Annotated in this window: 52 protein-coding genes and 1 riboswitch (1 of these 53 cut by a window edge); of the genes, 33 read left to right on the top strand and 19 right to left on the bottom strand. The window is 65.0% G+C overall.

Annotated elements, in window-relative coordinates:
• Positions 1–30: 30 nt before the first annotated feature.
• The 3 genes from GQB03_RS04005 to GQB03_RS03995 form a co-directional block, all read right to left on the bottom strand.
• Positions 31–1,314, bottom strand: a complete 1,284-nt coding sequence (locus tag GQB03_RS04005; RefSeq protein WP_159684710.1) for a TRAP transporter large permease — start codon at positions 1,312–1,314, stop codon at positions 31–33.
• Positions 1,315–1,317: 3 nt separating this feature from the next.
• A complete protein-coding gene (locus tag GQB03_RS04000; RefSeq protein ID WP_159685265.1) occupies positions 1,318–2,031 on the bottom strand; it encodes a TRAP transporter small permease in 714 nt (237 codons plus the stop codon).
• A gap of 280 nt (positions 2,032–2,311) precedes the next feature.
• Positions 2,312–3,316 carry a TRAP transporter substrate-binding protein gene (locus GQB03_RS03995; RefSeq protein ID WP_159684707.1) on the bottom strand — a complete coding sequence of 335 codons (1,005 nt, stop codon included), beginning with the start codon at positions 3,314–3,316 and terminating at the stop codon, positions 2,312–2,314.
• Positions 3,317–3,591: 275 nt separating this feature from the next.
• On the opposite strand from GQB03_RS03995, the gene GQB03_RS03990 reads away from it, so the two are divergent.
• Positions 3,592–5,502 carry a sensor histidine kinase gene (locus tag GQB03_RS03990; RefSeq protein ID WP_235026934.1) on the top strand — a complete coding sequence of 637 codons (1,911 nt, stop codon included), beginning with the start codon at positions 3,592–3,594 and terminating at the stop codon, positions 5,500–5,502.
• Entirely contained in the window at positions 5,499–6,125 is a 627-nt protein-coding gene (locus GQB03_RS03985; RefSeq protein WP_159684702.1) for a response regulator transcription factor, read from the top strand. The genes GQB03_RS03990 and GQB03_RS03985 overlap by 4 nt, the downstream gene beginning before the upstream one ends.
• Here the strand turns inward: GQB03_RS03985 and tilS are convergent.
• Positions 6,100–7,473, bottom strand: a complete 1,374-nt coding sequence (gene tilS, locus GQB03_RS03980; protein ID WP_159684700.1) for a tRNA lysidine(34) synthetase TilS — start codon at positions 7,471–7,473, stop codon at positions 6,100–6,102. The genes GQB03_RS03985 and tilS overlap by 26 nt on opposite strands.
• Positions 7,442–8,410 (bottom strand): acetyl-CoA carboxylase carboxyltransferase subunit alpha, encoded by a 969-nt coding sequence (locus GQB03_RS03975; protein WP_159684697.1) that lies wholly within the window; start codon positions 8,408–8,410, stop codon positions 7,442–7,444. The genes tilS and GQB03_RS03975 overlap by 32 nt, the downstream gene beginning before the upstream one ends.
• Positions 8,411–8,676: 266 nt before the next feature.
• Between GQB03_RS03975 and GQB03_RS03970 the strand changes: the two genes are divergently transcribed.
• From GQB03_RS03970 to GQB03_RS03935, 8 genes are all read left to right on the top strand, one after another.
• Complete coding sequence (locus tag GQB03_RS03970) at positions 8,677–9,618, top strand: phosphoribosylaminoimidazolesuccinocarboxamide synthase (RefSeq protein WP_159684695.1); 942 nt, start codon at positions 8,677–8,679, stop codon at positions 9,616–9,618.
• 128 nt (positions 9,619–9,746) lie between these two features.
• Entirely contained in the window at positions 9,747–10,526 is a 780-nt protein-coding gene (locus tag GQB03_RS03965; RefSeq protein ID WP_159684692.1) for a DUF2189 domain-containing protein, read from the top strand.
• Between the two features lie 107 nt (positions 10,527–10,633).
• Positions 10,634–12,682 (top strand): M3 family metallopeptidase, encoded by a 2,049-nt coding sequence (locus GQB03_RS03960; protein WP_159684689.1) that lies wholly within the window; start codon positions 10,634–10,636, stop codon positions 12,680–12,682.
• 119 nt (positions 12,683–12,801) lie between these two features.
• The gene (locus GQB03_RS03955) at positions 12,802–13,281 is read left to right on the top strand and encodes a glutaredoxin family protein (RefSeq protein ID WP_159684686.1); all 480 of its coding nucleotides are present in this window, start codon (positions 12,802–12,804) and stop codon (positions 13,279–13,281) included.
• Between the two features lie 66 nt (positions 13,282–13,347).
• Positions 13,348–14,106: an exodeoxyribonuclease III gene (gene xth / locus GQB03_RS03950; RefSeq protein WP_159684684.1), complete on the top strand. Its 759-nt coding sequence runs from the start codon at positions 13,348–13,350 to the stop codon at positions 14,104–14,106.
• Positions 14,106–14,837, top strand: a complete 732-nt coding sequence (locus tag GQB03_RS03945; protein ID WP_159684682.1) for an alpha/beta fold hydrolase — start codon at positions 14,106–14,108, stop codon at positions 14,835–14,837. Before xth ends, GQB03_RS03945 begins: the two co-directional genes overlap by 1 nt.
• Positions 14,834–15,487, top strand: coding sequence for a Crp/Fnr family transcriptional regulator (locus GQB03_RS03940; RefSeq protein ID WP_159684680.1), 654 nt, complete (start codon positions 14,834–14,836; stop codon positions 15,485–15,487). Before GQB03_RS03945 ends, GQB03_RS03940 begins: the two co-directional genes overlap by 4 nt.
• Positions 15,488–15,589: 102 nt before the next feature.
• Positions 15,590–15,781: a YgaP family membrane protein gene (locus GQB03_RS03935; RefSeq protein WP_159684678.1), complete on the top strand. Its 192-nt coding sequence runs from the start codon at positions 15,590–15,592 to the stop codon at positions 15,779–15,781.
• Between the two features lie 53 nt (positions 15,782–15,834).
• Here GQB03_RS03935 and rsmA read toward each other — a convergent pair whose 3' ends face one another.
• From rsmA to GQB03_RS03910, 5 genes are read right to left on the bottom strand one after another with little or no spacing between them, the layout of a single operon-like run.
• Positions 15,835–16,614, bottom strand: a complete 780-nt coding sequence (gene rsmA / locus GQB03_RS03930) for a 16S rRNA (adenine(1518)-N(6)/adenine(1519)-N(6))-dimethyltransferase RsmA (RefSeq protein WP_159684676.1) — start codon at positions 16,612–16,614, stop codon at positions 15,835–15,837.
• On the bottom strand, positions 16,614–17,525 hold the full coding sequence (locus GQB03_RS03925; RefSeq protein ID WP_235026933.1) for a patatin-like phospholipase family protein: 912 nt from the start codon (positions 17,523–17,525) through the stop codon (positions 16,614–16,616). Before GQB03_RS03925 ends, rsmA begins: the two co-directional genes overlap by 1 nt.
• A complete protein-coding gene (gene pdxA / locus GQB03_RS03920; protein ID WP_159684674.1) occupies positions 17,525–18,514 on the bottom strand; it encodes a 4-hydroxythreonine-4-phosphate dehydrogenase PdxA in 990 nt (329 codons plus the stop codon). The genes GQB03_RS03925 and pdxA overlap by 1 nt, the downstream gene beginning before the upstream one ends.
• 6 nt (positions 18,515–18,520) lie before the next feature.
• Positions 18,521–19,858: a peptidylprolyl isomerase gene (locus tag GQB03_RS03915; protein WP_159684672.1), complete on the bottom strand. Its 1,338-nt coding sequence runs from the start codon at positions 19,856–19,858 to the stop codon at positions 18,521–18,523.
• Between the two features lie 26 nt (positions 19,859–19,884).
• Entirely contained in the window at positions 19,885–22,107 is a 2,223-nt protein-coding gene (locus GQB03_RS03910) for an LPS-assembly protein LptD (protein ID WP_235026932.1), read from the bottom strand.
• A 92-nt stretch (positions 22,108–22,199) separates the two neighbouring features.
• On the opposite strand from GQB03_RS03910, the gene GQB03_RS03905 reads away from it, so the two are divergent.
• Together GQB03_RS03905 and murU are read left to right on the top strand one after the other, a co-directional pair.
• A complete protein-coding gene (locus GQB03_RS03905) occupies positions 22,200–23,198 on the top strand; it encodes an aminoglycoside phosphotransferase family protein (protein ID WP_235026931.1) in 999 nt (332 codons plus the stop codon).
• A gap of 17 nt (positions 23,199–23,215) precedes the next feature.
• Positions 23,216–23,899 carry an N-acetylmuramate alpha-1-phosphate uridylyltransferase MurU gene (gene murU / locus GQB03_RS03900; protein ID WP_159685251.1) on the top strand — a complete coding sequence of 228 codons (684 nt, stop codon included), beginning with the start codon at positions 23,216–23,218 and terminating at the stop codon, positions 23,897–23,899.
• A gap of 30 nt (positions 23,900–23,929) precedes the next feature.
• Here murU and GQB03_RS03895 read toward each other — a convergent pair whose 3' ends face one another.
• Complete coding sequence (locus GQB03_RS03895; RefSeq protein ID WP_200832098.1) at positions 23,930–24,316, bottom strand: c-type cytochrome; 387 nt, start codon at positions 24,314–24,316, stop codon at positions 23,930–23,932.
• Positions 24,317–24,460: 144 nt separating this feature from the next.
• A complete protein-coding gene (locus GQB03_RS03890; RefSeq protein WP_159684670.1) occupies positions 24,461–26,248 on the bottom strand; it encodes a PQQ-dependent methanol/ethanol family dehydrogenase in 1,788 nt (595 codons plus the stop codon).
• Positions 26,249–26,630: 382 nt separating this feature from the next.
• Between GQB03_RS03890 and GQB03_RS03885 the strand changes: the two genes are divergently transcribed.
• Genes GQB03_RS03885 through GQB03_RS03855 form a run of 7 tightly spaced genes read left to right on the top strand, consistent with a single transcriptional unit; the run spans position 26,631 to position 33,957 of the window.
• Positions 26,631–27,395 (top strand): quinoprotein dehydrogenase-associated SoxYZ-like carrier, encoded by a 765-nt coding sequence (locus GQB03_RS03885; protein ID WP_159684668.1) that lies wholly within the window; start codon positions 26,631–26,633, stop codon positions 27,393–27,395.
• Positions 27,392–28,345 carry a quinoprotein relay system zinc metallohydrolase 1 gene (locus tag GQB03_RS03880; RefSeq protein WP_159684666.1) on the top strand — a complete coding sequence of 318 codons (954 nt, stop codon included), beginning with the start codon at positions 27,392–27,394 and terminating at the stop codon, positions 28,343–28,345. Before GQB03_RS03885 ends, GQB03_RS03880 begins: the two co-directional genes overlap by 4 nt.
• The gene (locus GQB03_RS03875; protein ID WP_159684664.1) at positions 28,335–29,201 is read left to right on the top strand and encodes an energy transducer TonB; all 867 of its coding nucleotides are present in this window, start codon (positions 28,335–28,337) and stop codon (positions 29,199–29,201) included. The genes GQB03_RS03880 and GQB03_RS03875 overlap by 11 nt, the downstream gene beginning before the upstream one ends.
• Positions 29,198–31,462, top strand: a complete 2,265-nt coding sequence (locus tag GQB03_RS03870; protein ID WP_159684662.1) for a TonB-dependent receptor — start codon at positions 29,198–29,200, stop codon at positions 31,460–31,462. Before GQB03_RS03875 ends, GQB03_RS03870 begins: the two co-directional genes overlap by 4 nt.
• A gap of 2 nt (positions 31,463–31,464) precedes the next feature.
• Positions 31,465–32,817 (top strand): sensor histidine kinase, encoded by a 1,353-nt coding sequence (locus GQB03_RS03865; RefSeq protein ID WP_159684660.1) that lies wholly within the window; start codon positions 31,465–31,467, stop codon positions 32,815–32,817.
• 26 nt (positions 32,818–32,843) lie between these two features.
• On the top strand, positions 32,844–33,491 hold the full coding sequence (locus GQB03_RS03860; RefSeq protein ID WP_159684658.1) for a response regulator: 648 nt from the start codon (positions 32,844–32,846) through the stop codon (positions 33,489–33,491).
• 25 nt (positions 33,492–33,516) lie between these two features.
• Positions 33,517–33,957, top strand: coding sequence for an SRPBCC family protein (locus GQB03_RS03855; RefSeq protein WP_159684656.1), 441 nt, complete (start codon positions 33,517–33,519; stop codon positions 33,955–33,957).
• 19 nt (positions 33,958–33,976) lie between these two features.
• On the opposite strand, the gene GQB03_RS03850 is transcribed toward GQB03_RS03855, so the two are convergent.
• Positions 33,977–34,534 (bottom strand): TMEM165/GDT1 family protein, encoded by a 558-nt coding sequence (locus tag GQB03_RS03850; RefSeq protein ID WP_159684654.1) that lies wholly within the window; start codon positions 34,532–34,534, stop codon positions 33,977–33,979.
• 5 nt (positions 34,535–34,539) lie between these two features.
• Positions 34,540–34,717, bottom strand: a riboswitch (yybP-ykoY riboswitch).
• Between GQB03_RS03850 and GQB03_RS03845 the strand changes: the two genes are divergently transcribed.
• Positions 34,683–36,860, top strand: coding sequence for a 4Fe-4S binding protein (locus GQB03_RS03845; RefSeq protein WP_268817519.1), 2,178 nt, complete (start codon positions 34,683–34,685; stop codon positions 36,858–36,860). It overlaps the preceding riboswitch by 35 nt.
• Here the strand turns inward: GQB03_RS03845 and GQB03_RS03840 are convergent.
• Positions 36,854–37,360: an aminoacyl-tRNA deacylase gene (locus GQB03_RS03840; protein WP_159684650.1), complete on the bottom strand. Its 507-nt coding sequence runs from the start codon at positions 37,358–37,360 to the stop codon at positions 36,854–36,856. The two genes, GQB03_RS03845 and GQB03_RS03840, sit on opposite strands and share 7 nt — an antisense overlap.
• A gap of 313 nt (positions 37,361–37,673) precedes the next feature.
• Between GQB03_RS03840 and GQB03_RS03835 the strand changes: the two genes are divergently transcribed.
• Entirely contained in the window at positions 37,674–38,237 is a 564-nt protein-coding gene (locus tag GQB03_RS03835) for a hypothetical protein (protein WP_159684647.1), read from the top strand.
• An 81-nt stretch (positions 38,238–38,318) separates the two neighbouring features.
• On the opposite strand, the gene GQB03_RS03830 is transcribed toward GQB03_RS03835, so the two are convergent.
• A complete protein-coding gene (locus GQB03_RS03830) occupies positions 38,319–39,218 on the bottom strand; it encodes an LOG family protein (RefSeq protein ID WP_159684645.1) in 900 nt (299 codons plus the stop codon).
• Positions 39,219–39,620: 402 nt separating this feature from the next.
• Between GQB03_RS03830 and GQB03_RS03825 the strand changes: the two genes are divergently transcribed.
• From GQB03_RS03825 to GQB03_RS03785, 9 genes are read left to right on the top strand one after another with little or no spacing between them, the layout of a single operon-like run.
• Complete coding sequence (locus GQB03_RS03825; protein WP_159684642.1) at positions 39,621–40,862, top strand: GTP cyclohydrolase II; 1,242 nt, start codon at positions 39,621–39,623, stop codon at positions 40,860–40,862.
• Positions 40,859–42,112, top strand: coding sequence for a URC4/urg3 family protein (locus tag GQB03_RS03820; protein WP_159684639.1), 1,254 nt, complete (start codon positions 40,859–40,861; stop codon positions 42,110–42,112). The genes GQB03_RS03825 and GQB03_RS03820 overlap by 4 nt, the downstream gene beginning before the upstream one ends.
• Positions 42,113–42,144: 32 nt before the next feature.
• Complete coding sequence (upp, locus tag GQB03_RS03815) at positions 42,145–42,777, top strand: uracil phosphoribosyltransferase (protein WP_159684637.1); 633 nt, start codon at positions 42,145–42,147, stop codon at positions 42,775–42,777.
• Positions 42,774–43,457: a TetR/AcrR family transcriptional regulator gene (locus GQB03_RS03810; RefSeq protein ID WP_159684634.1), complete on the top strand. Its 684-nt coding sequence runs from the start codon at positions 42,774–42,776 to the stop codon at positions 43,455–43,457. The genes upp and GQB03_RS03810 overlap by 4 nt, the downstream gene beginning before the upstream one ends.
• Positions 43,458–43,487: 30 nt before the next feature.
• On the top strand, positions 43,488–44,483 hold the full coding sequence (locus GQB03_RS03805; protein WP_159684632.1) for a BMP family protein: 996 nt from the start codon (positions 43,488–43,490) through the stop codon (positions 44,481–44,483).
• A gap of 40 nt (positions 44,484–44,523) precedes the next feature.
• Positions 44,524–46,077, top strand: a complete 1,554-nt coding sequence (locus GQB03_RS03800) for an ABC transporter ATP-binding protein (protein ID WP_159684629.1) — start codon at positions 44,524–44,526, stop codon at positions 46,075–46,077.
• Entirely contained in the window at positions 46,067–47,131 is a 1,065-nt protein-coding gene (locus tag GQB03_RS03795; RefSeq protein ID WP_159684626.1) for an ABC transporter permease, read from the top strand. The genes GQB03_RS03800 and GQB03_RS03795 overlap by 11 nt, the downstream gene beginning before the upstream one ends.
• A complete protein-coding gene (locus tag GQB03_RS03790; protein WP_159684623.1) occupies positions 47,128–48,075 on the top strand; it encodes an ABC transporter permease in 948 nt (315 codons plus the stop codon). Before GQB03_RS03795 ends, GQB03_RS03790 begins: the two co-directional genes overlap by 4 nt.
• A 43-nt stretch (positions 48,076–48,118) precedes the next feature.
• A complete protein-coding gene (locus GQB03_RS03785; protein ID WP_159684621.1) occupies positions 48,119–49,399 on the top strand; it encodes an amidohydrolase family protein in 1,281 nt (426 codons plus the stop codon).
• 16 nt (positions 49,400–49,415) lie between these two features.
• Here GQB03_RS03785 and GQB03_RS22925 read toward each other — a convergent pair whose 3' ends face one another.
• The gene (locus GQB03_RS22925; RefSeq protein WP_200832097.1) at positions 49,416–51,413 is read right to left on the bottom strand and encodes a PKD domain-containing protein; all 1,998 of its coding nucleotides are present in this window, start codon (positions 51,411–51,413) and stop codon (positions 49,416–49,418) included.
• A 247-nt stretch (positions 51,414–51,660) separates the two neighbouring features.
• Positions 51,661–52,014 carry a VanZ family protein gene (locus GQB03_RS03775; protein WP_235026929.1) on the bottom strand — a complete coding sequence of 118 codons (354 nt, stop codon included), beginning with the start codon at positions 52,012–52,014 and terminating at the stop codon, positions 51,661–51,663.
• A gap of 115 nt (positions 52,015–52,129) precedes the next feature.
• On the opposite strand from GQB03_RS03775, the gene GQB03_RS03770 reads away from it, so the two are divergent.
• Positions 52,130–52,705, top strand: coding sequence for a hypothetical protein (locus tag GQB03_RS03770; protein ID WP_159684618.1), 576 nt, complete (start codon positions 52,130–52,132; stop codon positions 52,703–52,705).
• Between the two features lie 27 nt (positions 52,706–52,732).
• On the opposite strand, the gene GQB03_RS03765 is transcribed toward GQB03_RS03770, so the two are convergent.
• On the bottom strand, positions 52,733–54,355 hold the full coding sequence (locus GQB03_RS03765) for an ATP-binding protein (RefSeq protein ID WP_159684615.1): 1,623 nt from the start codon (positions 54,353–54,355) through the stop codon (positions 52,733–52,735).
• A 2-nt stretch (positions 54,356–54,357) separates the two neighbouring features.
• Positions 54,358–55,047: a proteobacterial dedicated sortase system response regulator gene (pdsR, locus tag GQB03_RS03760; RefSeq protein ID WP_159684612.1), complete on the bottom strand. Its 690-nt coding sequence runs from the start codon at positions 55,045–55,047 to the stop codon at positions 54,358–54,360.
• A gap of 303 nt (positions 55,048–55,350) precedes the next feature.
• On the opposite strand from pdsR, the gene GQB03_RS03755 reads away from it, so the two are divergent.
• Complete coding sequence (locus GQB03_RS03755) at positions 55,351–55,683, top strand: c-type cytochrome (protein WP_159684609.1); 333 nt, start codon at positions 55,351–55,353, stop codon at positions 55,681–55,683.
• A 255-nt stretch (positions 55,684–55,938) separates the two neighbouring features.
• Positions 55,939–57,671, top strand: partial view of a marine proteobacterial sortase target protein gene (locus GQB03_RS03750; RefSeq protein WP_159684606.1) — the 5' portion only. The gene runs 463 nt beyond the window's last position; only the first 1,733 of its 2,196 coding nucleotides appear in the window; it begins with the start codon at positions 55,939–55,941; its stop codon lies off the right edge, out of view.

Below are 57,671 nucleotides of genomic sequence, written 5' to 3'. Positions count from 1 at the left end.
CAATACAAGGGACGAACCATCCGCTTTCGCTCAGAGCATTCCCAACGCCCTGGGCAGGGCCAGCGAGATCTCGGGGATATAGGTCACCAGGATCAGGAACACCAGCATGGTGTAAAGCCAGGGCAGAACCGCCATCGTCATCTCGGTCATGCCAGCCCGTGTGATGCCGCTCGCCACGAACAGGTTCAGGCCGACCGGCGGGGTGATCATGCCGATTTCCATGTTCACCGTCACGATGACGCCGAAGTGAATCGGATCGATCCCCAATGCGACTGCCACCGGAAACAGGATCGGCGCAAGAATGAGGATGATCGAAGACGGCTCCATGATATTGCCGGCGAGCAGCAGCAGGATATTCACCACGACGAGGAATCCGATCGGACCCAGCCCGCTCTGCACGATCATCTCGGCCATACGCTGCGGAATCTGCTCGGAAGTGAGGATGAACGAGAACAGAACCGCACTGGCAATGATGAAGAGCAGCATCGAACTCATGTTGGCCGAGTCGAGCAGGACCTTGGGAATGTGCTTCCAGGTCAAATCCTTGTACACGAACATCGCGATCACGAAGGCATACACCGCACTCATTGCCGCAGCTTCGGTGGCAGTGAAGATCCCCGAGTAGATGCCGCCCATGACCACCACGATCAGCAGAAGACCCCAGATCGCCTCGCGGAAATAACGCCACCGAGCACTCCAGGACTCTTTCGGCCCACGCGGAAAGCCGTGTTTCTTCGCCTGCCACCAGGTCGCCACGCCGAGCATCACTGCGAGCAATATCCCCGGAACCACGCCGGCCATGAACAACGCGCCGATCGAGGAGTTGGTGGTCACTGCGTACATGACCATCACGATCGAAGGGGGAATCAAGATGCCGAGACCACCCGCCGAAGCAACCGATCCGGCAGCGAAGCGCAGCGAGAACCCCTGTTTCAGCATGGCCGGGATCAAGATCGAGCCGATCGCCACCACCGTCGCGGGGCTTGAACCGGAGACTGCGGCGAACAGCGCACAGGCGAGCACCGCCGACATGCCCAGCCCGCCCGTGATGTGCCCGACCATCGCGGTCGCGAAATTGATCATCCGCCGGGCAACGCCGCCACTGGTGAGGAAGTTGCCCGCCAGGATGAAGAACGGGATCGCCATGATCTCGAACTTCTCGATACCGGTGAACATCTTCAGCGCCACCGACTCGACCGGAACCGAAGTGAACCCGGCCATGAAGCCCAGCACCGTGAGGCCGAGCGCGACACCGACCGGCATGCCGACCGCCATCAGAACGATCAGCATTCCAAAAAGAATTGCGGCATTCATCGATCAGCCCTCCTTGCCCGGACGCTTGCCATGTTCGCGCGCCCACTGTTCGTCACTCTTGCCGGCATGACCGTGCTCGATCTCCTCGGCGATCTCGATCGCTTCTCCGACACCCAGGGACTCGGTCTCGTCGTCGAGCCCCTCGACATGCCCGTGATCATGGGAGGGCAGCTCGCCCGTGCGCGCAAACTGCACCATCACCTGAATGAAACGGAAACACATCAGCGCCGAACCAAGCGGCACCGCCGAATACACGATCCAGGTCGGCCATTCGAGATCAGGCGTGATCGGCCCTTCGAAATGATCGCCCACATCCTTGCCGAGCCACGTGAGGGTCTCGTAGGCCATGCCGTTCTCCCACACGAAGGTCACGCCGAAATAAGCGATCACCGCAGTGAAGAGCACTCCGCAGGCGAGCCCGAGCTGCACGAAGAAGGTCCGCTTGCCACCCTCGAGCTTGTTGATCAGCACGTCTACTCCCACGTGAATACCGGTTCGCACGCCGTATGCGGCGCCGAACTTTGCCATCCACACGAAAAGAATGATGCAGAACTCCTGGGCCCAGCCCAGATCCTGCTCCAGCATCCAGTCCTGCACTACAGGTATGTCGAAACCCGACATGTAGCGGTGGACCACCGCCACGAAAATAACCAAGGTGGAGATCGCTATCAGGGAGGCAATGATTGTCTCCTCGAGGCGATCTATCAGCTTCATCAACATGGGCTCTCCTCCCAGCGCGGCGGGCCGCGCGACTTATTGGAATCCGGTGATCGAAGAACGTCGACCGATTGCCGCTACTACATTGTTCAGTCCTTTTCAGGGCCACTCGTACGATATGAGAATGCCCTTCCGTTCTCAATACGTAATTTCCGAACCCTTTTAAAAAACAACAACCTAAAGCGTATTGCTGACAAACAACGCTTACATCCTGATTATCGAAGACGGAACAAAAAACCCGCCAGCGGCGGGTTTCTCGTTTCCAGGCGCTCACTGCACCTTACATCTTGTTCGGATCGAAGCCTGTCGCCTGATAGACCGCATCAATCGTTTCCTTGCCAATACGTGATGCCATCTTCGCATGCACCGGATAGAGGGCCTTCTTGAGCTCCTTGCGCTCTTCCGGAGTCAGCGTATAGACCTCGGTCTTGCCTGAGGCTTTCACCGCTGCCATGGCCTTCACATTCTCGTCCTTCGCAATGCTGTTCGCGTATTCCGTAGCTTCGGCCATCGCTTTCTCGAGCTCGCCACGGACATCGCCCGGCAACCCGTCCCAGAACTTCTTGTTGGTGATCACGGCGTAGCCCAGATAGCCGTGATCGGAGAGCGTCACATGCTTCTGCACTTCGTACATTTTCTGGGTATAGAGATTGGATGGCGGATTCTCGGTACCGTCAACCACGCCGGTCTGGAGGGCCTGATAGACCTCTGAGAAGGCCATCACCTGCGGGAGCGCCTTGAGGGCACGCATCTGCTCGTCGAGCACTTTCGACGACTGGATGCGCATCTTCAGACCCTTGTAATCCTCGACCTTGTGAAGTGGCGTGTTGGCCGAAAATACCTTGAAGCCGTTATCCCAGTATGCAAGCCCCTTGATGCCTTTCGGCTCGAGGGAATCAAACAGCTTCTTGCCCACCGGGCCGGTGGTGACCTTGTGGAGCTCCGCCGCGTTATCGAAAATGTAGGGCAGATCGAACACTTCGAAGGTTCGCACGCCGAGCGGACCGAACTTGGCGAGCGACGGCGCGACCATCTGGACGGCCCCCAGTTGCAAGGCTTCCATTTCCTCCTTGTCCTTGTAGAGCGTGCTGTTTGCATAGACCTCTACCTTGACCGCACCCTTGGTGTATTTCTCGGCGAGTTCCTTGAACTTTTCGGCGCCTTTGCCTTTCGGGGTGTCCGTTGCCACAACGTGGCTGAACTTGATCACGATGGGATCTGCAGCGGAAACGGCTGCCGCGAACCCGAGTGCGGCAAGCCCAACAATCAAGGCACGAATTTTCATTAGTCTCTCCTCCTACCAACCTTAGATTAGTCATTTGCCAGATGGACGTCGCCATCGGCAATCGAACCACTTTCCAGCAGCCCTGATCGCAAGTATGACCTGCCGACGGCGTCAAGCCTATTGTGGATGTCCGATACACCGGCACGGCGGGCGACAGCCGCGGTGAAGCTCGGGTTACCATTTCAGCTCCGACATTCCCTCCAGCCCCCAGGATGAATCAAGTTATCCCGAGCGGATCCATCGCCACAACCTGGCGATGGCGCCTGCCATATTTGATGCTGGCACTCTTCCTGATGGCCATCGCGGCACTGGTATTGCTGATACGCAACTACGACGAGGAAGATCAACGCGCAACGCTGATCAGCGACGTGCTCTGGATGGAACAGAACCTGCGTTTTCACCTTGAAAAGGGTACGGAGCTACTCGCTCAGCTGGGCCCGGGGCTACTCGACGACGCAAGACCGAGCGCCAGCGCACGGGCACAAATGCAGCGCTTGCTGCAACCCGACAATCCAGTCGTCCAGGTTATCTGGATGGACCGCAACGGGGATATCCGCGGCGCTCTTCCGGCAATGGGCGAAACCCAGCGAATCGGAGAAACCGAGGACGCGACACCGGCCGCATCCCTGTTCAGGCTCGCCCGGGTCAGTGGCCGACCTGTCTACGGTCCTGCCTACCAGGTGCTCGGCGATGACGCCTATTTCGAGGTCTACGTGCCGCACTTTCGAGACGGCGAGTTCGCCGGCGTGATCGTTGGCGTGCAGTCCCTTCGGGCGCTCATCAACAGCGAGGTTCCGTGGTGGTTCTCGGAAAAATACCGGGTCAGCGTGAACGATCCGACCGGCCAGGAAATCGTGTCGAAATCGAAGGCCGCGATTCTTGCGCACGGGCTCGATTACACCATCCCGCTCGACCCACCCGGTCGTGGGCTGGTGCTCAAGATCACCACGTACCGCGGCGAAGTGCGCTGGATTCCGATCCTGCTGGGCGCCTCGATCCTGCTGCTCGCAGCCGGCATCATGTGGAGTGTCTGGCGCCTGAGGTTGCATGTGATAAGGCGCCAGCAGGCCGAACACGCCCTGCATGAAGCCTATGCGTTCCGGCGTGCCATGGAAGATTCACTACTGACCGGACTGCGCGCGCGCGACATGGAAGGTCGCATGATCTATGCGAACCCGGCGTTCTGTCAGATGGTGGGGTATTCGGAATCGGAACTGCTGGGGCGCAAACCGCCCATGCCCTACTGGGATCCGGACGAACTCGGCCGCACCAAAAGCCTTCACGAATACATCCTGTCCCACCCCCACGCCGGCGACCGGGGTGTCGAGGTGCGGCTACGGCGACGCAATGGCGAGCGGCTCGACGCAATGATATTCGAGGCGCCGCTGATCGACGCGCACGGCAATCAGACCGGATGGATGGGCTCCGTGCTCGACATCACCGAGCAGAAACGCATAGAGACGATGGCCCGCCAGCAGGAAGAGCGGCTGCACGCTACGTCACGCCTCATCACCATGGGCGAGATGGCCTCAACGCTGGCGCATGAACTCAACCAACCACTGGCGGCGATCGCGAGCTACAACACGGGCTGCATGAATCGACTCGCCAACAACCAGGCCAACCCGGAAGAGCTGCTCACGATTCTTGGCAAACTGGGCAAGCAGGCGCAGCGTGCCGGTCAGATCATCCGCCGGGTCCACGACTTCGTCCGCCGCAGCGAACCAAAGGTAGAGCGCATCGACCTGAACCAGCTCGTCACCGAGGCGATAGGCCTCGTGGAGCCGGATTCAAGAAAACGGAACATCGAGGTAACCTTCACTGCGGCGGAGGGCCCGACCCACGTACGGATCGATCCGGTGATGATCGAACAGGTCCTGGTCAACCTGATCCGCAACGGCATGGATGCGATGCGGGACATTCCGCTTGATCTGCGACGCCTGGACGTATCGATCGGCAGGCGCGAGAACGGCGTCGAAGTCAGTGTCAGGGATCGTGGCCGCGGCATTCCTCCTGAAACCGCCGAACGACTCTTCGAACCTTTCTTCACGACCAAGACCGAGGGTATGGGCATGGGGCTCAACATCTGCCGATCGATCATCGAATCACACCGCGGAACGCTCGTTTTCGAGGCAGCATTGGACGGTGGTACAGTTTTCACGTTCTGGTTACCGGCGGACGAAGAATGAGCGAAACCCTGGCGCACATCGTCGACGACGACGAAGCCATCCGCGATGCACTGGCCTGGCTGTTCGAGACACGCGGCGTGGCCTGCCGGAGCTGGTCTTCGGGCGAAGCGTTTCTGTCCGAATGGCAGGCCGACTGGCGCGGCTGCATCGTGCTTGACATCCGCATGGGCGGAATGAGCGGTCTGGCTTGCTTCGACGCACTTCGCCAGAAGGACTGCCAGTTGCCGATAATCTTCCTGACCGGTCACGGCGACGTGCCGATGGCAGTTTCGGCGATCAAGAACGGCGCTTTCGACTTCGTCGAGAAACCCTTCAACGACAACGATCTCGTCGACATCGTGGTCAATGCACTCGATGCCGATGCCCGCAGCCAACAGATCAAGGCAACCCGAGAGAACGTCATCGCCCAACTCGCCCAGCTCACCGCGCGCGAGCGCGAGGTGATGGATCAGATCCTCGCCGGCAAGTTCAACAAGGTCATCGCCGACGAGCTGTCGATTTCGATGCGTACGGTCGAGGTGCACCGTGCACGGGTATTCGAGAAGATGGGGGTCCGCTCAGCGGTGGAACTGGCCCAGCAACTCTCTTCGACCGGCCTCATGCCTGGCCAGGCCGAAGACTGATCCCCGCAGCTCCCGACCTGAGCCACGAAGGAAGCAACCCATCCTCACCGGGCGGGCAGGCGTAATCATGCGCAACCCCCACGCCGCCGATCCACACCGGCACACCATCCACCCTCAGCACCGGCATCGCATCTCGCAGCCAGGGGGGAATCCCTGCCTCCTGAACCAGATTCTTGATGCTGCGATGCGGACGCCCGGCCGCAAGCTGCATGCGGTCGCCCGGACGACGGCGATCCAGCAGGACCAAACGCCCGTCGAGGCAGGAAAATCGGACGCCTGCGCCGCGCACGCGTTCGAACACGACCTCGTCGCCCCCCCATCGCAGACGTTCGATACCGCACCACGGGACCGTCGTCGCGGACGAATCGACGATCTCCTCGAGCCACACGGTGTTCCGATAGCGACATAACCACGCCTGCCCGAGGGCGTAGTGCAGAGGCTGTCCGGCACCCAGGGCACCCAGTTGGCGGACCGCTTCACGAAGGTCGGCGTCGTCAGGTGCCGGCAAACCCATGGCGCGAAGCGCCCAGCGGATCAGATTACGCTGACGTTCCTCCGGCAGCCGAAGCAGCGCGTCGAAGCGCATGGCCTCATCAGCGCAGACCGCCCGCCAATCGATGACCGCAAGCTCATCGAGCAGACCCTGGCTTTCGCGCAGATGATCAGCGGCACGACAGATACTGGAAACAGCTGCGGGAAAGCGTTCCTGCACGAGCGGCAACACGGATTTGCGCAGGAAATTGCGGGTAAAGCGCAGATCCGCATTGCTCTCATCCTCGATCCAGTCGAGGCCGCGATCACGCGCCCAGGAAAGAATCGCGGCACGATCGACGCCCAGCATCGGCCGCAACAAGGACATGCCATCGGTGCGCCGCTCCACCTCGGCAATCCCCGACATTCCTCGGGCGCCGGCCCCCCGAAACAACCTGAACAGCACCGTCTCAGCCTGATCGTCGCGATGGTGGCCGAGAGCCAGCCAATCCGCCTCAAGCCGCGAAAATGCCGCATAGCGGGCGCTGCGCGCCGCTGCCTCGACACCGTCGGCAGGAGAGACCGGCAATCTGACCTTGAAATGTCGAATCGGGATGTCGAGACGCTCGCAAAGCCCGGAGCAGAAGGCCGCCCAATGATCAGCCGAAGGGCTCAAGCCGTGATGCACATGAGCAGCTGTGACGGAAAGATCCCGACGTTTTCGGAGATCATTCAGAAGATGCAGCAAGACCACCGAATCGACGCCACCGGACAGCCCGACGCACAGCCGCGCCCCAGGCGCCACATGACGCGCAATCGAAGCCGCGACGGCAGCAAGCGGATCGTCAGCGGACCGCGGCTTCCTTGAACTTGCCATACGCCATCAGGCGATCAAAGCGTCGGTCAACCAGCTGGGACGGCGTCAGGTCGGCAAAAGACCGCAGCGCGTCGGAAAGCGCCCGTCGCAAGCTCTGGCTCATGGCACGATAATCACGGTGAGCACCGCCAACCGGCTCATTCACGATCTTGTCGATGAGCCCCAGCGATTTAAGCCGCGCAGCGGTGATACCCATGGTTTCGGCGGCTTCCGGTGCCTTTTCGGCACTCTTCCAGAGGATCGAGGCACACCCCTCCGGCGAAATCACCGAGTAGGTCGAATATTGCAGCATCTGGACCTGGTCTCCCACCGCAATGGCTAGCGCCCCGCCCGACCCACCCTCACCGATGATGGTGCACACGATCGGCACCTTGAGCTCGGCCATCACGTAGAGATTCCGGCCGATCGCCTCCGATTGGCCGCGCTCTTCGGCTCCGATGCCGGGATAGGCTCCCGGAGTATCGACGAAGGTGAAGACCGGGAGACCGAATTTTTCTGCGAGACGCATCAGCTTGAGCGCCTTGCGGTAACCCTCGGGCCGCGGCATGCCGAAATTCCGGTGAATCTTTTCCTTGGTATCGCGCCCTTTCTGGTGGCCGATCACCACGCATGACTGTCCATTGAAGCGTGCCAGACCACCTACGATCGCCTTGTCGTCGGCAAACGAACGGTCTCCGTGCAGCTCCTCGAAATCGGTGAAGATGTGCTGGATGTAGTCGAGGGTGTAGGGCCGCTGGGGGTGACGTGCGACCTGGGCGATCTGCCAGGGGGAGAGCTTGGCGTATATATCCTTGGTCAGCGTCTGACTCTTGCTCTCGAGGCGGACAATCTCCTCGGAAATATCGACCGCCGAATCGTCCTGCACGAAGCGAAGCTCTTCGATCTTTGCTTCAAGTTCGGCGATCGGCTGCTCAAAATCGAGGAAAGTGGTTTTCATCCAGGAGTTTCCTGCAACAAAGGGCGCCATTCTACACCGAGCGTGAGCGCTGGCTACCAGGCGTTCGAACCAGTCGCCAACGCCACCTGCAGCACATTGAATGGCAATGATTTCCGGTGCCCGAGCGCCCATGTTCGCGATCCCGCGCACATCGCGTCGACGAATCTTAACGCCTCGCTCCCGAAGGCCATAGCCCCCATTTCGCATTCTGGTTTGCCGCCGCGACGCTCTATAATCGCTCTTTTCCGAATGCGGAACCACCCGAAGTGAGCACAGCCCTGTTCGAGTCCAACATTCCAAGCCTCAAGCAAGTTGCCCGAGGCAAGGTCCGCGACATCTATTCGGTCGATGCCGACCATCTCCTGATCGTCACTTCCGACCGCCTGTCAGCGTTCGACGTGATCCTCCCCAACCCCATTCCGGACAAAGGCCGGGTGCTCACCGCGCTGGCCCTGTTCTGGTTCGATCGCCTCGCCCACGTCATTCCCAACCAGCTCACCGGGATAGACCCCGAGAGCGTCGTGCGGCCGGAAGAGCGCGATCAGGTGCGCGGTCGGGCGCTCGTCGTGAAACGCCTGACGCCGCTTCCGATCGAAGCGGTGGTGCGCGGTTACGTGATCGGTTCCGGCTGGAAGGAATACCAACAGACCGGCTCGATCTGCGGGATCGCGCTTCCTTCCGGATTGCAACAGGCGGCACGCCTGCCTGCACCGATCTTCACGCCGGCAGCCAAGGCGGAAGCCGGTGAGCACGATGAGAACATCTCCTTCGAACAGGCTCAGGCCCGCACCGCGGACTTTCTTGAGCCTGCCCTCGAAGGCAGTGGCGTGACAGCCGGCGAATTGGTCACCCAGGCGCGCGACGCGGCACTGCAGCTCTACTCCGAGGCGGCCCGGTACGCGGCCGGGCGCGGCATCATCATCGCCGACACCAAGTTCGAGTTCGGGATTGACACCGCCGGCAGGCTCCACCTGATCGACGAGGCGCTGACCCCGGACTCGTCCCGCTTCTGGCCTGCCGACAGCTATCGCGAAGGCATCAGCCCGCCCTCGTATGACAAGCAGTATGTCCGTGACTACCTCGAAACCCTCGACTGGGACAAGACGGCACCGGGACCGGTATTGCCCGACGCCGTAATCGCAGGGACGTCGGCCAAGTATCGGGAAGCGTACGAGCGGCTTGTCGGTCAAGCGCTGCCACCGGGCTGAATCGGGTACACCGGCGCGGGTCGGCTCCGGTCTGTTGCGGAGCACGGGCCCGATCACCGCGGGGACTCGCGCAGTTTCTCCCGAACAGCTAATCTAGCGCGGTTGCGCGTAGACGGTGAGATCACAGCATGGACGAGTCCTCGATCAATCTGAACAAGCACTTTGCCATCCCCCCTATCCGCAGGATCGCGCCAGGGCGTCCATTCACCTGGCTGAAGCGCGGATGGCAGGATCTCGCCGGCAACCCTGCCGCCAGCCTGGTTTACGGGGTTTTCCTGGCCGTCGTCGGCTATCTCATCCTGGTCTACGCTTCGCCGCGGCCATACCTGTTTACGGTCGCGATCTCCGGCTTCCTGCTGATCGGCCCCCTCACCGCAGCGGGCGTATACGAAATCTCCCGACAGGCCGAATCCGGCCGGCGGACCGGATTCCTCGAATCGCTGCAAGGGCTCGCCCGGCATCGCGACTCCCTCCTGCATTTCGGCATCCTGCTCGCGCTCATGCTGGTGGTGTGGGAGCGTATTTCCGCGATCATGTTCGCGCTTTTCTATTCCGACCGGGTGCCGGATCTGGCGAATTTCTATCGCGACGTATTCTTTTCCGGCGATTACCTGCAGTTCGTCACGGCCTACGTCCTTGCCGGCGGACTCATTGCCTGCATCGTCTTTTCGATCAGCGTGGTATCGATCCCGATGATGATGGATCGCGACGTCGACATCATGACCGCGATGGCCACGAGCGCACGTGCCGCAACCGGTAATCCGCTCGCGATGCTGGTGTGGGGCATCCTGCTGGTCACGCTGGTACTGATCGGTTTTGCCACGATGATGATCGGTGCAGTCATCCTTCTGCCGCTGCTCGGTCACGCCACCTGGCATGCCTACAGAGACTTGCTCGAACACGAGTAGCCGCTCCCCCGAAACACCGATTCAGTTGTTCGCCCAGCGCGAACACGCCGCTTTTTGGGCACAATAAGGGCTGTTCCGCCCCCATCGCTTCCGAGAGAAAGATCCGAATGAGCAATCCCCTGCTGGACTTCAGCGGCCTTCCCCGCTTCGACACCATCCGCCCCGATCATGTCGCCCCGGCGGTCACCGGTCTGCTCGACGACGGCCGCAAGCTCATCGCAAGCCTGCAGGCACTGCCGAACCCGACGTGGGATACCTTCATCAAACCGCTGGAAGATGCCGGTGAACATCTCGACCGGGCCTGGGGTGTGGTCGCTCACCTGCATGGCGTCATGGATGTGCCCGAGTGGCGCGAGGCGTATAACGCCATGCTGCCCGAGGTCACGCGCTTCTATGCCGAGCTTGGCCAGAATCTCGAACTGTTCGGCCAGTACCGCAAGATTCGCGACAGCGCCGAATTCGATGCGCTAAGCCCGGCGCGGCAGCGCATCATCGACAACGCGATTCGCGACTTCCGCCTTTCCGGTGCGGAGCTCGCAGAAGCCGACAAGCCACGATTCCAGCAGATCCAGGAGGAACTCTCAGGCCTTTCCGCCAAATTCTCCGAGAATCTGCTGGACTCCACCAATGCGCATGCCGAATGGATCGAGGACGAGGCCGAATTGGCCGGCATTCCAGACAGTGCGAGGGGTGCCGCCCGCGCGGCCGCTGAGCGCGAGGGCAAGCCGGGTTGGAAATTCAGCCTGCACATGCCGTCCTACCTGCCGGTGCTGCAATATGCCGAGAACCGCGCGCTGCGCGAACGTATGTACCGCGCCTATGCCACCCGTGCATCCGAGCTCGGCAAGACGGAGTGGGACAACGGACCGCTGATCACCGGCATTCTCAAGCTGCGGGCAGAAGAGGCACACATGCTTGGCTACCGGAACTATGCCGAGGTCTCGCTGGTTCCCAAGATGGCCGAATCGCCGGAACAGGTGCTGGGCTTCCTTACGGACATGGCGAACCGCGCCAAGCCCTTTGCCGAACGCGACCTCGCCGAACTCAGGGCCTTTGCGGCTGACGAACTCGCCATGGCCGATGTGCAGCCTTGGGACGTTGCGTGGGTATCGGAGAAGCTCAAGCAGGCGCGCTACAGCTTCTCCGATGAGGAAGTGCGACAGTATTTCCCCGAGCCCAAGGTACTTTCAGGCCTGTTCAAGGTGGTCGAAAGTCTCTATGGCGTCACAATCCGGGCCGACCAGGCACCGGTGTGGCATGACGACGTGCGCTTTTTCCGGATTGAACGCGACGGCGAGCAGGTCGGCCAGTTCTACCTCGATCTCTTCGCGCGCGACACCAAGCGCGGCGGCGCCTGGATGGGCGAGGTACTGACCCGCCGCCGGCACGCTGCGGGCGTGCAGACGCCGGTCGCCTATCTGGTGTGCAATTTCTCCGGCCCGGTCGGCGGCAAGCCCGCACTGTTCACCCATGACGAAGTGATCACGCTGTTCCACGAGTGCGGTCATGGCCTGCACCACCTGCTCACCCGCATCGACGAGCCCGCGGTGTCGGGCATCCACGGTGTGGAGTGGGATGCGGTGGAGCTTCCCAGCCAGTTCATGGAGAACTTCTGCTGGGAATGGGACGTTCTTTCCGACATGACCAGCCACGTCGACAGCGGCGCGGCGCTTCCGCGCGAACTCTACGACCGGATGATTGCCGCGAAGAACTTCCAGAGCGGCATGCAGACGGTTCGTCAGCTGGAATTCTCTCTGTTCGACCTGCGCCTGCACCACGACTTCGACCCCGCCGGTGACAAGAGCGTGCTCGGCCTGATCGACGAGGTTCGCCGCCAGGTGGCGGTCCTCATCCCACCCGCGTGGCACCGCTTTCCGCACAGCTTCAGTCACATCTTCGCCGGCGGCTACGGCGCGGGGTACTACAGCTACAAGTGGGCAGAAGTGCTCTCCGCCGACGCCTTCGCGGCCTTCGAAGAGGCCGCGGGCAAGAGCGGTAGCGTGCTCGACCGGACGACCGGCGAACGATTCTGGCGGGAAGTGCTCGCGGTTGGCGGCAGCCGTCCCGCGCTCGATTCGTTCAAGGCCTTCCGCGGCCGCGAGCCGAGCGCCGACGCGCTGCTGCGTCACAGCGGCATGGAAGCCGAGACAGCCTGAAGGGATGAACGCCGGTTGAAATCCGGCGCGGCCCTTTCGTCGTCTGTTTGATGCACCCGGCAGCTGTTTCCGTTTATGTTGGCAAATCATCGGCCGGGTCAACGTTGCGGAGAGTCTTCATGCGTTTCCATGTGTTCCTGATGCTGTTCTGCCTGTCAGCCAGCGTGCTGGCCGAAGGCACGACCTACCACTGGAAAGACGAACGCGGCATCGATCACTATTCCGACCGGCCACCTCCGCAGTCGATCGAGAACGCCGAGGCACGCCGCTTTGCTGCTCCTTCGGCGGACCGCACGCTTCCCTATCTGATCCGCAAGGCCGCAGCCGATTTTCCAGTCAGCATGTATGTCGCCGATACCTGCGGCCAGCCCTGTGCCGACGGGCGCGCACTTCTTTCGGCACGCGGTGCCCCGTTCACCGAAATTCGCGTCGCCAGCCCGGAAGAGGTCGCAGCGCTGCGCGCGCGTTTCGACGGTAACGGCATCGTCCCGGCCATCCAGATCGGGCGCACCAGCTTCTCGGGTTTTTCCGCCGAGCGCTGGCAACAGATGCTGGACGAAGCCGGCTACCCGAAGGACCAGCGTGGCCTCAGCCGCTAGCCCGACGGCACAGCGCGTTAGAATCCCGACTCGGGCGGCATTCGCCGCCGGCCTCCGGAACGACCATTGAAGATTGCCACCTGGAACGTCAACTCGCTGAAGGTCCGCCTTCCCCATGTGCTCGACTGGCTCGCTGTGCAGCAGCCAGACGCGCTGTGCCTGCAGGAACTCAAGCTCGAGGACAAAGCCTTTCCCGCCGCAGAACTCGAGCAGGCTGGCTACAGAGCGGTCTTCCTGGGACAGAAGACCTACAATGGCGTCGCCATTCTGAGTCGCATCGCCGCCGAGGATGTGACGCTCAACATTCCCGGCTTCGAGGATGATCAGAAGCGTCTCATCGCGGCGACCATAGGCGACGTCCGCGTCATCTGCGGGTACTTCCCGAATGGTCAGGCGGTCGGCTCCGACAAGTTCGCCTACAAGCTGCGCTGGCTCGACGCCCTCACGACGTGGTTGCAGGGCGAGATCGCCCGCCATCCGAAACTGGTACTCGCCGGCGACTACAACATCGCACCTGAAGACCGTGATGCCCACCCGGACTGGAAGGACGAAATCCACGTCTCCGAACCCGAACGGGCTGCATTCCGCGCGCTGCTGCAGCTCGGCCTCAGCGATGCCTTCCGGCTGTTCGAACATCCCGAGAAGAGCTTTTCCTGGTGGGATTACCGGATGATGGCCTTCCGGCGAAACTTCGGCCTGCGCATCGACCACCTGCTGGTCTCGCCCGCGCTGCGCGAGCACTGCAGGTCGTGTGAGGTCGACAAGGCGCCACGCAAACTGGAGCGCCCCTCGGACCACGCGCCGGTAGTGCTCGAACTCGACTGATGACGCGCGACTGCGGTGTCGTGCTGGTGCACGGCAAATGGGCAACACAGCCTTTCGAGCACGCGCCGCTGGCGGCGAGCCTCGTCGCGCAAGGTTATGCGATTCGGGAGCCGGTCATGCCCTGGGCGCTGCACCGGCGCTACGATCGCTCCTTCGATCGAGCGCTGGAAGAGCTTGAAGAATCCATGGCCGAACTGCGAGCAGCGGGTTGCAGGCGGGTGATTGTCTGCGGACACAGTCTGGGAGCCTGCGCGGCTCTCGGGCTGGCCGCCCGCGGCGGCAACAACATCGATGGCCTGGTCCTGCTCGCGCCAGGCCACTTCCCGGAGCGCTTGGCGGCGCAGGGGCTCACAACCGCTTCGCTCGCGCGCGCTCGACAGGCATTCTCGACCGGTGAAACGCACCGCATTGCGCTGACCGACGTAAACCAGGGCATCGTCCGCCGCCTGCGTGTTGGCGCCGCCGCCTGGCTGAGCTACTTCGAGCCAGAGGGCCCCGCGCAATGGCCCGCCAATGCCCGCGCAATGAGCACTTCCGTACCGACACTCGTCGTGACCGGCTGCCAGGAGGTGCCCCACCCTCCCGGAATCGACTATGCTTTCGGGCTGATGCCCCATCACCCTTCGAGCCGCTACGTCGAGATCGACGCCAGTCATGCCGACACGCCCCGCCACGCTGCCGAGCTCGTGCGTGACTGGATGGACACCCTCGAGCCGGACAGCCCGCCATGACCGACCCCACGCTGCTTGCCGACCGCTACCCGATTCTTGCCGAGCTCCCGCCCGAAGCCCGCAGCAGACTGATCGAGCGCGCGCAGTGGGTCAAGGTGCCGGCCGGAACGCTGCTGTTCGACGACCACCAGGCCTGCGAGGGATTCCCGTTCGTGATCAACGGGACCATCCGCGTGATCAAGGCCGCGCCCAATGGCCGCGAACTGCCGCTGTATCGCGTCTCGCCAGGAGAAACCTGCGTGATTTCCTCGTCCTGTCTGCTGGGCCACGAGGATTACAACGCACGAGGCATCACCGAAACCGAGACCGAGCTCATGATGCTGCCCAAGCCGGTATTCGACGAATTGCTCGGCGAGGCTGCATTTCGCGGCTTCGTGTTCCACCTTTTTGCCGATCGTATTGCCGACCTCATGCAGCTGATCGAGGAGGTCGCCTTTCACAAGCTCGACCAGCGCCTCGCCGCGCAATTGCTGGGCAAGGGGCGCGTCCTCCACACCACCCATCAGCAACTTGCGGACGAGCTCGGCAGCGTCCGCGAGATCGTGAGTCGCCTGCTGAAGGGCTTTGCCGCCCAGGGACTGGTGCGTCTGTCGCGCGAACAGATCGAGATTCTCGATCCAGCTGGTCTTCGCACGCTCTGTGCCGGCTGACACATGCGAGCCTCCCGCCCGCTATGTAACCAAGGTTACAGACCTGCCCCCGGCCAGATGCTCAAATGGCGCCACAGTCAAGCAATCCCCAAGGAGTGGGTCATGAAAGCAAACGTTGGTGGTATCGACAAAATCCTGCGTATCGTGGTTGGCATCGCGCTGATCGCCTGGGCGCTCATGGGTGGGCCGGTATGGGCCTGGATCGGCATCGTGCCGCTGGCCACCGGGCTTGCCGGCCGCTGCCCCGCATACTCGCTGCTGGGCATGAACACCTGCCCAATGAAGAAAAACTGAACGAGCGCGCGAGCATCCCGCATCGCGAACGTCCGGGCACCGCCCGGACGTTTTCATTTGGACCGGCGTTCGCTGCAGTGATTGGCGATTGCGACGAAGTCGCCCAGCGAGAGCCGCTCACCGCGCAGTCCCGGGTCGATGCCAAGCGCGCTGAAGTCCGACTCGACGAGAAATGCCCGGAGGGTGTTGCGCAAGGTCTTGCGACGCTGCCCGAAGGCCGCGGTAACGATCTCGCCGAGCAGCTCCGGATCATTCGCGTCAAGCGCCTCGACAGGCTTGGGCGCCATGCGCACGATGCTCGACATGACCTTCGGGGCCGGCCGGAATGCGCCCGGCGGCACATCGAACAATCGCGCCATGTTGAAGCGGTACTGGAGCATCACCGACAGGCGACCGTATTCGTCCGTTCCGGGTTCGGCGACCATGCGCTGGACCACCTCCTTCTGCAGCATGAAGGTCATCTCCCGAACCTTGTCCGCAAAATCCGCAAGGTGGAACAGGATCGGCGTCGAGATGTTATAGGGCAGGTTCCCGACCACCTTGAGGCGTTCCCCCAGCGTGCCGAAATCAAACTTGAGCGCGTCCCCTTCATGGATGACCAGCCTGGCGGGATCGTACTGCTCGTGCAGATGGGCGATCAGGTCGCGATCGATCTCAACCACATGGAGCAGTGGCAGGCGCTCCAGAAGCGGCGCAGTCAGCGCGCCCAGGCCCGGGCCGATCTCCACGACGAGGTCGCCGCTCCGTGGCGAAATGGCATCGACGATCTTGCGGATGATGTTGGGATCGGACAGAAAATTCTGGCCGAACCGCTTTCTCGCCCGATGCTCCATCAGACGGCCCCCTCTGCACGCGCAATGCGCGCCTTGATCGTTGCAATCGCCGCGAATCCGGCCTTCTCACCCTCCAGAATGGCGCGATGGCGATCCTCGAAGTTCGTCGCCAAAAGCCCTTGGACGGCAGGCCTCACGACGATGTCGGCCTCCGCGGTCTCGACCCCGGCGATCCGATTCCCCATGATCGCGGCCGAATCGAGCAGGACGTCAAGCGAGCCGCGGCCGCGCTTGCCGCTTGGACGTGCGGAGATATCGACCGCGATGACCAGATCGGCCCCCATCTGCCGCGCCACCCTGACCGGCACCGGGCTCGACACGCCGCCATCGACATATTCCACGCCGCGGATCAGCACCGGCGCGAATACCCCGGGCACCGCGGCAGACGCACGTACTGCCTGGCCGGTGTTCCCGCTCGCGAAGGCGACCATGCGGCCCTGCTGGAGATCGGTGGCAACCGCGCTGAATCGGCGTTTGAGCTGTTCGATCGGCCGATTGCCGACCCGCTCGTTGATGAAACGCTCCAACGCCTCGCCCTTGACCCAGCCGCGCTCGAAGAGGCTCCAGTCGGTGACAGCTGATTTTTCCAGCTCGAAAGCCAGATTCTGCAGCTCGAACGCGCCGAATCCGGCCGCATAGAGCGCCCCCACGACCGCACCGGCACTGGTCCCGGCGACGATCTCCGCCTCGATCCCGTTGGTCTCGAGCGCCTTGATCACACCGATATGGGCGAAGCCCCGAGCAGCACCGCCGCCAAGCGCAAGCCCGATACGGGGTTTGGCTCTTGAGGTACGAGCCGGCAGGGATTGTTCCGGTACCGTCTGCACCGGCGCAGCGCCGCGTCCCGGAAGCGCACCACATCCGCCGAAGAACAGCGCCGAAAGCGCCATCAGGCAGTCTCGCCGATCCATCAGTCGCAGCCCTTCGCTGCCCGCGCCATGCCAATCGCAAGCTCGATTGCCGTGATGAGGCTCCCCGCATCGGCGGTACCGGTTCCTGCGAGATCGAGGGCGGTACCATGATCGACCGAGGTCCGAACGATCGGCAGCCCCAGGGTGACATTCACGCCACCACCGAAGCTCGCGTGCTTGAGTACCGGCAGCCCCTGGTCGTGATACATGGCCAGCACCGCATCACCCTGCGCCAGCGTGTGCGGCACGAACAGGGTGTCGGCCGGCAAGGGGCCGATCAACCGGAATCCCTCGCCGCGAAGCCTCTCAAGCACCGGCACGATCACCTCGATTTCCTCGTGACCCATGTGACCGCTCTCCCCCGCGTGAGGATTGAGCCCCGCGACGAGGATCCGCGGCGCCGCGAGACCAAAGCGCAGCCGCAGGTCACGGTCGAGAATGCGGATGGTTTCTTCAAGCAGTTCCGGCGTGAGCGCATTGGCAACCGCGCGCAGCGGCAGGTGCGTGGTGGCCAGGGCGACCCTCAGACCACCGCCGGCAAGCATCATGACCACCCGCGGTGTGCCGGTATGTTCGGCCAGGTATTCGGTATGGCCGGTGAAAGGAATGCCCGCATCACAGATCACCCCCTTGTGCACCGGCGCGGTGATCATCCCGGCAAATTCGCCGCTCAGGCAGCCCGCAATCGCGCAGTCGAGCGTGTCCAGCACGTAAGGACCGTTGGCCGCATCGAGCCGTCCAGCAGTGGCCGGCGCACGCAACGGCACATGGAGGATCTCGATCGCCCCGGCGATTGCCTCGCCGCCCGCCACGTAGTCGGGAAGCACCCGCGGCGCGGCGGCGGCACGCAACCTCGTTTCGATCAGATCGCGATCACCGACCAGAACCAGCCGCACCGGCCACGTCCGGTCGATCAACGCGGCACACAGCTCCGGACCAACCCCCGCCGGCTCACCAGTGGTGACGGCCAGTGTTAGCACTTCATTCATCGCAAGTCACTGCGGGTCGAGCCGCAACTCCACATAGGTCCGGTCGCGCAGCTGACGCAGCCAGTCATCATAGGCCTCGTCCGACTTGCGCTCGCGCAGGGTATTGCGTGCGACGGTGCGCTTGCGCTCTTCGGAAACGTCCTGGCTGCGGCGCTCGAGTACCTGGATGATGTGCCAGCCGAACGGCGTCTGCACCGGCTCGCTGATCTCTCCCGGCTTCAGGGCATTCATCGCACGCTCGAACGCCGGCACCGTATCGCCCGGGTTCACCCAACCGAGATCACCACCCTTGGCCGCAGAAAGATCGGCCGAATGCACCTTGGCAAGCTCGGCGAAATCCTCGCCCCCCTGCAAGACCCGCTCACGCAGCGCCTCCAGGCGCTGGCGGGCGTCAGCATCACTGAGCACGGCCGAGGTCTTGAGCAGGATATGCCGGGCATGGGTTTGCTCGACCCGCACGTCGGCAGCGTCGTTGCCACCCCTTTTCTCGAGCAGCTTGACGAGGTGCAGGCCGGCCGGGCTGCGCAGCACCGGCGAAACCTCGCCCACCGCGAGCTTGCCCGCCTCGTCCGCATAGAGCGCGGGCAGGCGGTCTGTACCACGCCAACCGATGTCGCCGCCGGAGAGCGCATCGGGCGCGTCGGAGTAACTCGCGGCAAGCTTGGCAAAATCCTCGCCGGCAGCGAGCTTGCGGGTCACTTCCGCGGCCCGCGCCTGCAGCGCGGCGAATTGCTCGGGCGTCGCACCCTCTGGCGCACGGAGCAGGATGTGAGCCAGGTGATATTCCTCGCTGGGCGTGCCCTGGTTGCTGTCGAGGAAATTGTCTACCTCGGCATCCGTCACGACGATGCGGCTATCCACTTCGCGCTCGCGCAAGCGCGTTATGACGATCTCGCGCCGGATGTTGTTGCGAAAATCGTCCCAGCTCAATCCGTCGCGTTCCAGGGCCTCGCGGAATGCCGGGACGGAGAGTTTGTTCGAGGACGCAATCCGCTCGATGGCACGATCGAGTGTCGCATCATCGGCACGAATGCCGTTCTGGCTCGCCAACTGCAGCTGCGCGCGCTCGAGGATCAAACGTTCGAGAATCTGCTTGCGGATAACGTCTCGCGGCGGCAACTGCGTCCCTTGACGCTGCAACTGCCTCACGGCGAGGTCGATCCGTTCGTTCATTTCGCGCTCGGTGATCACCTCGTTGTTGACCACCGCCACGATGCGGTCCACCTCGACCGGATCGGAGGCCGCCAAGGCATTACCCGAAAGCGGCGCAATCGCGCCGAACAACATGTTGCCCACCATCAGCGCCGCGAAGGCGACGCGCTTCGAAAACTTGATCATCTTCATTCCATCTTCAGGCCTTGCGCGCCTGTTCATTCCTGTCCGAATACCGGATCGGCCGGCAGGTCGTTGATCTTGCCATATCCCTGCACACTTCGACGCAGCAGGTTCACCGGGCTCGCACCGACGCTGGCAAGGCCGTTCAGCTCCAGCTGCAAGTAAAGCGCCTGGGTGACGTCGTCCTGATTGGTCGCAAAACGATACAAGGCCGCACGCAGCACCCAGCAACCGCCGTTGTATTCGACACCACCGAGCGCCTCGGTCACCCTGTGCTCGCGCAGCGAGCGTGTATAGCGCATCACTCCGTACCAGTTTCTGCCCAGCGGCCACTGCGCCGCGAGATCGAGGTCGCGCAACACGTCTCGGGTATAGCGGAAGCTCGCATTGACCACCTTGGCAAAATCAGGCTGATAGCTCACCCCTAGATTGAAGCGCTCTGCCCAGTTGTCACGCGGGTTGTACTGAAGGTCGGTAGACAGCCGCGTGTCCTTGTGCACCAGACCGGACAACGCCGCCAGCAGATCGGCCCGACGCCCGGTACGCAAAGGGTCCGAACCGCTGAGCTGGACGCGCTGATCCTCGAAGTAATAGCGCTGGCCGACGGCTCCGCGCATCAGCTCGACGCCGTTCCTGTCTAGCATCCGCGAGGTGACCGCAGCGGTAACCTGGTTGGCATTGGCGATACGGTCGTCACCGGTGTAGATGTTCTCGCTGAAGACCTGCGTGAAGTTGTAGTCGTAGGCGGCCGAATCGAAGACCGGGTATTGATCCGGATCCTGCCGCCGGTACGGTACATACAGGTAATAGAGTCGCGGCTCGAGGGTCTGCCGGTACTCGCGACCACGCCACTCGACCTGCCGCTCGAAATTGAGCAGCCCGTCGAGCGATGCAATCGGCAGGCTGCGCGTCAGCGAGGTCGGCGCACCCGCACTCTGTGGCGTCTCGAGCTCGTAGCGGGTGTAATGGACGCCCAGCTTCGGCGTGAGCGAATAGGCATCGCGCAACAGGGGCCACGAGACCTGCGGATAAAGGACCGTTCGCTGCCCTTTGGCCATTGCATCGTCGCGATGTTCGAAATAGGTCGTGTCCCCGCGGAAATCGAACTGGGTGCCCCCGCCGAGCTCCCGGCTCGCATTGAGCGCGAGACGCGGCAACATGCGGTAGGGGGCGACGCCATCGATGGTCTGATAGCCCTGCATGATCATGCTGGCGTCCCACCATTCGCCGCCTGCGTAGCGCACTTCCGCCCTGTTCAGCAGATTGGACTGGGAGGTAACCGCAAGGCGCGAACTCAGGTCGGAAAAATAGTCGACGTCAGAGACGCGATTGAGGTTTATCGAGGTGGTCCACCCGGGCGCGATGTCCTGCAGGTGCCTGAAACTCCCCGCGGCGCGCGATCCGCCGCGTTCGGCATCGTCCGGCAACCATTCGAGCTGGGTCTGGCCGCGCGACTTTTCGGTGAGGTAGCGGAATTCGCCCCCCAGCTGCACGCCCCGCCTGCTCATGTAGCGTGGTGTCAGCGTCGCATCGTAGTTGGGTGCAATGTTCCAGTAATACGGCAGCGTCAGGTCGAAGCCGGTCTTGTTCGACTGGCCGACGGTCGGAGCGAGCAATCCGGATTGCCGCTGTCCGACAAGGGGAAACTCGATCCACGGCAGATAGAAGATCGGCACATCCTTGAACACCACCGACCCGTTCCTCGCGACACCGACTTCGCGGTCGTAATCGAGCTTGAGTTCGCCCGCGCGGATGTACCAGTCGGGATCGGGAGCCGGACAGGTGGACCAGGTCGCACCCTCGAGGCGGTACTGGTTCTCACCCTCGAAATGCAGCTTGTCGGCCGAGCCGCCCCCGGCGACGGTACGCGAATCCTCTTCGCCTGGCTGGCCGACCCGGGTATTCCGGGTAATGCTGTAGCTGGGCGAATCGAACTCGCCGACCTGCTCCTGGACCTTCAGCCGCACCGCGGGGCCGCGCATGACGTCGGTGCCCTGACGAAGCTCGACGTTACCCTCCGCCACCGCCTCGTCGGTAAGCTCGCGATAGGAGATGCTATCGGCCTTGAGCTCGACGCCGCTGCGCCGCAGGCTGGCGTCGCCTTCGGCGTTAACCTCGACACCGGTCCGACCCTGAATACGGCTCGCCTCGACTTCAGTGGGGGCGTCGGCGGAACCGACCGCAAGCGCGCTGCCGGACAGCGCCAGCAAGGGCAGGATCATCGGGAATCGAGTCTTCGGGGAGCGACGCCGCTTCAAGCTTTAAATCTCCAAAGGCCCGACATCTCATGCAGGGCGTCCGAAACTTGTAAAATCCGGCGATTCTACACGAACGCCCACGGAGACTTGCGGTGCAAAGACTTGCCCAACTTGAACAATGGCTGACCACGCGCCTTGCAGACCGCAAGTGGGCGATGACACCAGCCTCGGCCGATGCCAGTTTCCGCCGCTATTTCCGCGTTCGCTTTACCGACGCTTCACCTTCGCTCATCGTCATGGACGCCCCACCTACCCACGAGGACTGCCGGCCGTTCGTGCATGTCGCCGAAGTGTTCGGCAACGCCGGCGCACATGTCCCCAAGGTGCTCGACCAGGACCTCGCACAAGGTTTTCTGCTGCTCAGCGACCTTGGCGACACGACCTATCTGCAGGCGCTGGACGAGCAGAACGCCCACAATCTGTACGCTGAGGCCCTCGGTGCTCTGATCGCGATCCAGAAGGCAAGCCGCCCTGGAGTGCTGCCGGAATACTCGCGCGAGCTGCTGCATCGGGAATTGATGCTCTTTCCCGAGTGGTACATCGGCAAACACAAGGGCATCACCCTGGACGACAAGCAGCAAGCCGCACTCGACCAAAGCTTCGAGCGGATACTCGCACGCAACCTGGCCGAGCCGAAGGTCTTCGTGCACCGCGACTTTCATTCTCGCAACCTGATGCTGAGCGCGCCGAATCCGGGCGTGCTCGACTTCCAGGACGCGGTATACGGGCCATTGACCTACGATTTGGCCTCCCTGTTCAAGGATGCCTACATCCGCTGGGACGAAGATTTCGTGCTCGACATGCTGGCCCGCTACTGGGACATTGCCCGCAAACTCGGTCTGCCGGTGCGCGACGATTTCTCCGAGTTCCATCGCGATTTCGAGTGGATGGGTGTCCAGCGCCACATCAAGGTGCTCGGAATCTTCGCCCGCCTCTATCACCGCGACGGCAAGGACGGCTATCTCAAGGACATGCCGCTGGTGATGGACTACCTGCGCCGCGCCTGCGAGCGCTATGTCGAACTCGCGCCGCTGGCGAAACTGCTGAACCAGATCGATCCGGTCGAGCGTACGGTCGGATACACCTTCTGAGCAACAACATGAAGGCGATGATCCTGGCCGCCGGACGGGGCGAACGCATGCGCCCGCTCACCGACCACTGCCCCAAGCCGCTGCTCGAAGCCGGTGGAAAGCCGCTCATCGTGTGGCATATAGAACGACTGCGTTCGGCGGGCTTCAGCGAGCTGGTCATCAACCACGCACACCTCGGATGGATGATCGAAGAGGCGCTGGGCGATGGCAGCCGCTTCGGGGTATCGATCCGCTATTCGGCTGAGCCGGAGGCGCTCGAGACCGCGGGCGGAATAAGGCAGGCGCTGCCCCTGCTCGGGGAAGCACCCTTCCTCGTGATCAACGGCGATATCTTCTGCGACGCCGATCTTGGCGCCCTGCGCGGCGCACTCGATGGCCCTGCAGCGGGCGATCTTGCCCACCTGCTGCTCGTGGACAACCCGGAGCACAACCCTCAGGGCGATTTCGCACTGGCCAAAGGACGCGTCGCCGCGCAAGGCGCGGACAAGCGCACGTTCTCGGGGATCGGCGTATACGCGCCGGCCCTGTTCGATTCGCTCGCGGCGGGACGCGCGGCGAAGCTTGCGCCGCTGCTGCGCGAGGCCATGGCGGCGAAACGCGTCAGCGGCGCCCTGCACCACGGTCAATGGCTGGATATCGGCACGCCGCAAAGACTCGCTGCGCTCGACACGGCACTGCGCAGCGCGGGCTCGGGCAGCTAAGCAACGCCTCCGCCCTCCGCACTGCGGGCATCACTTGCCCAGCGCGAGAATCCAGCTCACCAGCAGACGGGCATTGCCCTCGGTAATCGCGACCGCGTTGGGCGGCATCGCCAAGCCGCTGACCTTGCCTTTCCAGTGGCTGCTGTACGGGCTCGAGCCCTCCAGCACGATACGGGTCAGGAACTCGGTGGCCCCGGGCTTGCCGGCGTACTGCTTGCCGACGTCCTCCCAGGCCGGCCCGATCGGCGCCATGCCCTCGGGGCCGGATTTTCCCGACTCGATGCTGTGGCAGGTCAGGCAGCCGCTGGTGGCCGCAAGCTTCTTCATCGCGGCATCGTTGGCAGGGTCGGCCGCGAATGCGCTGCCGGCCGCCAGGACGAGAGCGGCAACAGGCAGGATTGAGCGGATGTTTCGCATGATAGGACTCCTCGACTGTGAATCATTGAAAGCACAAGCGGGCCCTGCCGATGTGTGACGGCAGGTCCTCGCGCAGCAAAAAAGCCCGGGCAAGGTGCAGCCCGGGCCCTTCAGCTGCTCAGGCCGGTAACTCGCCGGCGGGCATCAGCTCTTGTGGAGCTTGAACACCCAGACCGAACCACCCTGTTCGAGGAAGTTCACCCTGCGCGCCACGTCGCCACCCCAGAGCGGTACCGCACCGCCCCAGCCCGAGGTCACGGCGATGTACTGCTCGCCATTCTCTTCCCAGGTCACCGGTGGGGCCACCACGCCGGAGCCGGTCTGGAAGCTCCACACTTCCTTGCCGGTTTTGGCATCAAGCGCCTTGAGGAAACCTTCGGGCGTACCGTAGAAGGTCAGCCCGCCAGCGGTGGTGAGCACGCCACCCCACAGCGGAGCGTAGTTCTTGTTTTCCCAGACGATCTTTCCGCTGACCGGATCGACCGCCCGCAGGGCACCGATATAGTCTTCGTTGATCGCCTTGATGGTGAAGCCGGCACCCAGGTAGGCCGCGCCTTTCTTGTAAGAGATCGGCTCGTTCCAGATGTCCATTTCCCACTCGTTTGCGGGCACGTAGAAGTAGCCGGTGGTGGGGTTGTAGGCGATCTGCTGCTGGTTCTTGCCACCGAGGAAGGACGGAGCGGACGTCACCACCGATCCTTTCTTGCCGTCGGCACCCTTGGACGGATCGCCCGGACGATTGCTGTCGTCATACACCGGACGGCCGGTCTTCAGGTCGATGCTCTTTGCCCAGGTGATCTTCTTGACGAAGGGGAAGGCGTTGAGCAGCTTGCCGTTCGTGCGGTCGAGCACGAAGAAGAAGCCGTTGCGGTCCGCCTTGCCACCCGCCTTGACGGTCTTGCCGGTAGCCGGATCCTTGTAGTCGAAGGAGACAAACTCGTTGACCCCGTCGAAGTCCCAACCGTCGTGCGGCGTGGTCTGGTAATGCCAGACGATCTTGCCGGTATCGGGGTTGATCGCCACGGTAGACGACGAGAACAGGTTGTCACCCGGGCGGGTCCAGCTGTTCCACGGGGCCGGGTTACCGGTACCCGCGAAGATCAGGTTGGTTTCGGGGTCGTAGGTCGCGCCGTTCCAGGTCGCCGCGCCACCGGTTTTCCACATGTCACCCTGCCAGGTCGCGTTGAGGGTGCCCGAGACTCCGTTCTCGATCTGCTTGCCGTCCTTGTCGTACTTGTAGCCCATGTGGCCTTCGACCACCGGACGCGACCAGACCATCTTGCCGGTCTTGGCGTCACGCGCCTCGATGCGGCCGACCACGCCGAACTCACCACCGGACACGCCGCTGATGACCATGCCCTTGACGATGATCGGCGCCGCCGTCATCGAATAGCCCGCCTTGTAGTCGTCGACCTTCTGCTTCCAGACCACCTTGCCGGTTTCCTGGTTCAGCGCCACGAGCTGCGCATCCAGGGTGCCGAAGATGACCAGGTCGTCATAAAGCGCGGCGCCGCGGTTCACCACGTCGCAGCAGGGCATGATGCCGTCCGGCAGACGATGCTCGTATTTCCAGAGTTTCTTGCCGGTCATCGCATCGAAGGCGAAGATGCGGCTGTACGAGGCGGTGACGAACATCTTGCCGTCGTGGATCACCGGCTGCGATTCCTGGCCACGCTGCTTCTCTCCGCCAAAGGACATGGTCCATACGGGGACCAGATCCTTGACGGTATCGGTATTGACTGCGGTGAGCGGGCTGAAACGCTGGCCCTCGGTCCCCATGCCGAAGCTGAGTACATCCCCGGTGCTCTTGGCGTCATTCACGATCGCTTCGTCAGTGACGGGGGCCGCGTGGACCGTACCCAGCGACATCACCGCGGCCGCCAGTGCAGTCACGATTCCTGCACGGCAGTACGGCTGTAGTTTTGCTCTCATCTACTTTCCTCCTTTGATAGGTGCTGGTGCCCGGCGCGGTGCACTTCCGGCCACGGCCCGGGGTGACTGGTGCAACAGCTGTGCCATGCCGTCTCGAGCCTGCGAGGAAATCGCGCCAAAGCACGAAAAACGGCCAATTACCGGCTCTGCCACATATGGTGCGGGGAGTCGGACCCGGCGCCGCTCATGCGGGCGGAATGCTCGTCCGGCACTGTCACCTGCTCCAACTGCTCCATAAAGCAACACCTGTCACGCGCGGCCCCGCACAGCCCCTCGGGATGTGCCTTGATTGGCCTGCATCGAGAAGGCAACGCTCGATGGCATGACTCTTGCAGCCACTGGCAGCAAGAGAGCACACGACAAGTGCCGAACAGGAGACAACATGAAACTCGCTTCACTGCTGCTCGCCAGCGTGCTGCTTTGCTGCGGCCACGCCCGCGCCGACGCCCCGCCGACGGACCCGCTCGAGTCCGCGCGCTGGGACGACATGCGCAAATCGTTCTTCGACGGCCAGCAGGTGGTCTTTGACGCGCGTGTCCAGGTGACCGGACCGCTGACCGCGGAAAATCCGATGAATGTACCGGTTGCGGTGAATGCTTCGGGGCTGCCCGGCGTGCGCCAGGTGATCGTCTTTGCCGACTTCAATCCCATCGTCCGGATTCTCGACTTCACCCCCGGCGCGGCGGACGCCAGCCTCGCCTTCCGCATCAAGCTGCAGCAGTCGTCTCCGGTACGCGCGGCAGCACTCACCGCGGATGGCGTCTGGCACGTCGGTGGCACCTGGATCAATACCACCGGGGGTGGCTGCACCGTGCCCTCCACCGGTTCGGCCTCGCCTGAATGGCAATCGCGGCTCAACGAGGTCAGCGGTCGCATGTGGCCGCGCGAAGGGGCAGGCGAACGCGTCAGGCTGCGCATCATCCACCCGATGGATACCGGCCTCGCCCCCAGCGTACCGGCCTTCCACATCGAAGAGCTGGTCCTCGCCGACGGGGACAGGGAGCTGATGCGCATCCACACCTTCGAGCCGGTTTCCGAGAACCCCCTGTTCACCGTCGATCTGCCGCCGGGCGCCGACCCGGCCCGCATCCGCGTGAGCGGCCGCGACAACAATGGCAACCGCATCAACGCGTGGGTGACGCGATGAAACGCTTCCTGCGCATCGTCTGTACGGCGTCGCTCATGCTGGTGACCGCGCTGCTTGCCGCAGCCGACTTCGACTACGACCTGTCGCCACGGAAGGTCGCCGAGGACACCTGGGTGGTCGTCGGCCGCAATGAGGATTTCAGCTTCGAAAACGGTGGCAATATCGTGAACAGCGCCTTCATCGTCACCGAAGAGGGTGTGGTACTGATCGATACCGGCCCGTCGCGTCGCTTCGGCGAGCAATTGCGCAAGGCGATCGCACGCATCACCGACAAACCCGTGGTGCGGGTACTCATCACCCATCACCACCCCGATCACTTCCTCGGCAACCAGGCCTTCCCGGCGGCGAGCATCGCCGCATTGCCCGGTACGCTCGAGGGCATCCGGCGCGACGGCGAATCGTTCAACGAGAACATGTACCGGCTCACCGGCGACTGGATGCTCGGCACCGAGGTCACCGTTCCCGGCCAGGAACTCACGCCCGGCCCGATTACCGTCGGCCGGCACCGCCTCGAGTTGCTTGCGCTCGACGGTCACACCGGCACCGATCTTGCGGTTTTCGACGACAGCACCGGCGTCCTGTTTGCGGGCGACCTGCTCTTCCACGATCGCGCCCCGACCACCCCGAACGCCAACATACCGCGCTGGCTGGCCTCGATCGAGCGGCTTGACGCCTTGCCTTACAAGGTGCTGGTACCCGGTCATGGCGCCCCCACTACCGGGCGTGCGCCGATAACCCAGACCCGCGCCTGGCTGCAGTGGCTGCAGGCAACGATCCGCAGCGGCGCCGAAAACGGTCGCGATCTCACCGAGATGCTCGACCTGCCGCTGCCGCCACAGCAAGCCCGCCTCGCGGTTTCCGGCGCCGAATACCGTCGCTCGCTGAGCCATCTCTACCCGGCTGCCGAACAGGCGGCGCTGGAGCACGGAGGCACTGGCCATGAACACTGAGGCGGCCGGACTCCGCTTTGCCGATGCCAGCGAATGGGTCATGCCACGCCCCCTGCAATGGGCGTTGGGTCTCTCGCTCGGGCTGCATCTGGGCGCGCTGCTCGGCGTACCCGGCTGGTTGCCGAAGTCCCCCGAAGCCCCGCCTGTGCTGCATGTAACACTGCGCCCGGCCCCGGTTCAGCCCACCCCGGCAACGGTAGCGCCCGCAGTACCGCCCGCACCGGTGATGGAGGCACCGCCGGTCAGGCCCACCGCCCACCGCCCCGAGCGGACGCCCTCCCCACGCACCGTGGAAGTGCCGCCGCGAGCGCCGAAACTCATCTCGAAGCCGCGCGTGGCGGCACAATCCGCGCGCCGCACCCCGCCCGTGGTGACACCGGCCGAGAAAGCCCCCGAGCCGCCCACAGCCATGCCCGCCCGCGCACCGGAGACGGCACCTGCGCCCGGCCCCACTGCCACCCTCCCGGGACCACCAAGCCCTGGCGATGCGGCTCCCGACAACGTTGCAACCGCATCGGCGCCGCACCGGGCGCCCGTTCCCACGGAACCATCCCCGGCGCAACTCGCGGCCTATCGCGACACACTTGGCACGCTGTTCTCGCGCGAGCAGCAGTATCCGCGCCTGGCCGCGATGCGCGGCTGGGAAGGTGAAGTGGTGCTACGCATCTCGATCGCCCGCAAGGGCAAGCTGGTCGCGGTACGTGTACTTCGCTCGAGCGGCCACGAGGTACTGGACCGCAATGCGGAAGCGCTCGCCAACGCGCTGTCGCCCTATCCGGCATTTCCCGACGACCTCGCTGCGCCCGAACTCGAAATCACCGTGCCGATCCACTACCGCCTCAAGCAGACATCATGAAACCGACCCCCATTCTCTGCCGGCGCCTGCCACTGGCCGTGCTGCTGCTCACAAGCTTCGGAACAACCCACGCGGAGGACCTGCGACTGCAGGCAGTCGAGGTGATCGGCACGACGCCGCTGCCGGGTATCGGACTGCCGCGCGACCAGGTCCCCGCCAATCTGCAGACGCTCGATGCCGCGACGCTCAAGCGGAGCGGTGACCCCGGTCTCGCCGGAGCGCTGGAAAAAGCGCTGCCGAGCGTGAGCATCAACGAGATCCAGGGCAACCCCTACCAGGCCGATCTCAACTACCGCGGCTTCACCGCCAGCCCGCTGCTCGGCACCGCCCAGGGGGTGTCGGTGTTTCTGGACGGCGTGCGCATCAACGAAGGCTTCGGCGACGTGGTCAATTGGGACCTCATCCCACGCTCCGCAATTGCCGGGGTCACCCTCAGCCCCGGGTCCAATCCGCTCTATGGCCTCAATACGCTCGGCGGCGCGCTCGCACTGCAGACCAAGGATGGCCGCAAATACCCGGGCGGCGAGTTGGAAGTATCGGCAGGCGCATTCGGGCGGCGCTCGGTGAGTCTGCAACAAGGCGGCAGCAAGGATGCGCTGTCATGGTACGGCGCGGTCGAAGGCATGCAGGAAGACGGCTGGCGGGACCATTCGCCGAGTGAGGTGGGACAGTTCTTCGGCAAGCTCGGCTGGCAGGGCATGGCCACCGATGTCACGCTCACACTCGCCCACGCCAATACCGACCTGATCGGCAACGGCCTGCTACCCGAAAGCATGCTGGCGGCGCATCGCAGTGCGATCTTCACCCACCCCGACCAGACCGCCAACCGCCTCACCCAGGTCGCCCTTACTGCCAGCCACTGGGCCTCGGACGACGACCAGATCACCGGCACCGCCTACCTGCGCCGGACCCGCAGCCACACGCTCAACGGGGACGCCAACGACGACTTCGAAGACGGCCCTTTCGATGGCCTGTCCGACGAGGACAGCGGCGTGCTCAATCGCACCGCGACCGACCAGAACGCCTATGGCCTGAGCCTGCAGTGGACCCACAGTGCCGGCGCGCACCAGTTCGCGCTCGGCATCTCGCACGACCGGAGCCACGCCCGCTTCAGCCAGAGCGCGCAGGAAGGCACGCTCAATGCGAGCCGCGGCGTGTCGGTCAGCGCCGACGAGGCGCTCGAGAACGCACTGCACGGCTACACCCGCACCACCAGCGCCTATCTCACCGACACCTTCGCAGCCTCCGAGGCGCTGCACCTCACCGCGTCGGCACGCTTCAACCACACCCGGGTCGTCAACCGCGACCAGGTCGGCAGCGCACTCAACGGTGATTTCACCTATGACAAGCTCAATCCGGCCCTCGGCCTCACTTGGCAACTCGCTCCGGCGATTACCCTGTACGGCGGTCTGAGCCAGGGCAACCGCGCGCCCACGCCGATCGAACTGGGCTGCGCCGACCCCGCCAACCCCTGCACCTTGCCCAATGCGCTGGCAGCCGACCCCTATCTGAAACAGGTGGTGGCGCGCACCCTGGAAGTGGGCCTGCGCGGAAAGCTCGCCGAGGAGACGCACTGGAACGCCAATCTGTTCCGTACCACCAACCAGGACGACATTCTGTTCGTCGGCACGTCCACCAGCGCCGGCTACTTCACCAACTTCGGCAAGACCCGGCGGCAAGGCCTGGAGCTTGGCCTCGGCGGCAAGCGCGGCTCACTCGACTGGCGCATCGACTACAGCTACCTGCTCGCCAGCTTCCAGTCCTCCGCTTGCCTGCTGGCCGCCGACAACAGCTCGGCCGGCAGCAGCGCCGCATGCGGTGCCGACGAAATCCTCGTCGGCAAGGGCGACCGCCTGCCCGGCCTGCCACGCCACAGCCTCAAGCTCGCCGCGGACTGGCAGGCGCAGCCCGGCCTGCGTCTGGGTGCGGACGTGGTCGCGTACTCCAACCGCAGTGTCCGCGGCAACGAGAACGGCCAGCATCGTCCCGGCGGCGATTTCTCCGGCAGCGGCTGGCTCGGCGGCTACGCGGTGCTCAATCTCAACGCCGAATATCAGCTGCGGCGCGGACTGACGCTGTTCGGCCGGATCGACAACGTTTTCGACAAGCGCTACGCCACCGCCGGCGCGCTCGCCGAAAACCCCTTCGATGCCCGTGGCGCCTTCCTCATCGATTCCGGCGACTGGCGCAGCGAACAATTCGTCGCACCGGGCGCGCCGCGCGCAGCCTGGATCGGCCTGCGTTTCAACTGGGGAAGCTGACCATGCTCCAAGCCAAGACATTGCGAACCCGCCTCGCCGTGCTGCTCACCGGCGTTGCGGCCGTGCTGCTGCTGGCGCTCGGCGCGGTCTGGCTCAACGCTACCCGCAACGCGATCCACGAGGAAGTGGAGGCGGCTTCGCGGGTGGCCGAACAATGGCTCACGGTGCTGCTCCGCGAGACCGCGCGCGACGCCTCGCCGCAGGCGCGCCAGCGACTCATGGGGCACCTGCAGTCCGTCGGGCGGTTGCGCGCGAACACGCTCGAGGTCCGCGGCGACGAGGGGGCCCTGTTGTACCGCTCACCCGAGCCCACCTACAAACGCGGTCGCAACGCACCCGACTGGTTCGCCGCACTGGTATCACCGCACATGAGCACGCGCGCGCTACCCGCTGGCGAACTCCGGTTGCGGCTGCTGCCGGACACCTCGCGCGCGGCGCTCGACGCCTGGGATGAGCTGTGCCTCGCCCTTGGCGGCGGCATCGCCTTCCTCGGCGCGCTGTTCACGCTGGGCCGCTTCGCCCTCAACCGGGCGCTCGCCCCGCTCTCCACGATCGACATGGCGCTGGCGCGCACCGCGCAAGGGTGTTTCGAGACCCGCCTGCCCCGGTTCGGCGCCAGCGAACTGGATCGTGTGGCGAGCACCTACAACCACATGGCGCAGACCCTCGAGACGACACTTGCCAGAAACCTCCGTCTCGAATACGACCAGGCCTTCGCGCAAGCGCTGCAGGAACGACTCGAGCGCGAGCGCCACCACATTGCCCGCGAGCTTCACGACGAACTCGGCCAAAGCACGACCGCCGTGCGGACACTTGCCGGCGCGATCCGCCAGCGCAGCGACGACCCCACCCTGCAGCGCTGCACCGATGCCATCCTCGCCTCGACCAACGACATCCAGCTCGGCGTTCGCCGCATCCTGCAACGCCTGCGGCCGATCGAGCAGGACCAGCCGGCCGGCCTGGCGGATGCCCTCGCCAGCCACTGCAGGGCGTGGGCCGACCGTCATCCATCCGTCCGGCTGGAAACTCATTTTTCCCTGCCGGCCATGCCGATCGACGAAAGGGCCGGCCTCGCCCTGTTCCGGTTGCTGCAGGAAAGCCTTACCAACGTCGCCCGCCATGCCGACGCATCGCTCGTGGTGGTGCGGCTCGAGCCGGACGGCGACACGCTCAACCTGAGCGTTACCGACAATGGCCGCGGTCTGCGCGAAAACGGGGAAGCGACCGCCCCCGGTCATTTCGGCATCACCGGCATGCGCGAACGCGTGCTTGCACTGCACGGGCGGCTCAGCCTGGAAAGACCCGATCGTGGCGGCCTGCGGGTCCGCGCGGAACTTCCGTTTCTGGCCGCCTGAAACGCGGCGCTGCAGAGGATATGCTCATGACCCCTACACTCTCAGGCCTGCGCATCGTCGTGACCGACGACCATGCGGTCGTCCGCATGGGTTTCCGCCTGCTGCTGGAGGGCGCCGGCGGAAGCGTGGTCGGTGAAGCCGAAAGCGGCGAGACGGCGATCGCCGCGTGGAGTGAGCACCGCCCGGACCTGCTCGTCATGGATGTGAGCATGCCGGGCATCGGTGGCCTTGCCGCGCTCGAACGGCTGCTCGCCCGCCACCCCGAAGCACGCGTGTTGATGCTCTCCGCCCATGAAGATGTGCAGATTCCCTCGCGCGCCCTGCGAGCAGGTGCCCTCGGCTATCTCGGCAAACACGCCAGCCCTGACGAATTCATTCGCGCGGCCCAAACCGTTGCAAGCGGCAAGCGCTACCTTGATGCAGCGCTCGCACCGCAACTCGCCATGGCCCAGCTCGACGGCTCCACCGATCCATCGAGGAGCCTCACCGACAAGGAGTTCGCGGTCTTCCTGCAACTTGCCCAGGGGCGTTCGGTGGCCGACGTGGCAGCACGCTTTCATCTCAGCCCCAGTACCGTCGGCACCCACCTCTATCACATCAAGCAGAAGCTCAACGCCGGCAACGCCGCCGAGCTCGCGCTCATCGCGGTGCGAGCCGGCCTGATCGAAGTCTGACCCCCCTTACCAGAGGAAAGCAAGCATGAGCCGAGCCCTCCTGAGCGTTACCGAATCAGTCGAGCTTGCCGACGCGCCAGCAGATGTGTGGCAGCGCATCGGCCGCTTCGAAGACATGCGCTGGCACCCGGCGGTCGCACGGCTCGAGATGGTCGACGACCTGCCGGCAAAGGCCGGCTCCAGACGACTTCTGACCACAGTCGACGGCGCTCAGTTGCTTGAAGTACTGATCAGCCACAGCGATGCGCAAAGAGCCTACCGCTATCAGATCAGGATCTCTCCACTTCCGGTCGCCGACTATGATTCGACGATTGGAATCGAAGCAATCGCCGGCGGCGGCTGCACTGTCACCTGGCGCTCCACCTTTCACCGCCTGGAGGCAAGCGGGCTGGACGACGACGCTGTCCGTGCCATCGTGTCGGGAATCTACCGGGCCGGTCTGGATGTCCTCGCGGCCCCGCAATAACAGCCTGCGGCTGCCTTGCTCAATAGAGCAGGGTCGCCACACCGAGCACCGCAAACACAGCCGCTGCGACGCCATGCACCAGCCGGACCGGCATGCGGTGCGCGAGCTTGTCGCCGATCAGCACCGCGGGCGCATTGGCGATCATCATGCCAAGGGTGGTGCCGAGCACCACGAAGGCGACGCTCGACGGATACTGCGCGGCCAGCGCAACCGTGGCGACCTGGGTCTTGTCACCCATTTCGGCGAGGAAGAAGGCAATCACCGTCGCACCGAACACGCCGAAGCGCGGACTCCCGGCCTCGGCATCGTCGAGCTTGTCGGGGATCAACATCCACACCGCCATGGCGATGAAGGAGATACCGAGAATCCAGCGCAGCGCCTGCGGACCGATCATGGTGGTGATCCACGCGCCGACCGCACCGGCGAGCGCATGGTTCACCACCGTGGCAACGAAGATACCGAAGATGATTGGCCACGGGCGCTTGTAGCGCGCGGCGAGCAGAAAGGACAGCAGTTGGGTCTTGTCGCCGATTTCAGCGAGCGCGACGATGCCGGTGGAAATGAGGAAGGCGTCCATTTGAGGGTCTCGCGGGCCGGAAACATAACCGATGACCACACCTCATCTCCGGCCCGAGCGGAAGAGGCATGGTCAAAGGTCTTGCCAGACGCTACGCGTTGCCTGAGCCATGTTCATGAAGAACAAGTCTGTTGACGCAGGCCCCTCTTTGCGAGGGCGGCTACTCCCCAATGACAGCGGCGGAGTCTACCAGCGCACCGACGCGCTTGCCAGCAGAATATTCACCCCCGCCGGAAGATGGCTTTGCGCGCTGCTGGCGCTGCTCGCCCTGATCTGCGGGATCTTGCCGAGCCTCGCCCGCGCAGGTGAACTGCAACGCGCGGATCTGGAGCGTCGCATCCAGCCACCGCTCCACGTCGGCGAGAAGCCCGCCGACCTGCCGGCCTGGCCGATCACCAACGAGCTCGAACCGGATGCCGGGCCGATCGGCTGGGTCTTCGAGTCGATCGATCTGGCGCCGATTCCGGGCTTCGAGGGCACACCCTACAATCTGTTGATATCACTCGATCGGGACGGCAGTTTCATGGACGTCGAAGTCCTGCGGCAGCACGAGCCGGTTTTCCTGAGCGGTCTCGGCGAAGCGCCCCTGCGTGCCTTCGTGGCCCAGTACGCCGGGCGCAACCTGCGTCAGGACATCACCGTATCCACCGTCTATGGCAAGCGCAACGAACATGCCGGCAAGGGCCGTGTGGTGCTCGACGGCGTCACCAAGGCCACCGCGTCGGTGCGCATTCTCAACCAGACGGTTCTCACCGCGGCACTCGCCGTGGCACGGGCCCGCCTCGGTTTCGCCGCTCCGGCCAGCAGGGGCCCACCAGCAACGGTGCGCGACGATATATACGCGCCCGCAAACTTCCGCGAGCTCCTCGCCAGCGGCGCGATCGGCCGACTCACGATCAGCAACGCACAGCTGGAAGCGGGATTTGCCGACGGCCCCGGCGCCGGCCTCGATGCGGAGACGCTGGCCAGGCCGGACGAGACCTTCATCGACCTCTACGTGGCCTATCTCAACCCTCCGACGATCGGGCGTGCGCTGCTCGGCGACGAGGGCTATCGCCACATGCGCGACTTTCTCGAGCCGGGCCAGCACGCCTGGTGGGTGGCAAGCGCCGGTCGCGGAAGCTTTCTCGATCCCGACTTCGTTCGCGGCACCTCGCCGTCCCGCCTCGGTCTCAGCCAGGATGGCGCCCCACACGAGTTGCGCGATTTCGATCTCTCCCCGGAACCGCCACTCGGCGCACCACAAACCAACGCGGCGCTGGTCCTGCGCACCGCGCCGCTGGACGGCCTCGATCCGGCATCGCCACAAAGCTTCGAGCTGACGGTTCAGCGGACCAGGGGGCAGATCTTCGCCGAACTCATCCCGTCGCGTTTCAAGCTCGAGTACACGCCGCCCGAGCGATTCTTCAGCCGCCCGCCGGCCCCGCTGCCGGAATGGCTCCAGGCGTGGCAGGCTCGCCGTCTCGAACTCGCCATCATCACCGCGGCGCTGTTGCTGCTCTGCGCGGTGCTCGCGAAGCCGCGCTGGATCTCCGTATCGGCCAGGCGCCTGGGCATCTTCCGAGCGGGTTTCCTGATCTTCACGCTGATCTATCTGGGCTGGCATGCGCAGGGCCAGCTTTCCATCGTGCAATTGACCGGCGCGGTCAAGACACTGGCGGCCGGGCAAGCCCTGACGAGTTTCCTCTACGACCCGGTCTCGCTGCTGCTCATCGCGTTCACCATACTGAGCTTCTTCGTCTGGGGGCGCGGTACCTTCTGCGGCTGGCTATGCCCCTTCGGCGCCCTCCAGGAGTTCTCGGCAATGCTCGGCAAGCGCCTCGGCCTGAAAACGCGACGTTTGCCGGCAAAACTTGCGCGGGTGCTCGATCGCGGCCGCTATCTGGTCCTCGCTGCCCTGCTCCTGGCTGCGGCGACCGCGCCGGGCGTGGCCGAGCGCCTGGTGGAGGTGGAACCATTCAAGACGGCGATCACGGTCGGCTTCGCGCGCAGCTGGCCCTACGTCGCCTACGCTGTCCTGCTGCTCGTGCTCGGGGCCGTCTACTACAAGTTCTTCTGCCGATACCTGTGCCCGCTGGGCGCGGCAATGACGCTCGGCGGCAAGCTGCGCCTCCCCGACTGGCTACCCCGCCGCGCGGAATGCGGCCAGCCCTGTCAGACCTGCCGCCATCGCTGCCAGTATGACGCGATCGATCGTGCCGGGGCGATCCGCTACGACGATTGCTTCCAGTGTCTCGACTGCGTCGGCATCTTCAACGATCCGGGGCGCTGCGCGCCGATCATGCTCGAATTGAAGCGTGCGCGCCGCAGGTCTGGCGGTCAGTGACGGGTCATCTGCATGCGCCTCGGCCGGGCCTCCGGAGCGTCGACGAAGTGGGTCTGGCCGACCAGATCCATCATGCGGGCAAAAGCCTCGCGTCGCATGTGGATCAAGCGTTCGTGATCCCCTGCCTCGAAATAGATGTCATCCATCTCGACCAGGGCATCATCGACGATGGTATCGATCCCGTAAGCCAGCCCCAGCGGCGGAATGGCGCCCGGCGCGCAATCGTCGAACAAGGCGGTCAGCTCACTCTCCATCGCCAGTCGCAGCTTGCGGTCCATCAACCGCCCCATTTCACCGAGCTTCACGCGATGATTGGCCGGCACCACCGCCATGAAGAAGCCACTATCGTCCTCGAGCAGCACGGACTTGGCGACCTGACCAACCGGAACGTGGGCAAGGTGAGCGGATTCCTCACTGCAGCGGGAGCGCGGATGCCGAAGCACGTCATACTCGAAACCGTGAAAATCCATGAATTCGCGAACGCGGGCTGCGATGCTCATGATGTCTTCTCCTGAAAAGAGCCGGAACGAACCTGGCGCTTCTTGCCGGACGGACCCATGACCGCTGGAGCCACCCGATCCGACGGGTCGCCTTGCTCTCAGTCTAGTCGAGCCGAACGGCTGCCACCGGGATTCGCCGACGCTCGGCGGTCACCGCCAGCCAGGCCCGACGCGCGAAGAAGTCCCGGGTCGGACGACATCAGGGACACAAAAATGATCAAAACATATCCAGAATGCGCATACGATTGTGTTGTCAGTCACAGCGACGTGCCGACCCCCCCCTCCACTCAAGGTCAACAAGAAGGAACACAGTATGCGAGCACTCAAATTCTGCCTTGCCCCGGTCGTGCTGAGCCTGGGCGTATTGCCAGCGACCGCGGGAGCCGGCTGCCTGCCGGTCGTCGGTAGCGTCACGCTCACCCCGGATCCTGCCTGCACCATCGCGGCTCATGTTCCCGGCCCCCAGTACGTTGGCCAGTGTTTCAGCGTCAAGCTGTCGATTCTCGGCCTTCCGATCGGAAACGGCTATGCCGGCGTCACCAGCGAGCCCATCATCGGTGCGGACCAGGCGGTGACTGCAACCCCGGCCTTCGTTCCGCTTGACGGCCAGCCGGCCCCGCGCCAGATCATCCAGACGGCACGCAGCGCGATCGCTCTCGGCACCGGGTCCCAGCGCACAATGCTCTACAGTGCGGACGTGACGATCATCAAACCCGACCTGTCGAGCGGACAGCCGGTGCCCGAGGTGGTCACCGAGCAGATCGTCATCACCGGCACCGACGGGCAGGGCTACTGGGCGGGCGTCACCGGCAATCTCGTGGTCGCAGGCAACAGCATTGGTCAGCCGGCGCCGGTCATGGGGAAGATCTGCCGCTGACCGCCGCGCTGCGGACACCCGCCGCGCAATCCGCGACCCCGGGCACGACGCTCGCGACCTCGGATTTGCGCGGCGGATTCTTCAGCCGCCGCGCCCCTGACGCGCGATGAAGCGCGGATCGTCGGCTCGATAGGCGGACTTGATCGCCTCCCACGCCTCTTCCGCAGTCTCGACATACTGGAACAGCTCCAGATCCCGGGCGTTGATCAGCCCGTCGTCGACCAAAACTTCGAAATTGACCAATCGTTCCCAGAACTCGCGGCCGAACAACAGGATCGGGCGGCGACGGATCTTGCCGGTCTGGGTCAGCGTCAATGCCTCGAACAACTCGTCAAGCGTCCCGAATCCACCCGGGAAGCTGACCAGCGCAACCGCACGCATCAGGAAATGCATCTTGCGGATGGCGAAGTAATGGAACTGGAAGCACAGCTCGGGCGTTATGTACGGATTGGGCGCCTCCTCGAAAGGCAGGTAGATGTTCATGCCCATGCTTCGCCCGCCCGCCTCGTGAGCACCACGGTTGCCGGCCTCCATGATGCCCGGACCGCCGCCGGTGGAAATCAGCACCGGCTCGCCCAGCGCATCCGCCTCCGCGGTCACCAAGGCGGCGAAGCGTCGCGCCTCTTCGTAATACCGGGACATCTCGAGCTGCCGCTCGGCGTGACGGATCGCCGCCGGACTGGCGGTAGCGTGCGCCGACGCAAGCAGTGCTTCGGCAGCATCCCGCGGCTTGAGCCGCGCGCTGCCAAAAACCACGATCGTCGAATCGACACCGAGGTCCTGCTGCACCAGCTCCGGTTTCATGAGTTCGAGCTGCATGCGCACCGGGCGCAGTTCTTCGCGCAGGAGAAACTCCGTGTCGGTGAATGCCATGCTGAAAGAACTGCCAGGTCCGTCGTAATTGCCCGCCGGTCGCGAGGCAAGCGCCTCGTCGTGCGCTGACGGAAAATTGCGGCCTTTGAGCGTGCCGGGCGTATCCATTGCTCGTTCTCCTCACTTGTGGGGTCAGCCGGATCGCACGTTCCGGGACGGCCGGGGCACGATCGAGGGAGGCCGGACGCGAAACGCGCACATCGGGCCGATACCGCCGGATGCTTCCTCCCGACTGCCGACGATGCAAGTGCGATGCCAGCGATCGCCTTCCGGCGCCGGATCGCCACGGCACGGCGCACATCCCCGGCCCACGCAAGCGTGACCGCATGACGACCCTTCGCCCCACGCACCATGATCGCGCCCGTGGCGCCAGATCGCGGACCGGACTGCCCCAGTCCGGTGCAGCTCACCGCCACTTTTGCCTGAATTACGGGCAAATCCATGGCACGGATCTCGCTTGTAAAAATTGACCATACAGTCAGGTTCCGGACCCGGCAGGAGCATCGAAACATGTCATCCCATATCGTCCTGAATTCGCATCCACGTGCCAAGGCGGGCACCCAACCGACCGTTTGCTGGGGCGCCCGAAGTGCCCGCGAACGCGGCCCGCTGATCGGCAGCCTGTCCGAACCGGGCCAGCGCAACGTCATCGGCACGCACTCCGGCGCCTACTCGGTATACCGCGCGCTGGCCGTCGCGGCAGGGAATCTGCAGCGCGATCATCGACCGGATTTCTCCAACACCGCACCGGCAGTGACGATCGGCCCGCATCCCCAGTGGGCCGATCCTGAACGGATCGTTTCGCTCGACCCATGGGGGCATCGGGTCGCCGAAGACCATGCCGAACTGATTGCCGCCGGTATCGACATCCGCCCGACGATCGCGGTCACCAAGGCCCACATCAACATGCCGGAACTCAAGGAGGCGATCGCCGCCGGCCGGCTCCACCCCGACGGTGTAAATCTTTTCGACAACGGCGATGTGCGGGTCACCAAGGCTGCCGTCGATCCGGTGTGGTACCTGCCGGGGATCGCCGCACGTTTCGGCATCCGCGAAAGCGACCTGCGCAGGGCGCTCTTCGAACAGACCGCGGGCATGTTCCCGGACCTCGTCACCCGGCCGGATCTCAAAGTATTCCTGCCGCCGATCGGTGGCATGACGCTCTATTTCTTCGGCGACGTCGAAAAACTCGGCCAGCCGCAGACCAAGGTGGCCTGTCGGGTCCATGACGAGTGCAACGGCTCCGACGTGTTCGGCTCCGACATCTGCACCTGCCGGCCGTATCTTGCCCACGGCATCGAGATCTGCATCGAGATGGCACAACAGGGCGGGGTCGGGCTGGTGGTGTACAACCGCAAGGAAGGTCGGGCGCTGGGCGAGGTCACCAAGTTCCTGGTGTACAACGCCCGCAAACGCCAGGTCGGCGGCGACCGTGCCGAGACCTACTTCGCCCGCACCGAATGCGTCGCCGGTGTACAGGACATGCGCTTCCAGGAGCTCATGCCGGACGTTTTCCACTGGCTCGGCATCCGCCGCATCGACCGCTGGGCCTCGATGAGCGACATGAAGCACAACGCGCTCACCGCAGCCGGCATCGAGGTGGTCGAGCGCGTGGCGATTCCCGACGCGCTGATTCCGGCCGACGCCCGCGTCGAGATCGACGCCAAGATGGCCGCCGGCTACTACACGCCCACTGCCACGCCGCGCGCCGAGGAGCTTGCGGTGGCCAAGGGACGGGGGCTCGACGAATGACGCTCGCTACCGCGATGGCGTCCGGCTGGCACACGCCGGTGCCCGACGATCACCCGGCGGCGGCGCTATTGTGCGCAGAAGCGGTGCGTCAACGCTGCCTTGCCGTCACCTCCGACGTGATCCACGGGCGCTCGCCCTTCTTCGAATGGAACGCCGCAGCGCTGCCGGAAACCGCACTCTACGTCGCCGACACGATCCGCCTCGATTATCCCGACCTCGACGTCCCTTACCACAGCCGCTGGCGACACTTCGAGGCGGGCGGGGTCGACCGCTGGCGCGCGCTGGCCGGTCATGTACTGGCGAGCGACCCGCTGGAGGCCGCGCGGATCGCGGTCGACCTGGTGATCCCGAGCGTCCTGCTCGACGCCGGAGCCGGCCCCGATTGGCGCTACCGCGACCCCGCCTCCGACCGGATTCTCACGCGTTCGGAAGGCCTCGGTGTCGCGAGCCTCGGACTCTTCGCCAACGGCACCCTGTCAGCCAATGCGGACCAGCCGCTGCGCAGCGATGCGACCGCACTTGCCGCACTGAGCGCCGAAAAGCTGGCCCATGCATTCCAGGTTGACGTCGACAATCCGCTGGTCGGCCTTACCGGCCGGGCAGGCCTGATACGCCGCCTCGGTGAAGTGATCGGCGCGACGCCGGCGGTATTCGGCAGCCCGGCTCGGCTCGGCAATCTCATCGACTATCTGGCAGCTCACGCCGACGACGGCCGCATCCGCGCCGATGTCGTGCTGGCCACGCTGCTCAAGGCGCTCGGGCCGGTGTGGCCGGGGCGCATCACGCTCCAGGGCGTGCCGCTTGGCGATTGCTGGCCCCACCCCGCACTCGAGGACGGCCTGCTGCCCTTCCACAAGCTGACCCAGTGGCTCACTTATTCCCTGCTTGAACCGCTCGAACTGGCAGGGCTCGAGGTCACCGGGCTGGACAGGCTCACCGGCCTGCCCGAATACCGCAATGGCGGCCTGCTGCTCGATTTTGGCGTGATCCGCCCACGCGCCCCCGATTTCTGGACCACCCGATGGCGCGTCGACGCCACTGCCATCGTCGAGTGGCGCGCGCTCACGGTGATCGCGCTCGACCAGCTCGCCGAACGGGTGCGCGCGGAACTCGACATCGACGCGGCCAGCTTCCCGCTCGCGCGCGTGTTGCAGGGCGGAACCTGGTCAGCGGGCCGGCGCATTGCGGCGCAGCGACGCGAAGGCGGAGCACCTCCGATCAACATCGTCAGTGACGGCACCGTGTTCTGAGCATATTCAGTCAATCCTGCGGAGAAACGACCATGCACCCCAATGTCCAGGTGATCGATCACCCGCTGCTGCAGCACAAACTCACCATCGTGCGCCGGTCTGATACCACCACCGATAACTTCCGCCGCCTGGTGCGCGAGATCGCATCGATGATGGCCTACGAAGCAACCCGCGACCTGCCCGTCGAGCAGGTTTCGATCAGCACCCCGGTGGCCGACTGCGAAGCGCCGATGATCAGCGGCAAAAAGCTTTGCCTGGTCTCGATCCTGCGAGCCGGCAACGGCATGCTCGACGGCATGATCGACCTGCTGCCGGGCGCCCGGGTCGGCCATGTCGGCCTTTATCGCGACCCGCACACGCTCGAGGCGATCGAGTACTACTACAAGGTGCCGGACGACATCGAGGAGCGCCTGGTGATCGTCGTCGATCCGATGCTGGCTACCGGCAATTCCGCCAGTGCGGCGCTTTCGCGGCTCAAGGAGGACGGTGTGAGCAGCCTCAAGTTCGTATGTCTGCTGGCCGCTCCGGAGGGGCTCGCAGCGCTGGCCCAGCAGCATCCGGACGTCCCCGTCACCACCGGCGCAATCGACAGCCATCTCAACGATCACGGCTACATCGTGCCCGGCCTGGGCGATGCCGGCGATCGCATCTTCGGCACCCAGTGAAGGCTCTGCGGACCGAATCCCGCCCGCCGGCCGACACCCGTCCCAAGGGACGGGTACGCCGTCGGCAGGAGGGCGCCATCCTCAAGGCCGCCGAAAGGGTCTTTGCGCGTGCCGGCTTCGAAGGCGGCACGATGGCAGAGATCGCAGCTCTCGCTGGCCTGCCCAAGGCCAACCTGCATTACTATTTCGGCTCCAAGGACGAGCTTTACCGCGCAGTACTCGACAACATCCTGTCGCTGTGGCTCGCCGAAACCGAGGTCATCACCCGCGATGCCGATCCCGCCCGGGCCCTCACTGCTTACGTGACCGCCAAGATGCATCTCACCGCCACACGACCCGACGCCTCCCGCGTGTTCGCCAATGAAGTCATCCACGGCGCGACCCGCATCGGCGACTTCCTGCGCAGCGAACTGCATGGCCTGGTGGCGCAGCGCGCGGCGGTGATCGACCACTGGGCCACCGAAGGGCGAATCGCGCCGGTGGATGCAACCCACCTGTTCTTCACGATCTGGGCCGCCACCCAGACCTACGCCGACTTCGAAAGTCAGGTCTGCGCCGTACTCGGCAAGGCACGGCTGGGCCAGGCCGACCTCGCTCGCGCGACCACACACGTCGTCACCATTACGTTGCGCAGTTGCGGACTCGAACCTGCCGGGCCGCCACACACATCACTTCAATAAGCACTCATCCCCCACTGAAAGAGGCCCTCCATGACCAGTACCCTCCGTCGCCGCCTGCTCGCATCCAGCCTCGCCCTCGCCGCCTCGACGCTGCTTCCGCTACCGGCCGCCGCCGCCGATAAGATCAAGGTCGCGGCGATCTACACCGTGCCGGTCGAACAGCAATGGGTATCGCGCATTCACAAGGCGCTCGAGGCCGCCAAGGGGCGCGGCGAGATCGACTACGTGTTCTCCGAGAACGTCACGAATGCCGACTACGAACGGGTCATGCGCCAGTATGCGGAGTCGGGCAACAAGCTCATCGTCGGCGAGGCCTTCGCGGTCGAGGCGGCGGCCCGCAAGGTGGCCCGGGACTATCCCGCGACCGCCTTCCTGCTGGGCTCGTCCGGCAAGCCGCAGGCCCCCAATTTCTCGGTCTTCGACAACTACATCCAGGGGCCCGCCTATCTCACCGGGATGATCGCCGGCGGCATGAGCAAGTCCGGCAAGATCGGCATGGTTGGCGGCTACCCGATCCCCGAGGTGAATCGCCTGATGCATGCCTTCATGGCCGGCGCGCTCGAGGTCAATCCGAAGGTGAGCTTCACGGTCAGCTTCATCGGCTCGTGGTTCGATCCGCCCAAGGCCAAGGAGGCCGCCTTCGCGATGATCGACAAGGGCGCCGACGTGCTCTACGCGGAGCGTTTCGGCGTCTCCGACGCGGCGAAGGAACGCGGCGTGCTGGCGGTCGGCAACGTCATCGACACGCAGCCGCAGTACCCCGACACGGTGGTCGCCTCGGCACTGTGGCACATGGAGCCGACCATCGATGCGGCGATCGCCGCCGTACGCGCGGGCAAGTTCGTCGCCGCCGATTACGGCAAGTATTCAACCCAGAAGTTCGGCGGCGCCTCGCTCGCGCCGCTCGGCACCTTCGAGAAGAAGGTACCGGCCGCACTGATGGCGAAGGTCAAGGCCAGGGAAAAGGCCATCCTCGACGGCAGCTTCACGGTCAAGGTGATCGAGACCGAGCCCAAGTCCAATTGAGCCCCTCAGGCCCCTGCCTCGCTCCACCACCAGAACCCGCATGAGCACCGCCTCGGCCCTCCCCGCACTGCGTCTGCGTGGCATCAGCAAGCGCTTCGGCCCGCTGCTCGCCAACGACGACATCTCGCTCGAACTCGCGCGCGGCGAGGTGCTGGCACTGCTCGGCGAGAACGGTGCCGGCAAGAGCACCCTGGTGAGCATCCTGTTCGGTCACTACGTGGCCGACGCGGGCCGCATCGAGGTGTTCGGCCAGCCGCTGCCGCCCGGCAATCCCGCGGCAGCGCTGGCGGCCGGCATCGGCATGGTGCATCAGCATTTCGCGCTGGCGGACAACCTCTCGGTACTCGACAACGTGATGCTCGGCTCGGAACCGCTGTGGCGGCCCTTCTCGCGCCGCAGCGCGGCACGCCGGAAGCTGCTCGACACGGCCCGCCGCTTCGGCCTCGCCATCGATCCGGAGGCACGCATCGGCAAGCTCTCTGTGGGCGAGCGCCAGCGCGTGGAGATCCTCAAGGCGTTGTGGCGCGGTGCGCGCATCCTGATCCTCGACGAACCCACCGCGGTGCTCACCCCGCAGGAGAGCGAGCAACTCTTCGGCACCCTCGCGGAACTGATCCGCGAGGGACTCTCGCTGATCTTCATCAGCCACAAGCTCGATGAAGTGCTGCGCGTCTCCGACCGGGTGGCGGTGCTGCGCGCCGGCCGGCTGGTGGCAGAGCGCCCCGCGCGCGGCACCAGCCGTGCCGAACTCGCCGAACTGATGGTCGGGCGCAGCGTGGTGGCGCCCACCCGCACGCGCCGCGAGCCCGGCGAGATTATCCTCGCCATCGACCGGGTGAGCACTGCCGCCGACCGCCACGGCATGCTCGATCGCGCCAGCCTCGAGGTCCGCGCCGGCGAAATCGTGGCGATCGCCGGCGTTGCCGGCAACGGCCAGGAGGCACTTGCCGAGCTGGCCTGCGGCCTGACTGCCGCGCGGCACGGCCGGGTCGCCGTCAGTGGCGAAGTACTGGCCGCCAGGCCACGTGCGTGGATTGCCCGCAAGGTCGCACGCATCCCCGAAGACCGTCACGCCGTCGGCATTGTCGGCGATCTGCCTGTGTGGGAGAACGCGGTCTCCGAGCGCCTGCACACACCGGCGTTTTCGCGCTTTGGCTGGATCCGCCGCGGCGCGGCACGCGCCTTCGCAAATGCGCTCGTGGCGCGCTTCGACATCCGCCTGTCGGGCATCGACGTGCCGACCCGCGCGCTCTCCGGCGGCAACATGCAGAAGCTCATCCTCGGCCGTGCGCTGGCTGTCGGCGGCGAATCGGCGCCACTGCTGATCATCGCCAATCAGCCCACCTGGGGTCTGGACATCGGTGCGGTCGCCGAGATCCATCGCAGGCTGCTCGACGCAGCCGCCGGCGGCGCCGCAGTGCTGATGATCTCCGAGGATCTGGACGAAATCATGGCCATCGCTGACCGGGTCGCGGCGATCTTCAAGGGCCGCCTGAGCGCTGCACTGCCGGTCGAGCAGTGGACGCCGGCCTCGCTGGGACTGGCCATGGCCGGCGACCCGGTCGCACCCGCGGAGCACGCCGATGCGGCTTGAAGCCCGAAGCGGTACGGCCCGTACCGCGCAGCTCGTGGCTCCCTTCGTGGCGGTGCTGTTCACCCTGCTGGTCTGTGCGCTGTTGGTGGCGTGGGCAGGCGCTCCGGTCGGCCGGACCTATGCGCTGCTGTTCGAGGGCGCATTCGGCTCGCGCTTCGCCCTCTCCGAGACCCTCACCCGTGCCACACCGCTGATCCTCACCGGGCTTGCCGCCGCGGTGGCGTTTCGCGCCCGCTTCTACAACATCGGCGCCGAAGGCCAGCTCTACGTCGGCGCGCTCGCCGCGGTGGCGGTCGGCGCACAGGGCGGTGCGCTCGAAGCCCTGCCACCGACGCTGCGCTTCGCGCTGATGATGCTCGCCGGCGCCGCGGCCGGTGCCTTGCTGCTGGCCGGGCCGGCGCTGCTCAAGGTGCGCTTCGGGGTGGACGAGGTGGTCACCACGCTGCTGCTCAACTTCATCGCCCTGCTGTTCGTCTCGATGATGCTCGACGGACCGATGAAGGACCCGCTGGCGATGGGCTGGCCACAGTCCGCTGCGCTCGACCCGGAACTCGAACTCTCGAAGCTCATGGCGCGCTCGCGGGTGCATAGCGGCCTCGTCATCGCCTGCGCGCTGGCGCTGGCGATGTGGATCGTCGAGCGCTTCACCACCTTTGGCTTCGCACTGCGTGCGGTCGGCGCCAACGCGCGCGCCGCCGCCTTCGCCGGCTTGCCTGTGGCCCGCACACTGCTCCTCGGCGCGCTGATCTCGGGCGCGCTGGCCGGACTTGCCGGCGTGGGCGAGGTGGCCGGTCGGACCAGCTACCTGACCCTCGACATGTCGCCCGACTACGGCTATTCCGGCATCGTCATCGCCATGCTGGCAGGGCTCAATCCGCTCGGCGTGATCGTCGCCGCGGTATTCGTCGCCAGCGTGCTGGTCGGCGCCGACAGCATGAGCCGCTCGGCAGGCGTACCTAACTACCTCGCCGACGTGATCGTCGCCACCTCGCTGCTGGCCATCCTGGTGGCCGGCATGTTCACCCGCTACCGCATCCGCTGGAACAGCCGATGAGCGAGCTCTACGACATCGTCGCCTCGAGCGCATTCTGGATCGCGGTGCTGCGCATCGCCACCCCGCTGATCTTCGGCACGCTCGGGGTGCTGCTGTGCGAGCGGGCCGGGGTGCTCAACCTAGGTATCGAAGGCATCATGGTGGCAGGTGCATTCTGCGGCTGGCTGGTGGTCTTCCAGGGCGCCGATCTGTGGACCGGCGTTTTCGTGGCGGCACTGGCCGGCGCGCTGCTGGGCCTTGTCCATGCCGGCCTGACGGTGTGGCTCGGGCTCTCGCAACACGTATCCGGGCTGGGCCTCACCCTGCTCGCCACCAGTCTCGCCTCCTACGCCTACCGGGTGAGCTTTCCCAAGGTCAGCACCCCGCCGACGATCGAGCCCTTCGCGCCACTCGATGGCCTCTCCGGCCTGCCGCTGATCGGCCCCGCGCTCGGCGCGCAGACCGCGATGACCGTGCTCGCCCTGGCGCTGGTCCCGGTAATCGCGTGGATACTGCAGCGCACCCCGGTCGGCCTCGCGGTACGCATGGCTGGCGAGAACCCCTCGGCGGTCGAGGCGCAGGGCGTCAGCGTGCTGGCGGTGCGCACCGGCGCCATCATGGCCGGTTCGGCGTTGATGGGCGTGGCCGGCGCCTTCCTCACCCTCTCCGCCTTCAATGCCTTCTTCTTCAACATGGTGAACGGGCGCGGCTGGATCTGCGTCGCACTCGTGGTGTTTGCCTCCTGGCGCCCCGGCAAGGCGCTGCTCGGGGCGTTGCTGTTTGCCGCCTTCGATGCGCTGCAGCTTCGCCTGCAGCAATCCTCCGGCCTCCTGCCGGTACAACTGCCCTACCAGCTCTACCTGATGCTCCCCTACATCCTGTCGATCGTCGCACTGGTTGTCATGGCGCGGCGGGCGGCCTATCCGCAGGCGCTGATGAAGCCCTACCGCAAGGGTGAACGCTAGCACCACCGACCAGACTCTTTCGCATCCGCCCCGGGACCCCGCCATGCTCGACACCATCCTGCGCAACTGCACGCTCGCCGACGGACGCACCGGCATCGACATCGGTATCCGCGACGGGCTGATCGTCGCAGCCGAGCCTGCGCTCGCCGCCACGGCAGCCGAGACCATCGACGCTGCCGGGCAGCTCGTCACCCCGCCCTTCGTCGATGCCCACTTCCACATGGACGCCACGCTCTCCTACGGCCTGCCGCGGGTGAACGCCTCCGGCACCCTGCTGGAAGGCATCGCCCTGTGGGGCGAACTCAAGCCGCAACTCACCCGCGAGGCCCTGGTGGAACGTGCACTGGCCTACTGCGACTGGGCGGTGGCGAAAGGCCTGCTGGCGATCCGTTCGCATGTAGACGTATGCGATGCGCGCCTGCTCGCGGTCGACGCGCTGCTCGAGGTGAAGGAGAAGGTGGCACCGTATCTCGACCTGCAACTGGTGGCCTTTCCCCAGGATGGCGTGCTGCGCAGCGCCGGCGCGCTAGACAATCTCGAGCGCGCGCTGGACATGGGGGTGGACGTGGTCGGCGGCATTCCCCATTTCGAACGGACCATGGCGGACGGCGCCGAATCGGTACGCATCCTCTGCGAGATCGCGGCGGAGCGCGGCCTCATGGTGGACATGCACTGCGACGAGAGCGACGATCCGCTCTCGCGCCACATCGAGATCCTTGCCTTCCAGAGCCAGCGCCTCGGCCTCCATGGGCGCGTCACCGGTTCGCACCTCACCTCGATGCACTCGATGGACAACTACTATGTGTCCAAGCTGCTGCCGCTGATGAAGGAAGCCGGCGTCGCGGCCATCGCCAACCCGCTGATCAACATCACCCTGCAGGGTCGCCACGACGGCTATCCCAAGCGCCGCGGCATGACCCGCGTGCCCGAATTGCTCGCCGCCGGCATTCCGGTGGCCTTCGGCCACGACTGCGTCATGGACCCGTGGTACAGCCTGGGTAGCGGCGACATGCTCGAAGTCGCCCACATGGGCCTGCACGTTGCGCAGATGACGGGACAGGCGGCGATGCACCAGTGTTTCGCCGCAGTCACCGAAACGCCGGCCGCCATCCTCGGCCTCGAAGGCTATGGCATTGCGCCCGGCTGCAGAGCCGACCTGGTGCTGCTGCAGGCGGCCGATCCGGTCGAAGCGATCCGCCTGCGGGCCACCCGCCTGATGGTGATGCGGGCGGGGCGGGTGATCGCCCGCACGCCGCCCGCACTTGCCCGGCTGGACCTGCCGGGTCGACCGTCGGAACTGGACTGGCGGCTCACCGGGCGGTGAGCCGCTGCCGCCCGGCTCAGTTCGACGCCGAGTCGCTGGTCTCGACGTTGTCCGCCGGGGTGTAGACGTAGCCGGAGAGGGCGGCACCGGTCACCGTGAAGGTGAAGGTGCCGCTACCCGAGGACTTGGGCGAGCGGATGTTCGCGGTGCCGTTGCTGCCGGTCACGCCGCTCGCCGATCCGCTCACCACGCCGCTCCAGGTGCCACTCAGACTTGCGCCTGCCACCGGATTGCCGTCGCCGTCGCGCACCGTCACCGCCGCGGTGGCTGTGGCGCCCCGCTTGCCGCCCTTGATCGATATCGTGATGTCGTCGATACGCATGCTCGGCACGGCCACCGGCGGATTCGCATTGATCAAAACCGTGGAGACGTCGCTCAGGCCGGCGCCATCGGTAACCGTGAGTGTCGCGGTATAGGTTCCGGCCGCGTAGGTGTGCTGGGCCGAAGATGCGCTGACCGGTGCCGAGCCGTCGCCGAAGTTCCACACCTGCGACACCAGGTTGCCCTCGGGATCGTAGGAGCCGCTCGACGAGAAGCTCACCGCCAGGGGCGCGGTCCCGCTCGTCGGCGTTGCCGCGGCCACCGCCACCGGAGGCTGGTTTGCTGCCGCCGGCACCGTGCCCGCAAGTTCGTACGCACCCAGGCTGGCATAGTCGGAATAGCCATCGGTGGATGCCGAGCCCTTGCCCACGCCGTCGACCCGCAGATAGTAGGTGCCCGCTGCCGGCAGCACCGCGCTGATCGTGGCACCCAGGGCGTCGGCCGGATTGGCACTGGCAATCACGGTTCCCGCACTGTCGAGCAGGTCCAGTTGCGCATCGAGGTTTGGCGAGGGATTGGCGAACGCCAGCGAGAAGCTGGCATTGCCGGAACCGGCGCTGAACTTGAACACGTCGCGATCGGTCCGCCGCTCGATCAGGCCACTGCCCGACAAGGTCGTGCCACCGCTCAGCGGCGACGCCAGTGCCAGTGTGTCGCCGTGATCATCCGCGCGCAGCGGCAGCTGGTTGGCCTGCATCACCGCGATGTCGTCTTCCTGGTTGTTGGCGCCGGCATATTCACCCTTGCTCCATTGCACCAGCGGCTGGTAGTAGCCGACACCCATGATCGGTGCCCAACCGGTGGCCCCACTGCCTTGGCCGGCATAGTAGGCGGTGGTCGCCGAGCCGTCGTGGTTGAGACCCGCATTGTGGCCGGCTTCATGGGCGATCGCCTCCGCCACGTACTTTTCATTGCCGGCGCCCAGTCGATCGAAGAACACGTAGGCCGGTTTGTAATAATCGCCGACCATGTCGAAGACCCCGACATAGGCGAATCCGCCGCAACCGCATCCGCCCGGCACGAAATCACGGGTGATCACCACGCGGGTACCGAATATGGCATCTCCGCTGCCCGATCGCGTGATCGCGTCCGCCGGCGGCTCTTCGGTGGTGACATCGACATCGAAGGGGGCATAGTCTTCCGCCACCCGCTGCCAGATTGCCTGGATGCGCTCGAGTTCCGTCTGACTGAAGCTGTAGGGCACGCCGTCGAGATCGAAGGGCGGCGACGAGATGTTGCTCATCCCGTAACTATCGTTCCACGCCGTGTTGGTCGCGTTGTAGCCGTCGAAGTCGAGGTAGATCGTGCGCTGCGCGCCAGGCCGGCTGTGCAGCGCAAAAGTCTGCTCGAGCGGGTAGGACGCGCTCGCCAGCGTGGTACTTCCGCTTGCGGTGCCCGCTCCCGCGACGGTCACCGCCTCGACGTAGTGCAGCCGGCCGTGCCGATCGAGACGCGCACTGCGATCGCGGCGCAGAATCGAGGCGAACTCCTGCGGGGTCTTGCCGTGCCACCGCGCCACCTCGGGGAGCTTGTCGCCCAGGAGATCGATGGCGCGCTGGCCCGACGCCTGTCCGGGGAGATCAAGCTGCGGGAAAGCGGGTTTCTCGCCCGCCAGCACCGGTGCGCTACCGATCAGCGCGGCCAGCGTGATCGGGACAATGATGCGCCAGGCGCGGGAAGTTCGACGATTCATTTTCTTTCTCCAGACAGATGTTCAGGCGATCCGGGTCGGGCGAAGATCGGCCCACGAACGCGGCAATGCACATCCGACGCAGCCCCGCGGCTCTCCCGACGAAATCGGCCGCAGCACCAATCAAGCGGTGCGGACAGAAACACGATCAACGGCGCCCCGGGACGCGTGCTGAAGACCATCCGTCGCGCCTCAGCAGCCTTTCGGCAGCACAGGCCGGCCCCGCCAAACGACGGCACGCTCACGCGAATCAGACGGGCCTGGGCCGTCGAAAGGCCTTGACCAGCGCGAGCCCCAGGAGCACGCCCAGGCCGTCCGCCAACCAGTCGAGCACGTCACCACTTCGCCAGCTGGTGAGCGTCTGGGCGAGCTCGATGAGGCCGCCATACGCCACCAACCCGATCGCGACGCGGCTAGCGCGCTGCGGCCATCCGCACACACCGAGCATGGTGAGGCCGAGAAAGCTGGCGACGTGTTCGACCTTGTCCTGCCATGAGAACACGGTGAGCGCATCCGGAATCGGGATCATGCAGGCCACGAAAACGACCACGACGAGGGCCACGAAGGCAAGGCGGAACAGAGTTTGAACAGGCAGCTGATACATCTCGGCGGAAGGCTTTTGAGCGTGAGCGTGCGAATATAGCCGGAATCGTCTCCCCTGGCCGGCAGATGCCCCGGTCCGGCCCACACGACGTCACACTGCAGAAGAGGAGCGGCGCATGAGAAAGCTACCGGGAACCCTTGTCCGCGACTACGCAAGTCTCGCGCTGCTTGCCGCACTGTCCGGGCCTGCATCCGCCGCCTGGCAGCTCGAAGGCAGCAAGACCCTTGCAATGCATACGCGCGAAGGCAGCACGGTACCGATCGGCACTGTCACTTTCGTGCCCGAGGGCGATCACTACCGCTTCAGCCTCAAGCTCGACGCGAGCCGTTTCACCGATTATTTCCTGTCGATGAAGGAGTTCAAATGCCTCGAGAGCCCGGCCGAAATCCAGTGCCACGTCCCCTATCCTTACACCAATCCCGGTACGGTAAAGTCGGACGACTTCGCCTGGCTGGAGCACGCCCTGCTGTTCCTGTTCAAGGCGCCGCGTGATTTCGGCGCGCGGCTCTGGAACGGTGTCTATTACCGCATGGAGATCGCCGACGACGGGATCGTCGGCACACCGCAGGCGATAGATCTGAACCTCATCAGCGCACCACCGAACGATCCGTCGACACCACCCTTCGGCCCCGCCGAACGCAGCGATATCGCGCCCGACTCCCGCTGGTTCAGCGGTCTGAGCATCCGCTGACGAAAGGCTTCATGCCGACCAGCGCATTCAGGCCAGCCTGAGTTCGGCGAGAAACCGCACGCCCTCGCCGCGAGGCAGATTTTCGGCGCGCAGCTCACCGCCGTGAAAGCGGGCGATCATGCGCGCGACGTACAGGCCAAGCCCCAGATGAGGTTGGTCGCCGCCCTCGCCCTTGCGCCCCGACACCATCGACTCGAATAACCGCCCCTCCAGCTCCGGCGGCAGCTTCGGCCCCTGGTTACTCACCGCCAGGCACGCACCGGTCGGCCCGTCAAAGGCAAGATCGATGCGGATCGGCGTGTCTGGCGCGGCGAAATCACCCGCGTTATCGACCAGCTTGTCGAGCATCTGCGCGGCGAGATCGGGTGCTCCGCTGACCCACACCGGATGACGCGGCAGGCTGGCGACGAAATCGCGCCCTGGATGCGCCAGCCGATAGCCGTTCACGCACTCGCTCACCACGCCCCGCAGGTCGAAGCGCTCGGGGTCGGTGGTCGCCAGGCTCTGCTCCATGCGGGTGGCCTCCGACATGCGCGAAAGAATCCGCGTGAGCCGGGCCAGCCCCGCCTCCGCGCGACCGATGTAGGTCTGCGCCGATTCGGGCATGGGCTCCAGGTGCAGGTTCTCGAGCGAGGAACGCACGACCGCGATCGGCGTGCGCAACTCGTGCGAGAGCCGGCTCGCCATGCTCTCGAGATAGCTGTGGTGCTGGCCGAGCCGCGACAGCAGCGCCGAAAAGCTGCGCGACAGGTCACCCACCTCGTCCGAGGCGCTCGAGGCCGCAGACAGGTTTGTGATGCGCCCGCGCGCATCGATGGCGCTCTCCGCTTCGTCGCGCAGGCGGCGGATGCGCCACGACAGCCGCGAGGCAAAACCGAGTACCAGCACCGCGGTGATCACGAACCCGGTCAGGGTCAGCAGCATCAGGCGTTCGAGCGCCTGGTTGCGCAAACTCAGAATCGAATGGGTCGTCTCTTCGACCACCACCACGCCGAGCACCTGGTCGCCGACCCACACCGGATGCGCTGCGGCAACGATGCTCGGACGTCCATCGCCGGTGCCACGAACCCAGACACTGCTCGCCCCGAGAAAGGCGCTCGATATCTCCGGACTGCGCGCCAGCGGCTCCTGGTCGACCCGCTCGATGTAGGCCTGGCGCGGTGGCGGCACCAACCAGGCAAGCAGGCGATGCCAGGCCTGCTGCAGCCAACCGCCGTCGGGCCGCGGCTCGGGTGGCGGCCTCAGACTGCCGGCACGGGCCAGCACCTTCAGTTCCCGGTCGACCACCCAGATGCGCGAGCTGCTTCGGTCCAGCCCCTTGAGGATCGCTTCGACCTCGCGTGCACCGTTGCGCCGGGGGCCCGGCCGAAGGGTGATGCCCGGATCGAGCAGTTCCTCCCCGGGCAACATCGAACCGAGCGGATCGACGCCCGAAAAGCGCTGCGGCGCCACGCCGAAAAGCGCCGGGCGGTCGTGCAAGGCAGTGCCGACCGCTCGAGCAGTGGACATCACCGCCTGGCGCTGGCTCTCGAGCAGAAACCGCTCCATCTCCTGAACATAGCGGTAGCCCACCCAGGGCAGCGCGAGCAGTACCATCGACAACAGCGCGAGCTTGCTGCGCAGGCTGAAACGGATCCGTTCGCGCCCCATCTTCAGGGCTTCCAGCGGTAACCCATGCCGTACACGCTTTCGATGTGATCGAATCCGGCGTCGAGGGCGGCAAACTTCCTGCGGATCCGCTTGACGTGCGAGGTGATCGTGCCGTCATCCACCACCAGCCGCGCGTCCTGCATCAGCTGCTCGCGGCTCTTGACGTGACCCGGCATCTTCGCAAGGGTATGGACCATCCAGAACTCGGTGAGTGTCAGGCCGACCGGCTGCCCCCGCCATTCGGCCGAGAGGCGCATCGCATCGAGCCGCAGATCGCCGCGTTCGAGCACGTCCTCCTTGGGTCCCGCTTCGGCCAAGGCCTCGACGCGCCGGAAAAGCGCGGCGATCCGCGCCATCAGGTGCGGCAGCGACACATCCTTGGTGAGATAGTCGTCGGCACCGAGACGAAGCCCCGACACGATATCGAAATCGCTGTCGCGCGCAGACAGGAAAATGATCGGCACCCGGGCCGATAACGCCCGCAGCTCAGCGCACAGCGTGAAGCCGCCCTCGGGTTCGTCACCGAGGCCGATATCGATCACCGCCAGCTCCGGCAGGCGATTGCGGAATGCCGCCAGCGCTTCGGGCCGGCTCGCATAGGCAGCCACCTCGTAGCCCTGGCGCGCCAGCGCTTCGGCATAGTTGGCACGAATCGCGGCCTCGTCTTCAACAATGGCAATTCTTCTTCCCATGGCGGCGGACTATAGCACTGGCCGGGAGGCGCTTTCAGCGTCGGCATGAAAAGTCATTTTGCTGCCACTTTTCGCCCGCCGAATGCCCCGGTCGGGCAGGCCGGCGCCGTCCCGATCGGGGCATTCCATTCAGCACGCGAGGGCGGAAAGCCGAAGCGACAAGCGCCCAAAAATAGCGAAAATCAGCAGGCCAAAGCGCAAACGGCTCCCTAAACTCCATCCCACCGATGTGGCCAATCTCTATCGGTCGACGCCCAGGCCGCACAGCCCCGCATTGTTCAAACCATAAGCAAGGAAACGCCCATGAAACCTCATCAGATCGTCAGACTCGCCCCCGCGCTGTTCGCCGCCTCGTTGTTCATCGCGCCGCTCGCCCAGGCCGACGAAGGCGAAGCCATCTACGAGAGCTCGGGCTGCGCGGCCTGCCACACGGTGGACCAGAAACGCATGGGGCCGATGTACAAGGACGTTGCCGCCAAATACAAGGGCAACCCTGACGCGCCCGCGATGCTCGCCAAGAAGATCCGTGAAGGCGGCGCCGGCGTGTGGGGTACGGTACCGATGCCCCCACACCCCGCGGATCGTCTCAGCGACGATGAGATAAAGCTCGTCGTCAAGTGGATCCTCTCCCGCTGAGCACCTCCGGGCTCAGCCCCTGGCGGATGCACCGGCCGTGCTCCGCCCCCTGCCGCGGCGCTGCGCTGCGAAGTCGCCGCCGCGGCCGGTGACTGCCTTCAACCTGCCCCTCGCACCTCGCCCCATTGCGCGCCCGGGCCGATTGCCATCATTCGGCCACATTTCATCTGCGGATTGACCTGATTCGATCCGCTTGCCGCCCGTCTGCCCCGTTCAAATTGCATCACCGCAACAACAACACGAACGGAGCAAGGGATGAATACCACCGCAGACCGGACAGTCCGCCTGCCGGACTCGCCTCATAACAAGCGGATCGCACGCGGCCAGCGGCTCGTCGACCTGATCGCCTACCTGTTGTTGATGTTTGCCACCGCGCTGGGTTTCAGTGTGGCGCTCGGTGGTGTGGTGCTGCTGCTGGCCACGCCCGCCAGCGCAGCCCAGAGTGCCGAAACGGGCTTTGCGGAAATGAAGCCCGCGGATGCCCGCCAGGGCACCCTGCTCTTCCGTGGCGACCAGGTTCCGAGCTTCGCCGTACCACTGCTCGCCACCGAGGTGGACATCCAGGTCAGCGGACCGCTCGCTCACACCCGCGTGGTGCAGACCTTCAGCAACCCCTCCGACGCCTGGTACGAAGGCATCTACGTGTTCCCGCTCCCCGAGAACGCAGCGGTCAACAGACTTCGCATGCGTATCGGCCAGCGTGTGATCGAAGCAGAGGTGCAGGAGCGCGCCCAGGCCCAGGCGACCTACCGCAAAGCCCGCGAAACCGGCCAGCGTGCGGCCCTGCTGGAGCAGGAGCGGCCCAACATGTTCACCACCAGCGTCGCCAACATCGGCCCGCGCGAGCAGATCGTGATCGAACTCGAATACCGGCAGACGCTCGACTACCGCCAGGTAGAGGGCACCGGCCGCTACAGCCTGCGCTTCCCGATGGTGGTCGGCCCGCGCTACATCCCCGGCGCGGGCGCGGACGACGAGGAGGTCGGCGCCGTCGCGGCCGGTGCAAGCGTCCTCGACGCACTGCGGATCAGCCCGCCGGTGGTGCGGCCGGACGAGCACTTGCTCAACCCGGTGCGCATCCGCGTCAGCCTCGACGCCGGTGTGCCGATCGCCGAGGTCCGCAGTCCGTTTCACGCGGTGCAGGTGATCCGCGATGGCGAGCAGCGCCGCAAGATCACGCTCTCGGAGGGCAACACGCCGGCAAACCGGGATTTCGAGCTCACCTGGACACTGGCCGCCGGAAGCGCCCCGGCAGCAACCCTGTTTGCCGAGCCCGGCGAGGACGGGCGTCAGTATGCGCTGCTCACGCTGATGCCGCCGGCGCCCTTCACCACCACCGCCCGGCTTCCGCGGGAAGTGATCTTCGTAATCGATACCTCGGGCTCGATGGAAGGCGAATCCATTGTTCAGGCCCGCGAGGCGCTGGCCATGGCACTGCGGCGCCTCGATCCGGCCGACCGCTTCAACGTGATCGAGTTCAACTCCGACAGCCGTGCCCTTTTCGACAGCGCACAAGCCGCCAGCGACGGCAACATCCACCACGCGGTCCGCTGGGTCGAACGGCTGCGTGCCAACGGCGGCACCGAGATGGCCGGCGCGCTCAAGAAGGCCCTCACCGGTGATGCAAGCAGCGACCGGGTCCGCCAGGTGATCTTTCTGACCGACGGCGCGGTGGGCAACGAACAAGAGCTCTTCGCGCTGATCCAACAGCGTCTCGGCGCGAGCCGCCTCTTTACCGTCGGCATCGGCTCGGCCCCCAACAGCCACTTCATGCGCAAGGCGGCCGAGACCGGCCGCGGCAGCTTCACCTACATCGGCAAGGTCGACGAAGTGAAAGCCAGGATGTCCGAACTCTTCAGCCGCCTCGAGGCGCCGATGCTCAAGAACATCGAGGTGCGCTGGCCCGCCGGCAGCACGGTCGAGGCGTGGCCGGCGCACATACCCGATCTATACCTGGGCGAGCCGGTCGTCATCGCCGCGGCCCTCGA

Origin of the sequence: Cognatazoarcus halotolerans, assembly GCF_009800965.1 — a bacterium.
Lineage (GTDB): Bacteria > Pseudomonadota > Gammaproteobacteria > Burkholderiales > Rhodocyclaceae > Cognatazoarcus > Cognatazoarcus halotolerans.
The sequence above is the reverse complement of the archived record's forward strand: the minus strand, read 5'-3'. Positions and strand labels throughout refer to the sequence as shown.

Bases quoted from the DNA above. Each gene is read 5' to 3' on its own strand.
- pdxA (WP_159684674.1), bottom strand. From the start codon at position 18,514: ATGAATGAAGTGCTAACACTGGCCGTCACCACTGGTGAGCCGGCGGGG.
- GQB03_RS03840 (WP_159684650.1), bottom strand. From the start codon at position 37,360: ATGAGCATCGCAGCCCGCGTTCGCGAATTCATGGATTTTCACGGTTTC.
- GQB03_RS03985 (WP_159684702.1), top strand. From the start codon at position 5,499: ATGAGCGAAACCCTGGCGCACATCGTCGACGACGACGAAGCCATCCGC.
- tilS (WP_159684700.1), bottom strand. From the start codon at position 7,473: ATGGCAAGTTCAAGGAAGCCGCGGTCCGCTGACGATCCGCTTGCTGCC.
- GQB03_RS03825 (WP_159684642.1), top strand. From the start codon at position 39,621: ATGTCATCCCATATCGTCCTGAATTCGCATCCACGTGCCAAGGCGGGC.
- GQB03_RS03995 (WP_159684707.1), bottom strand. From the start codon at position 3,316: ATGAAAATTCGTGCCTTGATTGTTGGGCTTGCCGCACTCGGGTTCGCG.
- GQB03_RS22925 (WP_200832097.1), bottom strand. From the start codon at position 51,413: ATGAATCGTCGAACTTCCCGCGCCTGGCGCATCATTGTCCCGATCACG.
- GQB03_RS03955 (WP_159684686.1), top strand. From the start codon at position 12,802: ATGCGTTTCCATGTGTTCCTGATGCTGTTCTGCCTGTCAGCCAGCGTG.
- GQB03_RS03765 (WP_159684615.1), bottom strand. From the start codon at position 54,355: ATGGGGCGCGAACGGATCCGTTTCAGCCTGCGCAGCAAGCTCGCGCTG.
- GQB03_RS03940 (WP_159684680.1), top strand. From the start codon at position 14,834: ATGACCGACCCCACGCTGCTTGCCGACCGCTACCCGATTCTTGCCGAG.
- GQB03_RS03875 (WP_159684664.1), top strand. From the start codon at position 28,335: ATGAACACTGAGGCGGCCGGACTCCGCTTTGCCGATGCCAGCGAATGG.
- GQB03_RS03805 (WP_159684632.1), top strand. From the start codon at position 43,488: ATGACCAGTACCCTCCGTCGCCGCCTGCTCGCATCCAGCCTCGCCCTC.
- GQB03_RS03975 (WP_159684697.1), bottom strand. From the start codon at position 8,410: ATGAAAACCACTTTCCTCGATTTTGAGCAGCCGATCGCCGAACTTGAA.
- GQB03_RS03895 (WP_200832098.1), bottom strand. From the start codon at position 24,316: ATGCGAAACATCCGCTCAATCCTGCCTGTTGCCGCTCTCGTCCTGGCG.
- pdsR (WP_159684612.1), bottom strand. From the start codon at position 55,047: ATGGGAAGAAGAATTGCCATTGTTGAAGACGAGGCCGCGATTCGTGCC.
- GQB03_RS03880 (WP_159684666.1), top strand. From the start codon at position 27,392: ATGAAACGCTTCCTGCGCATCGTCTGTACGGCGTCGCTCATGCTGGTG.
- GQB03_RS03785 (WP_159684621.1), top strand. From the start codon at position 48,119: ATGCTCGACACCATCCTGCGCAACTGCACGCTCGCCGACGGACGCACC.
- rsmA (WP_159684676.1), bottom strand. From the start codon at position 16,614: ATGGAGCATCGGGCGAGAAAGCGGTTCGGCCAGAATTTTCTGTCCGAT.
- GQB03_RS03965 (WP_159684692.1), top strand. From the start codon at position 9,747: ATGGACGAGTCCTCGATCAATCTGAACAAGCACTTTGCCATCCCCCCT.
- GQB03_RS03795 (WP_159684626.1), top strand. From the start codon at position 46,067: ATGCGGCTTGAAGCCCGAAGCGGTACGGCCCGTACCGCGCAGCTCGTG.
- GQB03_RS03990 (WP_235026934.1), top strand. From the start codon at position 3,592: ATGCTGGCACTCTTCCTGATGGCCATCGCGGCACTGGTATTGCTGATA.
- GQB03_RS03860 (WP_159684658.1), top strand. From the start codon at position 32,844: ATGACCCCTACACTCTCAGGCCTGCGCATCGTCGTGACCGACGACCAT.
- GQB03_RS03755 (WP_159684609.1), top strand. From the start codon at position 55,351: ATGAAACCTCATCAGATCGTCAGACTCGCCCCCGCGCTGTTCGCCGCC.
- GQB03_RS03945 (WP_159684682.1), top strand. From the start codon at position 14,106: ATGACGCGCGACTGCGGTGTCGTGCTGGTGCACGGCAAATGGGCAACA.
- GQB03_RS04005 (WP_159684710.1), bottom strand. From the start codon at position 1,314: ATGAATGCCGCAATTCTTTTTGGAATGCTGATCGTTCTGATGGCGGTC.
- GQB03_RS03855 (WP_159684656.1), top strand. From the start codon at position 33,517: ATGAGCCGAGCCCTCCTGAGCGTTACCGAATCAGTCGAGCTTGCCGAC.
- GQB03_RS03915 (WP_159684672.1), bottom strand. From the start codon at position 19,858: ATGAAGATGATCAAGTTTTCGAAGCGCGTCGCCTTCGCGGCGCTGATG.
- GQB03_RS03960 (WP_159684689.1), top strand. From the start codon at position 10,634: ATGAGCAATCCCCTGCTGGACTTCAGCGGCCTTCCCCGCTTCGACACC.
- GQB03_RS03835 (WP_159684647.1), top strand. From the start codon at position 37,674: ATGCGAGCACTCAAATTCTGCCTTGCCCCGGTCGTGCTGAGCCTGGGC.
- GQB03_RS03770 (WP_159684618.1), top strand. From the start codon at position 52,130: ATGAGAAAGCTACCGGGAACCCTTGTCCGCGACTACGCAAGTCTCGCG.
- GQB03_RS03925 (WP_235026933.1), bottom strand. From the start codon at position 17,525: ATGGATCGGCGAGACTGCCTGATGGCGCTTTCGGCGCTGTTCTTCGGC.
- GQB03_RS03870 (WP_159684662.1), top strand. From the start codon at position 29,198: ATGAAACCGACCCCCATTCTCTGCCGGCGCCTGCCACTGGCCGTGCTG.
- GQB03_RS03800 (WP_159684629.1), top strand. From the start codon at position 44,524: ATGAGCACCGCCTCGGCCCTCCCCGCACTGCGTCTGCGTGGCATCAGC.
- GQB03_RS03850 (WP_159684654.1), bottom strand. From the start codon at position 34,534: ATGGACGCCTTCCTCATTTCCACCGGCATCGTCGCGCTCGCTGAAATC.
- GQB03_RS03775 (WP_235026929.1), bottom strand. From the start codon at position 52,014: ATGTATCAGCTGCCTGTTCAAACTCTGTTCCGCCTTGCCTTCGTGGCC.
- GQB03_RS03830 (WP_159684645.1), bottom strand. From the start codon at position 39,218: ATGGATACGCCCGGCACGCTCAAAGGCCGCAATTTTCCGTCAGCGCAC.
- GQB03_RS03790 (WP_159684623.1), top strand. From the start codon at position 47,128: ATGAGCGAGCTCTACGACATCGTCGCCTCGAGCGCATTCTGGATCGCG.
- GQB03_RS03885 (WP_159684668.1), top strand. From the start codon at position 26,631: ATGAAACTCGCTTCACTGCTGCTCGCCAGCGTGCTGCTTTGCTGCGGC.
- upp (WP_159684637.1), top strand. From the start codon at position 42,145: ATGCACCCCAATGTCCAGGTGATCGATCACCCGCTGCTGCAGCACAAA.
- GQB03_RS03820 (WP_159684639.1), top strand. From the start codon at position 40,859: ATGACGCTCGCTACCGCGATGGCGTCCGGCTGGCACACGCCGGTGCCC.
- GQB03_RS03865 (WP_159684660.1), top strand. From the start codon at position 31,465: ATGCTCCAAGCCAAGACATTGCGAACCCGCCTCGCCGTGCTGCTCACC.
- murU (WP_159685251.1), top strand. From the start codon at position 23,216: ATGATCCTGGCCGCCGGACGGGGCGAACGCATGCGCCCGCTCACCGAC.
- GQB03_RS03935 (WP_159684678.1), top strand. From the start codon at position 15,590: ATGAAAGCAAACGTTGGTGGTATCGACAAAATCCTGCGTATCGTGGTT.
- GQB03_RS03890 (WP_159684670.1), bottom strand. From the start codon at position 26,248: ATGAGAGCAAAACTACAGCCGTACTGCCGTGCAGGAATCGTGACTGCA.